This window comes from Cryptosporangium arvum DSM 44712 (assembly GCF_000585375.1).
Lineage (GTDB): Bacteria > Actinomycetota > Actinomycetes > Mycobacteriales > Cryptosporangiaceae > Cryptosporangium > Cryptosporangium arvum.
Genome location: NZ_KK073874.1, coordinates 2734688 through 2791512 on the forward strand (window position 1 = coordinate 2734688; position 56825 = coordinate 2791512).

At 72.9% G+C, this 56825-nt stretch carries 57 protein-coding genes and 1 pseudogene (2 of these 58 running past the window's edge); 30 read left to right on the top strand and 28 right to left on the bottom strand.

The window, feature by feature from the left end; genetic code table 11:
• The 9 genes from CRYAR_RS12730 to CRYAR_RS12770 form a co-directional block, all read left to right on the top strand.
• Positions 1–300, top strand: partial view of a mycofactocin-coupled SDR family oxidoreductase gene (locus tag CRYAR_RS12730; RefSeq protein WP_035850814.1) — the 3' portion only. Its footprint begins 540 nt before the window's first position; the window shows 300 of its 840 coding nt (coding positions 541–840); the start codon falls outside the window, past its left edge; it ends in the stop codon at positions 298–300.
• A gap of 54 nt (positions 301–354) precedes the next feature.
• On the top strand, positions 355–1287 hold the full coding sequence (locus tag CRYAR_RS12735; protein WP_035850815.1) for an AAA family ATPase: 933 nt from the start codon (positions 355–357) through the stop codon (positions 1285–1287).
• Between the two features lie 141 nt (positions 1288–1428).
• Complete coding sequence (locus CRYAR_RS12740) at positions 1429–2298, top strand: vWA domain-containing protein (RefSeq protein ID WP_084700409.1); 870 nt, start codon at positions 1429–1431, stop codon at positions 2296–2298.
• Position 2299: 1 nt separating this feature from the next.
• Entirely contained in the window at positions 2300–4198 is a 1899-nt protein-coding gene (locus tag CRYAR_RS12745) for a mycofactocin system FadH/OYE family oxidoreductase 2 (protein WP_035850816.1), read from the top strand.
• Positions 4195–4746, top strand: a complete 552-nt coding sequence (locus CRYAR_RS43010) for an FAD-binding protein (protein WP_051570091.1) — start codon at positions 4195–4197, stop codon at positions 4744–4746. The genes CRYAR_RS12745 and CRYAR_RS43010 overlap by 4 nt, the downstream gene beginning before the upstream one ends.
• Positions 4743–5420 (top strand): mycofactocin biosynthesis peptidyl-dipeptidase MftE, encoded by a 678-nt coding sequence (gene mftE / locus CRYAR_RS12755; RefSeq protein WP_051572027.1) that lies wholly within the window; start codon positions 4743–4745, stop codon positions 5418–5420. Before CRYAR_RS43010 ends, mftE begins: the two co-directional genes overlap by 4 nt.
• Positions 5421–5472: 52 nt before the next feature.
• Complete coding sequence (locus tag CRYAR_RS12760) at positions 5473–6000, top strand: SigE family RNA polymerase sigma factor (RefSeq protein ID WP_211247415.1); 528 nt, start codon at positions 5473–5475, stop codon at positions 5998–6000.
• Entirely contained in the window at positions 5997–6860 is an 864-nt protein-coding gene (locus CRYAR_RS12765) for a hypothetical protein (RefSeq protein ID WP_035850817.1), read from the top strand. Before CRYAR_RS12760 ends, CRYAR_RS12765 begins: the two co-directional genes overlap by 4 nt.
• An 86-nt stretch (positions 6861–6946) precedes the next feature.
• Positions 6947–7303 carry a VOC family protein gene (locus CRYAR_RS12770; protein WP_035850818.1) on the top strand — a complete coding sequence of 119 codons (357 nt, stop codon included), beginning with the start codon at positions 6947–6949 and terminating at the stop codon, positions 7301–7303.
• On the opposite strand, the gene CRYAR_RS12775 is transcribed toward CRYAR_RS12770, so the two are convergent.
• From CRYAR_RS12775 to CRYAR_RS12790, 4 genes are all read right to left on the bottom strand, one after another.
• Positions 7251–7919 carry a DedA family protein gene (locus tag CRYAR_RS12775; protein ID WP_035850819.1) on the bottom strand — a complete coding sequence of 223 codons (669 nt, stop codon included), beginning with the start codon at positions 7917–7919 and terminating at the stop codon, positions 7251–7253. The two genes, CRYAR_RS12770 and CRYAR_RS12775, sit on opposite strands and share 53 nt — an antisense overlap.
• A gap of 85 nt (positions 7920–8004) precedes the next feature.
• Positions 8005–9900: an ABC transporter transmembrane domain-containing protein gene (locus tag CRYAR_RS12780; RefSeq protein WP_035862079.1), complete on the bottom strand. Its 1896-nt coding sequence runs from the start codon at positions 9898–9900 to the stop codon at positions 8005–8007.
• A 254-nt stretch (positions 9901–10154) separates the two neighbouring features.
• Positions 10155–11891, bottom strand: coding sequence for an ABC transporter ATP-binding protein (locus tag CRYAR_RS12785; protein ID WP_035850820.1), 1737 nt, complete (start codon positions 11889–11891; stop codon positions 10155–10157).
• Positions 11885–12553 (bottom strand): TetR/AcrR family transcriptional regulator, encoded by a 669-nt coding sequence (locus tag CRYAR_RS12790; RefSeq protein ID WP_051570092.1) that lies wholly within the window; start codon positions 12551–12553, stop codon positions 11885–11887. Before CRYAR_RS12790 ends, CRYAR_RS12785 begins: the two co-directional genes overlap by 7 nt.
• Positions 12554–12702: 149 nt before the next feature.
• Between CRYAR_RS12790 and CRYAR_RS12795 the strand changes: the two genes are divergently transcribed.
• Both CRYAR_RS12795 and CRYAR_RS12800 read left to right on the top strand, forming a co-directional pair.
• A complete protein-coding gene (locus tag CRYAR_RS12795) occupies positions 12703–13197 on the top strand; it encodes an Hsp20/alpha crystallin family protein (RefSeq protein ID WP_035850822.1) in 495 nt (164 codons plus the stop codon).
• Between the two features lie 203 nt (positions 13198–13400).
• Positions 13401–14006 (top strand): TetR family transcriptional regulator C-terminal domain-containing protein, encoded by a 606-nt coding sequence (locus CRYAR_RS12800; protein ID WP_084700413.1) that lies wholly within the window; start codon positions 13401–13403, stop codon positions 14004–14006.
• Between the two features lie 7 nt (positions 14007–14013).
• Here the strand turns inward: CRYAR_RS12800 and CRYAR_RS12805 are convergent, their stop codons facing one another.
• The gene (locus CRYAR_RS12805) at positions 14014–14637 is read right to left on the bottom strand and encodes a TetR/AcrR family transcriptional regulator (RefSeq protein WP_051570093.1); all 624 of its coding nucleotides are present in this window, start codon (positions 14635–14637) and stop codon (positions 14014–14016) included.
• Between the two features lie 56 nt (positions 14638–14693).
• Between CRYAR_RS12805 and CRYAR_RS12810 the strand changes: the two genes are divergently transcribed.
• On the top strand, positions 14694–15773 hold the full coding sequence (locus CRYAR_RS12810; protein WP_084700417.1) for an MBL fold metallo-hydrolase: 1080 nt from the start codon (positions 14694–14696) through the stop codon (positions 15771–15773).
• On the opposite strand, the gene CRYAR_RS12815 is transcribed toward CRYAR_RS12810, so the two are convergent.
• The 4 genes from CRYAR_RS12815 to CRYAR_RS12830 form a co-directional block, all read right to left on the bottom strand.
• Positions 15760–16230, bottom strand: a complete 471-nt coding sequence (locus CRYAR_RS12815) for a GNAT family N-acetyltransferase (RefSeq protein ID WP_084701862.1) — start codon at positions 16228–16230, stop codon at positions 15760–15762. The two genes, CRYAR_RS12810 and CRYAR_RS12815, sit on opposite strands and share 14 nt — an antisense overlap.
• A gap of 8 nt (positions 16231–16238) precedes the next feature.
• Positions 16239–16946, bottom strand: a complete 708-nt coding sequence (locus CRYAR_RS12820) for a GntR family transcriptional regulator (RefSeq protein WP_035850828.1) — start codon at positions 16944–16946, stop codon at positions 16239–16241.
• 80 nt (positions 16947–17026) lie between these two features.
• A complete protein-coding gene (locus CRYAR_RS12825; protein WP_035850830.1) occupies positions 17027–17776 on the bottom strand; it encodes an aspartate/glutamate racemase family protein in 750 nt (249 codons plus the stop codon).
• A gap of 28 nt (positions 17777–17804) precedes the next feature.
• The gene (locus CRYAR_RS12830) at positions 17805–19322 is read right to left on the bottom strand and encodes an NCS1 family nucleobase:cation symporter-1 (protein ID WP_051570095.1); all 1518 of its coding nucleotides are present in this window, start codon (positions 19320–19322) and stop codon (positions 17805–17807) included.
• A 320-nt stretch (positions 19323–19642) separates the two neighbouring features.
• Here CRYAR_RS12830 and CRYAR_RS12835 point away from each other — a divergent pair, with 320 nt between their 5' ends.
• From CRYAR_RS12835 to CRYAR_RS12845, 3 genes are read left to right on the top strand one after another with little or no spacing between them, the layout of a single operon-like run.
• Positions 19643–20188 carry a sigma-70 family RNA polymerase sigma factor gene (locus CRYAR_RS12835; RefSeq protein ID WP_035850833.1) on the top strand — a complete coding sequence of 182 codons (546 nt, stop codon included), beginning with the start codon at positions 19643–19645 and terminating at the stop codon, positions 20186–20188.
• On the top strand, positions 20185–20895 hold the full coding sequence (locus CRYAR_RS12840; RefSeq protein ID WP_035850835.1) for an anti-sigma factor family protein: 711 nt from the start codon (positions 20185–20187) through the stop codon (positions 20893–20895). The genes CRYAR_RS12835 and CRYAR_RS12840 overlap by 4 nt, the downstream gene beginning before the upstream one ends.
• Before the next feature lie 50 nt (positions 20896–20945).
• Positions 20946–21728, top strand: coding sequence for a hypothetical protein (locus CRYAR_RS12845; RefSeq protein WP_035850837.1), 783 nt, complete (start codon positions 20946–20948; stop codon positions 21726–21728).
• Here CRYAR_RS12845 and CRYAR_RS12850 read toward each other — a convergent pair.
• The gene (locus CRYAR_RS12850; RefSeq protein ID WP_084700419.1) at positions 21697–22923 is read right to left on the bottom strand and encodes an epoxide hydrolase family protein; all 1227 of its coding nucleotides are present in this window, start codon (positions 22921–22923) and stop codon (positions 21697–21699) included. The genes CRYAR_RS12845 and CRYAR_RS12850 overlap by 32 nt on opposite strands.
• A 129-nt stretch (positions 22924–23052) precedes the next feature.
• Here CRYAR_RS12850 and ribA point away from each other — a divergent pair, with 129 nt between their 5' ends.
• The 5 genes from ribA (at position 23053) to CRYAR_RS12875 (ending at position 27443) form a co-directional block, all read left to right on the top strand.
• The gene (gene ribA, locus CRYAR_RS12855; protein WP_211247416.1) at positions 23053–23706 is read left to right on the top strand and encodes a GTP cyclohydrolase II; all 654 of its coding nucleotides are present in this window, start codon (positions 23053–23055) and stop codon (positions 23704–23706) included.
• A gap of 187 nt (positions 23707–23893) precedes the next feature.
• Entirely contained in the window at positions 23894–24784 is an 891-nt protein-coding gene (locus CRYAR_RS12860) for a DUF2889 domain-containing protein (protein WP_245620685.1), read from the top strand.
• Between the two features lie 27 nt (positions 24785–24811).
• A complete protein-coding gene (locus CRYAR_RS12865) occupies positions 24812–25951 on the top strand; it encodes a sensor histidine kinase (protein WP_035850841.1) in 1140 nt (379 codons plus the stop codon).
• Positions 25942–26580: a response regulator gene (locus tag CRYAR_RS12870; protein WP_035850843.1), complete on the top strand. Its 639-nt coding sequence runs from the start codon at positions 25942–25944 to the stop codon at positions 26578–26580. The genes CRYAR_RS12865 and CRYAR_RS12870 overlap by 10 nt, the downstream gene beginning before the upstream one ends.
• An 80-nt stretch (positions 26581–26660) precedes the next feature.
• On the top strand, positions 26661–27443 hold the full coding sequence (locus tag CRYAR_RS12875; protein ID WP_035850846.1) for an SDR family NAD(P)-dependent oxidoreductase: 783 nt from the start codon (positions 26661–26663) through the stop codon (positions 27441–27443).
• Here CRYAR_RS12875 and CRYAR_RS12880 read toward each other — a convergent pair.
• A complete protein-coding gene (locus CRYAR_RS12880) occupies positions 27419–28489 on the bottom strand; it encodes an enoyl-CoA hydratase/isomerase family protein (protein ID WP_051570096.1) in 1071 nt (356 codons plus the stop codon). The two genes, CRYAR_RS12875 and CRYAR_RS12880, sit on opposite strands and share 25 nt — an antisense overlap.
• Positions 28486–28986, bottom strand: a complete 501-nt coding sequence (locus tag CRYAR_RS12885; protein WP_157017620.1) for a MarR family winged helix-turn-helix transcriptional regulator — start codon at positions 28984–28986, stop codon at positions 28486–28488. The genes CRYAR_RS12880 and CRYAR_RS12885 overlap by 4 nt, the downstream gene beginning before the upstream one ends.
• An 80-nt stretch (positions 28987–29066) precedes the next feature.
• Between CRYAR_RS12885 and CRYAR_RS12890 the strand changes: the two genes are divergently transcribed.
• Positions 29067–29969, top strand: a complete 903-nt coding sequence (locus CRYAR_RS12890) for an NADP-dependent oxidoreductase (protein ID WP_035850848.1) — start codon at positions 29067–29069, stop codon at positions 29967–29969.
• Here CRYAR_RS12890 and CRYAR_RS12895 read toward each other — a convergent pair.
• The 3 genes from CRYAR_RS12895 to CRYAR_RS12910 form a co-directional block, all read right to left on the bottom strand.
• Entirely contained in the window at positions 29958–31322 is a 1365-nt protein-coding gene (locus CRYAR_RS12895; protein WP_035850850.1) for an amidohydrolase family protein, read from the bottom strand. The genes CRYAR_RS12890 and CRYAR_RS12895 overlap by 12 nt on opposite strands.
• Positions 31323–31434: 112 nt before the next feature.
• Positions 31435–32064: a CoA transferase gene (locus CRYAR_RS12900; protein WP_211247418.1), complete on the bottom strand. Its 630-nt coding sequence runs from the start codon at positions 32062–32064 to the stop codon at positions 31435–31437.
• Between the two features lie 1714 nt (positions 32065–33778).
• A complete protein-coding gene (locus CRYAR_RS12910) occupies positions 33779–35230 on the bottom strand; it encodes a cation:dicarboxylate symporter family transporter (RefSeq protein ID WP_084700421.1) in 1452 nt (483 codons plus the stop codon).
• A 176-nt stretch (positions 35231–35406) separates the two neighbouring features.
• Between CRYAR_RS12910 and CRYAR_RS12915 the strand changes: the two genes are divergently transcribed.
• Positions 35407–36975 (top strand): sensor histidine kinase, encoded by a 1569-nt coding sequence (locus CRYAR_RS12915; RefSeq protein WP_035850854.1) that lies wholly within the window; start codon positions 35407–35409, stop codon positions 36973–36975.
• Positions 36972–37646: a response regulator gene (locus CRYAR_RS12920; protein ID WP_035850856.1), complete on the top strand. Its 675-nt coding sequence runs from the start codon at positions 36972–36974 to the stop codon at positions 37644–37646. Before CRYAR_RS12915 ends, CRYAR_RS12920 begins: the two co-directional genes overlap by 4 nt.
• Here the strand turns inward: CRYAR_RS12920 and CRYAR_RS12925 are convergent.
• Positions 37643–38719, bottom strand: coding sequence for a CoA transferase (locus CRYAR_RS12925; protein ID WP_035862102.1), 1077 nt, complete (start codon positions 38717–38719; stop codon positions 37643–37645). The two genes, CRYAR_RS12920 and CRYAR_RS12925, sit on opposite strands and share 4 nt — an antisense overlap.
• Entirely contained in the window at positions 38716–39480 is a 765-nt protein-coding gene (locus CRYAR_RS12930) for a crotonase/enoyl-CoA hydratase family protein (protein WP_035850859.1), read from the bottom strand. The genes CRYAR_RS12925 and CRYAR_RS12930 overlap by 4 nt, the downstream gene beginning before the upstream one ends.
• 142 nt (positions 39481–39622) lie before the next feature.
• On the opposite strand from CRYAR_RS12930, the gene CRYAR_RS12935 reads away from it, so the two are divergent.
• From CRYAR_RS12935 to CRYAR_RS12955, 5 genes are read left to right on the top strand one after another with little or no spacing between them, the layout of a single operon-like run.
• Positions 39623–40441, top strand: coding sequence for an acyl-CoA thioesterase (locus tag CRYAR_RS12935; RefSeq protein ID WP_035850862.1), 819 nt, complete (start codon positions 39623–39625; stop codon positions 40439–40441).
• Positions 40442–40475: 34 nt separating this feature from the next.
• Positions 40476–41243, top strand: a complete 768-nt coding sequence (locus CRYAR_RS12940) for an SDR family NAD(P)-dependent oxidoreductase (RefSeq protein WP_035850864.1) — start codon at positions 40476–40478, stop codon at positions 41241–41243.
• A 40-nt stretch (positions 41244–41283) separates the two neighbouring features.
• On the top strand, positions 41284–42018 hold the full coding sequence (locus tag CRYAR_RS12945) for an HAD family hydrolase (protein ID WP_035850867.1): 735 nt from the start codon (positions 41284–41286) through the stop codon (positions 42016–42018).
• Positions 42015–44378 carry a glycoside hydrolase family 65 protein gene (locus CRYAR_RS12950; protein WP_035850870.1) on the top strand — a complete coding sequence of 788 codons (2364 nt, stop codon included), beginning with the start codon at positions 42015–42017 and terminating at the stop codon, positions 44376–44378. The genes CRYAR_RS12945 and CRYAR_RS12950 overlap by 4 nt, the downstream gene beginning before the upstream one ends.
• 59 nt (positions 44379–44437) lie before the next feature.
• Positions 44438–45958, top strand: coding sequence for an Hsp70 family protein (locus CRYAR_RS12955; protein WP_051570098.1), 1521 nt, complete (start codon positions 44438–44440; stop codon positions 45956–45958).
• Between the two features lie 89 nt (positions 45959–46047).
• On the opposite strand, the gene CRYAR_RS12960 is transcribed toward CRYAR_RS12955, so the two are convergent.
• From CRYAR_RS12960 to CRYAR_RS12975, 4 genes are all read right to left on the bottom strand, one after another.
• Positions 46048–46359: a DUF3349 domain-containing protein gene (locus CRYAR_RS12960; RefSeq protein ID WP_035850872.1), complete on the bottom strand. Its 312-nt coding sequence runs from the start codon at positions 46357–46359 to the stop codon at positions 46048–46050.
• Positions 46360–46361: 2 nt separating this feature from the next.
• Positions 46362–46664 (bottom strand): hypothetical protein, encoded by a 303-nt coding sequence (locus tag CRYAR_RS12965; RefSeq protein WP_035850875.1) that lies wholly within the window; start codon positions 46662–46664, stop codon positions 46362–46364.
• Positions 46665–46672: 8 nt separating this feature from the next.
• Positions 46673–47893, bottom strand: coding sequence for an inorganic phosphate transporter (locus CRYAR_RS12970; RefSeq protein WP_035850877.1), 1221 nt, complete (start codon positions 47891–47893; stop codon positions 46673–46675).
• Positions 47894–48046: 153 nt separating this feature from the next.
• Complete coding sequence (locus CRYAR_RS12975; protein ID WP_084700423.1) at positions 48047–49687, bottom strand: MDR family MFS transporter; 1641 nt, start codon at positions 49685–49687, stop codon at positions 48047–48049.
• Positions 49688–49786: 99 nt separating this feature from the next.
• Between CRYAR_RS12975 and CRYAR_RS12980 the strand changes: the two genes are divergently transcribed.
• Together CRYAR_RS12980 and CRYAR_RS12985 are read left to right on the top strand one after the other, a co-directional pair.
• The gene (locus CRYAR_RS12980) at positions 49787–50374 is read left to right on the top strand and encodes a TetR/AcrR family transcriptional regulator (RefSeq protein WP_211247421.1); all 588 of its coding nucleotides are present in this window, start codon (positions 49787–49789) and stop codon (positions 50372–50374) included.
• A 62-nt stretch (positions 50375–50436) separates the two neighbouring features.
• The gene (locus tag CRYAR_RS12985; protein ID WP_035862112.1) at positions 50437–51837 is read left to right on the top strand and encodes an MFS transporter; all 1401 of its coding nucleotides are present in this window, start codon (positions 50437–50439) and stop codon (positions 51835–51837) included.
• Here CRYAR_RS12985 and CRYAR_RS49540 read toward each other — a convergent pair whose 3' ends face one another.
• The 7 genes and pseudogenes from CRYAR_RS49540 to CRYAR_RS13015 form a co-directional block, all read right to left on the bottom strand.
• Positions 51838–52314: a hypothetical protein gene (locus CRYAR_RS49540; protein WP_245620448.1), complete on the bottom strand. Its 477-nt coding sequence runs from the start codon at positions 52312–52314 to the stop codon at positions 51838–51840.
• Positions 52315–52469: 155 nt separating this feature from the next.
• A pseudogene (locus tag CRYAR_RS50670) lies at positions 52470–52637 on the bottom strand (sigma factor); the annotation flags it as partial.
• 18 nt (positions 52638–52655) lie between these two features.
• Positions 52656–53456 (bottom strand): hypothetical protein, encoded by an 801-nt coding sequence (locus CRYAR_RS12995; RefSeq protein ID WP_035850882.1) that lies wholly within the window; start codon positions 53454–53456, stop codon positions 52656–52658.
• Positions 53453–54007 (bottom strand): RNA polymerase sigma factor, encoded by a 555-nt coding sequence (locus CRYAR_RS13000; RefSeq protein ID WP_051570100.1) that lies wholly within the window; start codon positions 54005–54007, stop codon positions 53453–53455. The genes CRYAR_RS12995 and CRYAR_RS13000 overlap by 4 nt, the downstream gene beginning before the upstream one ends.
• A 41-nt stretch (positions 54008–54048) precedes the next feature.
• The gene (locus tag CRYAR_RS13005; RefSeq protein WP_157017622.1) at positions 54049–55551 is read right to left on the bottom strand and encodes a CU044_5270 family protein; all 1503 of its coding nucleotides are present in this window, start codon (positions 55549–55551) and stop codon (positions 54049–54051) included.
• Between the two features lie 36 nt (positions 55552–55587).
• Positions 55588–56751, bottom strand: coding sequence for a sulfotransferase (locus CRYAR_RS13010; protein WP_035862117.1), 1164 nt, complete (start codon positions 56749–56751; stop codon positions 55588–55590).
• Positions 56748–56825 carry the final stretch of an SDR family oxidoreductase gene (locus tag CRYAR_RS13015; RefSeq protein ID WP_035850887.1) on the bottom strand. 705 nt of this gene lie beyond the right edge of the window, so 78 of the gene's 783 nt are visible here — the last part of the coding sequence; the start codon falls outside the window, past its right edge; its stop codon occupies positions 56748–56750. Before CRYAR_RS13015 ends, CRYAR_RS13010 begins: the two co-directional genes overlap by 4 nt.

Consider the following 56825-nt stretch of genomic DNA (forward strand, 5'->3'; position numbering starts at 1 on the left):
CTGATGAAGACGCTCGCGCTGGAGCTGGCCGAGCACAACATCCGCGTCAACAGCATCCACCCGACCGGGGTGGCGACGGACATGATCCTCAACGAGACCACGTTCAAGCTGTTCCTGCCGGACGAGGAGCACCCGACGCGCGAGCAGGCCGCGCCGGTGTTCCAGAGCACGAACGCGCTGCCGGTGCCGTGGGTCGAGCCCATCGACATCAGCAACGCGCTGCTGTTCCTCGCGTCCGACGAGGCCCGGTACGTCACCGGCCTCGAGCTGAAGGTCGACGCGGGTTACACGACGAAGTAACACCCTCGTGGCCGGCCCTGGCGAAGGGCCGGCCACCCACACCGAGGAAGCTGAATGACCACATACGCCACCCCTGACGTGGTCGCGGCCCGAGGCCGGGTCGGAGCCCGGCTGGTCGGCCGGGAACGCGAACTCGACCTCGTGCTCGCCGCCGTCGCGGCGGGCCGGGACATCGTCCTGGAGGGTCCGCCCGGCACCAGCAAGACGACGATGCTCACCGCGATCACGGCCGAGTGGGGCATCCCGCTGCTGTTCGTCGAGGGCAACGCCGACCTGACCCCGGCCAAGCTGGTCGGCCACCACAACCCGGCGCGTGTGCTCACGGAGGACTACAGCGAGGACAACTTCGTCCCCGGCCCGCTCTCCGAGGCGATGCGCCAGGGCGGCTTCCTCTACATCGAGGAGTTCAACCGCGCCCCCGACGACACGCTGAACACCCTGCTCACCGCGATGGCCGACCGGCGGCTGTCGATTCCGCGGGCGGGCACGATCGAGGCGCTGCCGACGTTCCGGATCATCGCGTCGATGAACCCGTACGACAACGTGGGCACCACGCGGCTGTCCTCGAGCGTCCACGACCGGCTCTGCCGACTGGCCGTCGACTACCAGGACGCATCGGCCGAAGAGGGGATCGTCGCGCTGCGTACCGGTCTGGCCGCCGGTGCGGACCTGGTGGGTGACGCGGTGACCGTCACCAGGGCCACCCGGGAACACCCGGACGTGCGCCAGGGCTCGAGCGTCCGCGGTGCGATCGACACCGCGCTCGTCGCGGTGCAACTGGGTGCGCTGCGCGGGCTGACGGTCACCGGTCCGGTGACGCGCGCGTCCACCGACCCGTACGCCCAGCTCTTCCTGGACGCGATGCTGGTGGCGCTGTCCGGCCGCATCCACCTCGACGAAGCCGCCGACACCACACCGGAACGGGTGCTCCGGGAGATCTGGGAGGACCGGTTCATCCTCCAGCCGTCGGCGGCCCGGCCCGGTTGAAGAGAAGTCGCGGCGGAGTCGCCGGTCACGCGGAAGCGGGACGGTGCCGGCCGGGGCAAGCCGCTCAAGCGCAAACCCAAGCAGCTCGACGAGGAGCCGACCGAGTTCCGGCCGTCACGCTCGTCGTCCGGGTCGGGACGGGTGCTGACCGGGCGCGGCAAGCGCGACCGGAAGGGGCCGCAACTGCCGGGTTCGGTGGCGCCCGGGACCACCGACGAAGGGTCGGACCTCGTCACGCTGGACCCGTCCGGCACCGGGCCGGATCCGGCGGTGCGGGCCCGGGCCCGGCAGATCGCGGCGCGGCTGTCGCTGCGGCGTCCGCGCCGGGACCCGCGGCGGCACCGGGGCGTCGGTGACCTGGCGTCGCTGCCGTACCGCGACGGCTCCGCCGACCTGGACCTGGACCGCACGCTCGACGCGCTGATCGGCGACCCCGGCGGGGCCGACGACGCGTCCGGCGTCGACCGGCGCATCATCGTGCGCGAACGGGTGCGGACCCGGCGGTCGGTCGTGCTCGTCGTCGACGTGTCGGGGTCGATGAAGGGTGAGCGCATCCGGACCGCCGCGGCCACCGTGGGCGCGGTCGCCGGTGAACTCGCCGACGACGACCTCGCGGTGATCGCGTTCTGGTCGGACGCGGCCGTGCTGCATCCGCTCGGCCGCCCGGCGCGCCCGGTCGACCTGCTCGATCTGCTGCTGTCCGTGCCGGCGAGGGGACTGACGAACGTCGGGTTCCCGCTGCAGCTGGCCGCACGCGAGCTGGCTCGGGTACCGGCCCGGGACGCCCGGGTGCTGCTGCTCTCGGACTGCGTGCACAACGCCGGGCCCGATCCCCGGCCGACGGCCGCCCGGCTGCCGCGGCTGGACGTGCTGCTCGACGTCGGCACGCCGCCGGGGGAGCACGACCTGGAGCTCGGCCGGGACCTGGCGCACGCCGGACGCGGCCGGCTCCGCCCGATCCACTCCCACCGGGACGTCGCGCCCGCGCTGACGTCGATCTTCGGGTCCTAGCGTGCCGACGCTCGCGACCGGGTTGCGGCTGGGTCGGCTGACCCTCCGCAACCGGGTCGTGTTCTCGGCGCACCTGACCAACTTCGCGGTCGACGGGGCGGTGACCGATCAGCACGTCGCCTACTACGCGGCCCGGGCGGCGGGCGGGGCCGGGCTGATCGTCACCGAGGAGCACACCGTGCACCCCTCGGACCGGCCCTACCAGAAGATGATCCGGGGCTACCGGCGCCAGCCGGGCTACCGGGCGCTGACCACCGCCGTGCATACCGCCGGTGCCGCGGTGTTCGCGCAGCTCAACCACAACGGTGGACAGTCGTCGGGGCTGTACACACGGCAGCCGGTACTCGCGCCGAGCCCCGTACCGGACGCTCTGTTCCGCGAGGTACCAGCCGCGCTGACGACCACGCAGATCGCCGAGATCGTGGCCGGCTACGCGGCGACGGCGGCACGGTGCGTCGAGGGCGGGTTCGACGGGGTCGAGCTGCAGGCGTCGCACTCGTCGCTGATCCGGCAGTTCCTGTCCGGCGCGACGAACCACCGCACCGACGTCTACCGGGAGCGGTTCCGCTTCCTGGGCGAGGTGATCGCGGCGGTGCGTGCGGCGATCGGGCCGTCGCCGGTGCTGGGTGTGCGGCTCGGCGGCGACGAGATGATCGAGGCCGGGATCACCGTGGACGAGGCGGTGGCGACGGCCCGGGCGGTCGAGGCGACCGGTCAGGTGGACTACCTGAACACCTCGATCGGGGTGGCGACCGAGACGCTCTTCCTGATCCAGGCGAGCATGCGGGTGCCGCCGCGGTACGCACTGCACATCCCGGCCGCGCTGCGGGCGGCGGTGTCGCTTCCGGTCGTCGGCGTGGGTCGGTTCAAGAGCCTGGCCCAGGCCGAGAAGGCGTTGCAGGAGGGCGCCGCGGACCTGATCGGCGCGGTGCGGGCGCAGATCGCGGACCCGGACTGGGCGCGCGGGGGAGCGCGGACCTGCCTGTCGTGCAACCAGGAGTGCGTGGGGCGGGTCGGCTTCAACCGCTGGATCGGCTGCGTCGTGAACCCCGCCGCCGGCCACGAGGCCGTGCCCGTGGCGGCGCCCCGGCGTCGGCAGCGGGTGGTGGTCGTCGGGGGTGGGCCGGCCGGGATGCGTGCGGCGGTCACCGCGGCCGAGCGTGGGCACGCGGTGACGCTGTACGAGCGGTCGGAGCAGCTCGGCGGCGTGGTGCCGCTGGCCGCGTCGGTGCCGAGCCGGGCCGAGTTCGCCGAGCTGACCCGGTCGCTGGCGGCGGCGGTCTCCCGGGCGGGGGTCGCGGTGCGTCTCGGTGTCGCGGCGACCGCGGAGACCCTGCTGACGGTGGCCCCGGACGCGGTCGTGCTCGCGACCGGCGCGCGGCCGGTGCGGCCCCCGTGGGGCGCTTCGCCCCGGGTGGTCGACGTCCGGCTGGTGCTGTCGGGGCGCGTGGCGCCGTCCGGGAACGTGCTCGTCTACGACGAACTCGGGTTCCACGAGGGCACGTCGGTGGCCGAACTGCTCGCCGACCGGGGGTGCCGGGTGGAGATCGCCACGCCCGGGATGATCGTCGGGCAGGACCTGGGCCCGACGCTGGACCTGGAGCTCTGGACGATCGCGGCGCACGCGCGCGGAGTGGTGTGCACGCCCGACGTCACGGTGTCCGCGGCCGAGGACGAGGGAGAGCGGCTGCGTGTCGTGCTCGCGCACCACCCGACCGGGACGCGGCGCACCCGGACCGTGGACTGGGTCGTGACGTCCGTGCACCCGCGCGCCGACGACACGCTCTGGCACGAACTGCGCGGCGCGCCCTTCCCGGTGCACCGGATCGGCGACTGCCTGGCCCCTCGCCGCGCCCACGCCGCCGTCCTGGAGGGCGAGCGCGTGGCGGCGGCGCTGTGAGCCTCGGCCGGGCCCGGGTGGTGGTCGGCGCCGGAGGCGGGCTGCTGGGCGGCTCACCCGGCGTGGTGCGTGCTCTGCTCGCGGACGTGGCCGGCGCGCTCGGGGGAGAGGTGGGCGCGACGCGTGCGCTCGTGGACGCGGGCTGGTTCGGGCCCGAGCGGCTCGTCGGTGTCTCCGGCGTCACGATCGGCCCGGTGCTCTACCTCGGGTTCGGGGTGGCCGGAACCGTGTTCCACGAGATCGGCCACCCGGCCCACGTGATCGGCGTGAACACCGACCCGGGTGCCCCGCTGCTGGTCCGCGCCACGCTGCCGCTGTGCACCGACGCCACCGCGCTCCTCACCGAACTGGCCCCGCGTCTGCGCGGCCGCACCTGGGCGGACATCCGCTCGCCCGACGTCGACCGGAGCCGACCGGGCGGAACCGTGCCCGAGCGGTTGCGGACGCTGACCGGGGTGCCCGCCGGGCCGGTACGGCCCGTCCCACCGCTGAGCGCGGAGCAGGCCGCCACCGCGCTCCTGGCCTACCTGGAAGAATGCTGCGGATGAGCGAACTGGCCGACCGCGTGTGGCCGGAGATCACCGGCGCGGGTGTGCTGGCGATCCCGGTGGGGTCGACGGAGCAGCACGGCCCTCATCTCCCGTTCTCCACCGACACCGACATCGCCGTCGCGCTCGCCCGGGCGCTGGCCGCGCGCCGCGCCGACGTGCTGGTCGCGCCGGCGATGCCGTACGGGTCGTCGGGGGAGCACCAGGGTTTCCCCGGCACCCTCTCGATCGGACCGTCGGCCATCGAGACCGTGCTGCTCGAACTCGGACGCTCGGCCACCGAGACGTTCGGGCGCATCCTGTTCGTCTCCGGCCACGGCGGCAACGCGATACCGGTCAACCGGGCCGTCCGGCGGCTGCGCAGCGAGGGCCGCGACGCGCTGGCCTGGGCGCCGCGCTGGCGCGGGGACGCCCACGCGGGGCGCACCGAGACGTCGGTGCAGCTCGCGCTGGACCCCTCCCGGGTGCGGCTGGACCGGGCCGCCCCGGGCAACACCGCAGCGCTGAGCGAACTGCTGCCGGTGATGCGTGAGCAGGGGCTCCGGCCGGTCACCGAGAACGGCGTGCTGGGCGATCCGTCCGGCGCCGACGCCGACGAGGGCGCGCGCTTGCTCACCGAGGCCACCGACGACCTGGCGACGACGGTGTCCCGGTGGCTGGGGGAAGACGCGTAGCAACCTTTCGGCCCACGGCGGCGTACTTGGTGGGCGACGGAAGGAGTTGCCCGTGCGCGGGAAACCGCAAGCCTTCGCCGGACTGGAAGAGTTCGTCGCCGACCGTGGTGACGCTCTGCTGGCGACGGCGATCCTCCTGGCCGGCGGCCGGGACGCCGGCCAGGACCTGCTCCAGGCCGCCATCGAGCGCGCGATGCGCCGCTGGCACACGATCGACGGCGACCCCGAGGGGTACGTGCGCCGGATCCTGTACCACCTCGCGGTCGACAGCTGGCGACGCCGGAGCCGGCGTCCCGAGGTGCTCACCGCGGTGGACACCGAGGCGGTCCCGGACGCGACCGCGACGCTCGACCTGCGTGACGCGCTGATCCGCGCGCTGGCGCAACTGCCGCCGAAGCAGCGGGCGGTGCTGGTGCTCCGGTTCTTCGAGCACCTGACCGAGGCCGAGGCCGCCGAGCGGCTGGGTTGCTCGATCGGCACGGTGAAGTCCGCGACGTCACGCGGGCTGGCCCGGTTACGAGAACTCACGAACGACTGGGCCGCCGAGCGGCCCCGCACCACGAACGGAGCACGGGCATGAGGCTGGACGAGGAGCTGTCGTTCGCGATGCGGTCCCGGGTCGCGGGCGAGCGGCTGGACGGTGCGGCGCTGGTGGCGGCGGCCGAGCGGGCCCACCGCCGGCGGCGCACCGCGCGCCGGGGCGCGGTGTTCGCGGCGGGAGGTCTCACGCTGGCCGCGGCGGTGACCGGGGTCGTCGCGCTGTCCGGAACCCCGACGGCGGTGACGCCGACCGCACCGCCGCCGGCCGAGGTGGCGGTGCGGCCGGTCAGCTACGTGGTGGCGCGGGCCAGCGACGCGATCGACCGGAACAAGTCGAAGGTCACGTACGTGCGGACGCACACCACCGCGAACGGCGAGACCCGCGACGAGGAGGAGTGGTGGGACGGCGCGACCGGCGACTGGCGCCGCCACGGCGACGGCGTCGACGCGGCGATCACGACCGACGGGACACGGGACAAGTTCCTGGTGATCGACCACACCACCCGGACCTGGTGGGCGGTCACGTACCCGGCGACCGACCAGCAGGGGAGCTGGTCGAAGCAGGACGTCCAGGCCGCGCTGCAGGAGAAGGGGAAGTTCGTCCTGGTCGGCGAGGAGTCGCTGGACGGCCGCGCGACCCTGCACCTGCGAGCCGACCCGGCCAAGCGCGACCGGACGGAGCTCGACCTCTGGGTCGACGCGTCGACCTACGACCTGGTGCGGACGGTGAGCCGGTTGAAGCCGTCGGGAACTCCGGACGTGATCGTGAGCACGTACGACTACACGTTCGTTCCGCGCTCGGCCGAGGAGCTGGAGCGGTTCCGGCTGGAGCCACCCGCCGACTACCGCCGCGACCAGTCGGACGCCCCCCAGAAGTCCGGCGTCGAACCGGCGAAGTAGCGCGGTGCTCGAGATGCGGGGTGCCCCGGGCGGTGATCTGATGTCGGAGAAGGTCAGATACGACCGTTCCGAGTGAAGGGGGAACTATGGCCACGGGTGTCGCTTCGGTATGGGTTCCGGTGGACGACATGGAGCGGGCCGTCGGGTTCTACCGCGACGTGCTCGGCCTGGAGCTGACCGACCAGCAACCGCAGTGGAGCGAGCTCGACGCGGGCGGCCTGCGGATCGGGCTCAACGCCCGAGAGGGCGTGTCCCAGCACGCCGACGGCGGCGCGGTGATCAGCTTCCGCCCGGACGACGACCTGGAGTCCGAGGTGGATCGCCTGCGCGGCGCCGGGGTGCGGTTCACCGGCGACATCAGCGACCACGAGTGGGGCCGGATCGTGCCGTTCAAGGACAGCGAAGGCAACGATCTGCAGCTGTACGCACCGCCGAAGAACTGATTACCGCCGTCCTGCCGCCGGTTCGCCGGCGGCGGGACACCGCGGCGAGAACGCCGGAGACGACCAGGCCCAGGCTGAGCCCGGCGATCATGCCCAGCCACGGGGTCTGCGCGAACGCGACACCGCCCACGTAGCCGAGCAGGGCCGTGACCGTCGCCCAGGCCGCGGTCGCCAACGCCGTCCAGGCGCTGAACCGCCGCAGCGGGTAGCGGCCCGCGCCGCACGCGAGCGTCACCGCGAGCCGTCCGCACGGGATGAAACGCCCGGTCAGGATCACCACGCCGGCGCCGCTGCCGAGGCTCCCGGCGGCCCGCTCGGCCAACGACGCGAGCCACCGGCCCAGCCGCCCGAGCCGGCGCGGCCGCCCGCCGCCGGCCGCGGTGGTTCCGCGCCCCAGGAGCAGCCGCCCGATCCCGTACGCGATGTGGTCGCCGACGAACGCCCCGACCGCGGCCACGAGCACGACGACCAGGAGCACCGGCCGCCCCGAGACCGCGAACGACGAGGCGGCGATCACGGCCGACTCCGACGGCACGACGGGCGCGAACCCGTCCAGCAGCGTCAGCACGAACACCAGCGGGTAGACGACGGGCGAGGTCAGGAGCTCCAGGTGCATGACCCAAGCGTGCCGACCGGCGGGCCGCCGGTCGTCACGCTGTGCGGTCGTGCCGACCTAGCCCCGGGGAGCTAGGGGCGAACCCTCAGACGTCCGCGACCGGCTGCGCGAACTGCGCCGAGTACAGCCGCGCGTACGCGCCGTCGGCCGCGAGCAGGTCGGTGTGGGTGCCCTGCTCGACGATGCTGCCGTTCTCCATCACCAGGATCAGGTCGGCGTCGCGGATCGTGGAGAGCCGGTGCGCGATGACGAAGCTGGTGCGCCCCTGCCGCAGCGAGCTCATGGCCTGCTGGATGAGCAGCTCGGTGCGGGTGTCGACCGAGCTGGTGGCCTCGTCGAGGATGAGGATCGCCGGTTCGGCCAGGAACGCGCGGGCGATCGTGATCAGCTGCCGCTCACCGGCCGAGACGCCCGACCCCTCCTCGTCCAGGACCGTGTCGTAGCCGTCGGGCAGCGTCCGGACGAAGTGGTCGACGTGGGTGGCCACGGCGGCTTCCTCGATCTCGGCCTGGGTGACGTCACGCCGCGACCCGTAGGCGATGTTGTCGGCGATCGTCCCGCCGAACAGCCAGGCGTCCTGCAGCACCATGCCGGTCGCCGCCCGCAGGTCGGCCCGCGACATCGACGCGATGTCGACGCCGTCGAGCGTGATCCGGCCGCCGGTGACCTCGTAGAACCGCATCAGCAGGTTGACCAGCGTGGTCTTGCCGGCGCCGGTGGGGCCGACGATCGCGACCGTCTGCCCGGGGTCGACGCTCAGCGACAGGTCGTCGATGAGCGGCTTGTCGGGTACGTAGCGGAAGCTCACGTGCTCGAACTCGACGCGCCCGCGGACGCGTTCCGGCGTCGACGGGGTCTCCGGGTCGGGGTCCTGCTCGTGCGCGTCGAGCAGCGCGAACACCCGCTCCGCCGACGCCACGCCCGACTGGAGCAGGTTGGCCATGCTCGCCACCTGGGTGAGCGGCTGGCTGAACTGCCGGGAGTACTGGATGAACGCCTGGACCTCGCCGAGCGTCAGCGCGCCCGACGCGACACGCAGCGCACCGACGACCGCCACCAGCACGTAGTTGACGTTGCCGATGAACATCATCGCGGGCTGGATGAGGCCGGAGATGAACTGGGCCCGGTAACTGGACTGGTAGAGCGCCTCGTTCTGGGCCTGGAAGACCTGGCGGGTCTCGTCCTGGCGGCCGAACGCCTTCACCAGCGCGTGGCCGGTGAACGCCTCTTCGACGTGGCCGTTGAGCTTGCCGGTGGTGGACCACTGGCCGATGAACTGCGGCCGGGCGCGCTTGCCGATCACCCCGGCGACCCAGGTCGACAGCGGGATCGTGACCAGGGCGATCAGGGCGAGCAGCGGGGAGATCCAGAACATCAGGCTGAGCACGCCGACGATCGTGAACAGCGAGATGATCACCTGGCTCAGCGTCTGCTGGAGGGTCTGGGCCAGGTTGTCGATGTCGTTGGTGACGCGGGACAGGATCTCGCCGCGGGGCTGGCGGTCGAAGTAGTTGAGCGGGAGCCGCGCGAGTTTGGACTGGGTGTCCTCGCGGAGGCGGTAGACCACGCGCTGGACGATCGTCGTCGTCACGCGGCCCTGCAGGAGCGCGAAGAGCGACGCGACCAGGTAGATGCCGAGCACGAACAGCAGGACCCGCCCGACCGCGTCGAAGTCGATGCCCTGGCCGGGGACGACGTCGATGTGGCTGATCAGGTCGGCCATGGTGTTCTCGCCGCGGTCGCGGAGGGCCTCGACGGCCTGGTCCTTGGTGACACCGGAGGGCAGGGAGCGGCCGATGACGCCGGCGAAGATCAGGTCGGTGGCGTGGCCGAGGATCTTCGGGCCGGTCACCGAGAGCGCGACGCTGGCGGCGGCCAGCGCGAGGCCGAGGCCCATCAGCGGGCGCTCGGGGCGGAGGGTGGCGAGCAGGCGCCGGCTGGAGCTCTTGAAGTCCAGCGCCTTCTCGCCGGGGCCGGACATGAACCGGGCCGGCCCAGGGCCGGGCGCCCCACCGGGCCCCCGGGCGGCGCTCGGGCGCTCCCCGACCGCGGTGGCGACCCCGCTGTCCGCGCCGGTCGGGCCGCCGGGCGCGGCCAGGCCGTCCGGCGTGCCTACCCCGGCGCCGCCCGGCGCCTCCGCGCCGGCCATCGCACCGGGGACCGCGGCACCGCCGCCGCCGTCGGGGCTCGTTCCGTTGGGGCCGGAGCCGTTGGGCCTGGAACCGTTGGGGCCGGTCATGCTGCCGCCTCCTGGGCGGTGAGCTGGGACAGGACGATTTCGCGGTAGGTGTCGTTGGACTCGAGCAACTCGGCGTGGGTGCCCGAGCCGACGACCCGGCCCTGGTCGAGCACGACGATGCGGTCGGCGGTGCGGATCGTGCTGACCCGCTGGGCGACGATCACGACCGTCGCCTCGGTGGTCTCGCGGGCCAGCGCGGCGCGCAGCGCGGCGTCGGTGGCGTAGTCGAGCGCCGAGAACGAGTCGTCGAACAGGTAGATCTCCGGTTCGTGCACGAGCGCCCGCGCGATCGCCAGGCGCTGCCGCTGCCCACCGGACACATTCGAACCACCCTGCGCGATCGGCGCGTCCAACCCTTCGGGCAGACCGCGCACGAACGCCGCCGCCTGCGCGATCTCCAGCGCGTGCCAGAGCTGTTCGTCGGTGGCGTCGGGGTTGCCGTAGCGCAGGTTCGACGCGATCGTGCCGGTGAACAGGTAGGGCCGCTGGGGTACCACCCCGATGACCCGGGACAGGTCGGCCGGGTCGAGCTCGCGCACGTCGACCCCGTCGACGAACACGGCTCCCGCGGTGACGTCCGCCAACCGGGGGATCAGGTTCAGCAGCGTGGTCTTGCCGGCGCCGGTGCTGCCGATGATCGCGGTGACCTCACCGGGGCCTGCGACCAGATCGACGTCGCACAGGATCGGGTGCTCGGCGCCCGGGAACTGGAACGACGCACCGCGCAGCTCGAGCCGGCCGCGCGCCTCGGGCAGCGGGGTGGCCGTGGACGGCGGAACCACCGTGGTGTCGGTGTCGAGCACCTCGCTGAGCCGCTCCGCACCCACCTGCGCCCGGGGCGCCATCATGAACATGAACGTGGCCATCATGACCGACATCAGCGTCTGCATCAGGTAGCTCAGGAACGCGGTGAGCGCGCCGATCTGCATCTCCCCGGCGTCGATGCGGTGCCCGCCGAACCACAGCACGGCCACACTCGACACGTTCACGACCACCATCACCGACGGGAACATCACCGACAGCAGCCGGCCGACGCGCAGCGACACGTCGTAGAGCTCGTCGTTGGCCTCGGCGAACCGCTTGCGCTCGTACGGCTCCCGGACGAACGCGCGGATCACCCGGATACCGCTGATCTGCTCGCGCAGCACCCGGTTGATGTCGTCGAGCTTGACCTGCATGATCCGGAACTGCGGCCCCAGCCGGGCGATGACGAACCCGATCACCGCGACCAGCACCGGCAGCGCGACCAGCAGGATCGACCCCAGCGGCACGTCCTGGCGCAGCGCGAGGAGGATGCTGCCGACGCACATCACCGGGGCCGCGATCACCATCGTGAGCGTCATCACGACGAGCATCTGCACCTGTTGGACGTCGTTGGTGATGCGGGTGATCAGCGACGGGGTGCCGAACGTGCCGACCTCCCGGGCGGAGAACGCCTGCACCCGGTCGAACACCGCGCCGCGGACGTCACGCCCGAGGGCCATCGCGACCTTCGCGCCGACGTAGACCGCGCCCACCGCACAGACGATCTGCCCGACGCTGATCGCCAGCATGATGCCGCCGAGGCGCATGATGTAGCCGGTGTCGCCCTTCACCACGCCGTAGTCGATGATGTCGGCGTTGAGCGTCGGCAGGTAGAGCATCGCCAGCGTCTGCAGGAATTGCAGCACGACGACCACGGTCAGTGACCGCCGATAGGGACGCAGGTGCGTCCGCAACAGCCTGATCAGCACGAGTCAGCCTCTCGGTGCGGGTGGGACGCGCGCACGCTCGCCTCCAGGCCCCGGGCCGCGGGAGCGACCCGGTCGAGCGCGGTACGCAGGAAGTCAGTGAACGGCAGATCGCTGTCGTCGCGAAGCCAATATTCGCTCGCGGCGCGGATGGCGAGGGCGTAGGCCCCGCCGACGACCCGCGCCGAGAGCTGGTCACAGCCGGTACGCGTGGCGACGATCTCGGCCAGCGCGAACTCGGTCATGACCGAGTGCCGCAGGTACTCGCCCTGCATGGCCGGCGTGGCCGCGACCAGGCGGATCGTCGCCTTGTCGGGCTCGCGGCGGCCGCGCACCTCGAGCAGGGCGCCGGCGATCGTGTCGTGGAGCGGAGCGTCGCCGGGGCGGGAGTGGACGACGGTGAGGAACTCCTCCGCCCAGCGGATCCGCTGCGCGAAGATCGCCTCCTCGCGGCTGGAGTAGTAGTTGTTGAACGTGCGGGCCGAGACGCCCGCCGCCGCCGCGATGTCGTCGACCCGGACGTTCTCCGGGCCGACCTCGCAGGCGAGTTTCCAGGCCGCGTCGGCGAGCGCCTCGCGGGTGGCCTGCTTCTTGCGCTCCCGCCAGGTGACCAGGCCGGTCGGGTGCTGCTCGATGGTGACGTACGGGGTCTCGCCCTCGGACATGCCGTCAAGATAGTCCCGTTATTGCGGGCCGCGCAAATTTTCGGAGCGCGCAATGTGATCCGCAGCACCGAGGGAATTGAGTCGACCCGGCTCAAGTTTCATGACACGTGAGCCGGTTTTCGCCGGTCGGAGATAGTCAGGAGAACGCCATGAGCATCACTCTCTGGACCCGCCGTGACCCGTTCGCCGAGTTCGACGCGCTGGTCCGCCGCTCGTTCGGCCCGGTCGCGACGCGCCCGGCCGAGACGCGCCGCAACTTCACCCCCGCCGCCGAGGTCACCCGCGACGGTGACGACGCCGTCGTCCGCCTCGAGGTCCCCGGCGTCGACGTGGAGAACGACGTCACGGTCGAGGTCGACGCCGGACAGCTCGTCGTCCGGGGCGAGCGCCGGGGCGAGCACGACGGCCGCTCGTTCAGCGAGGTCCGCTACGGCTCCTTCCGGCGGACGTTCCGCCTCCCCGAGCACGTGGGCGCCGACGCCGTCACCGCGTCGTACGACCAGGGCGTGCTGAGCGTCCGGGTGGCCGGTGCGCACACCGCTCCGGCGCAGCCGGAGACCCGCCGGATCGCGATCACGACCGCCCCCGCGGCCGAGTCGCCGACGGAGTCGCCGGCAGCGTCCACCGTGGACCACACCGCCTGATCCGGTGCGTCATTAGTACAGGCCGGGCCCCCTGGGTCCGGCCTCGCCCATATGTAATAGACCGAACGAACTAAGTCGCCATCCTGCGTTCGGGAGATGCGCCGTTCCGCTTCGCTGTGTGACCCCACGACCGCTCTCCGGTGCGATATCACTGTTTGGGGAAGCGTTCAGCGTCCTCAGGCGACGAAACGGGTCACATAGCAATGACGACGAAGCGACGGGGCAAAAGCCGCGAGATCGCCCGCTCGGCAATTTCCGTGTTGAGCGAGCACGGAGTTCGCAACGCTCGGCTGGCGGACATCGGAGCGGGGTTGGGCATGACCGGCGCCCATCTCCTCTACTACTTCGAGAGCAAGACCGACCTGTTCATGGCTTCGTTGCGGATCGTCGAGTCCGACCTCCGCGAACGGGCCGAGTCCGCGTTCGCCGAGCTGGCCACCGCGCAGGAGCGCTGGCGGTGGCTCGTCGACGCCGCCGCACCGAGCGGCCTGCGCGACAGCAACCTGATGATGTGGCTGGAGGCCTGGTCGGAGGCGGTGCACGACCCGGCGGTGCACCAGCTGATCACCGAGCTCGAGACCGGCTGGCAGGGGCTGGTGCGCGAGGTGCTGGAGTACGGGGTCGAGACCGGCGAACTCGATGCCGATCTGGACGTCGAGACGTTCGTCGAGGGCTTCTCCGCGCTCCTGGACGGGCTGACGATCCGGGCGGTCGTCGGTTACCGCCCGGTCGACAAGGCGCGCATCGTCGAGATCTGCGACCGGTTCGCCGAGGCCCACCTGCGCTGGAACACCCCGGCTCCGGTCTAGGGCCTGTTCACGCGCCCGGGCTGACCTCGGGTTCCCGGTAGTACGCGCCGCGTAGGGTCATGTCGACGACGTCGGTCACGTACGACTGGGCCTGCTCGATCATCCGGGGGCGCAGCTCCATCGGGGTGACGAGCACGTGCAGCAGCACGGCGCCGAACACGCTGTCGATGATCGCGGTGGGGGAGGCGTCGGCCGGGAGCCGGCCGGCCGCGATCGCGTCCCGTACGAGCTGACGCGCGGCCAGCACGGCCGGGGTGATGACCTCGCGGTGGAACAGGTCGAGCAGCTCCGGATCCTGCGGCGCTTCGACGTAGAGCCGGATCAGCGCGTGCCCGCCCGGCGCGAGGTACCGCTCGAGGCTGCTCAGCGCGGCCCGGAGCAGCGCGTCACGCAGCGACAGACCTTCCAGCGGGGCCGGTGCCGGCGGAACCCGGCCGATCGCGTCGACGAGCAGCCCGCGCCGGTCGTTCCAGCGGCGGTAGAGCGAGTCCCGGCTGACGTCGGCGGCGCGGGCGACCGACTCGAAGTTGAAGCCGGCCCAGCCGTGATCGCCGTAGATCGTCAGCGCGGCCGCGGCGATGCGCTGCTCCACCGCGGGGTTCCGCGGACGCCCTCGCGTGGTGCGCGTCACTGCTCTCCGCCTCCCCGACATATTGCCGACGACCGTCGTCGGATAATAATGGATGCGTGGCAGCAACTGAAACGCACGGGTTCGTCGTGCTGGGTACCGAGCAGCAGGCGGCCTGGGGGCGGCGGGAGCTACCGCCGGTCGAGAAACTCGCCGGCGGGGTCTGGTCGGTGCCGGTGCCGATCCCCGACAACCCGCTGCGGTACACGCTGAGCTACCTGCTCCCCGGCGACAGCGGGGTGGTGATCGTCGACCCGGGCTGGAACGACGAGGACACCTGGGCGGCGCTGACGACCGGGCTCGCCACCGCGGGCTACCGGCTGGGGGACGTGCTCGGGGTGGTCGCCACCCACGTGCACCCCGATCACCACGGGTTGTCGCTGCGGCTACGCGAGGAGACCGGCGCCTGGGTGGCGATGCACCCGGCCGAGGCCGCGAGCATGCCCCAGCGGATGGGCGCGACCACGTCGGAGATCCGGCGCACGGGCATGACGCGGATCCTGCGGATGTCCGGCACCTCGGAGGAGGAGATCAGCGGCCTGCTGGGCAGCTTCAACCCCCGGTTCGAGCCCGACCTGGTGATGGCCGAGCCCGACGTGCTGCTCGAGGACGGCGCCCTGGTGCCGCTGGCGGGCCGGCGGATCCGGACGGTGTGGACACCGGGGCACACCCCCGGCCACATCTGCCTGGCCGACGAGGAGACCAGGACACTGCTCACCGGCGACCACGTGCTGCCGCGGATCAGCCCCAACATCGGCCTGGGACCGTCGTCGGACGCGAAGCCGCTGGCCGACTTCCTGACGTCGCTGGAGAAGGTCGGGGCCTACGACGACCACGACGCGCTGCCCGCGCACGAGTACCGGTTCCGTGGCCTGGCCGCGCGGACGGCGGAGCTGATCGCGCACCACGAGGAGCGCTGCCGGGAACTGATCGCGGTGGTCCAGGCACTGGGCGAGCCGACGCTGTGGAGCATCGCGCAGGGGCTGACCTGGTCGCGCCCGTGGGAGGAGATCGGCCGGATGCGGTTCGCCGCGCTCGGTGAGACGGCCGCCCACGTGCAGCACCTGGTCGACCGCGGTGACTTGAGGTGGGTGGCGCCGGACGCCGAGGGCGGCGCGCCGCGGGTCACCCGACCGTAGGGCTGCGTCGCTCGATCAGGACGGTGTCGCGCCAGACGCCGTCGAGCCGGCCGATGCGCTCGCGGGTGCCGATCACCCGGAATCCCCGGCGCGTGTGCAGCGCGAGGCTCGCGTGGTTCTCCGGGAACACCGCGGACTGAATCGTCCAGATGCCGTCGTTCTCGGTGGACGTGATGAGCGCGTCGAGCAGCCGGCCGCCGATGCCCCGGCCGCTCGCGTCCGGGCGCACGTAGACCGAGTGCTCGACGACGCCCGCGTAGGCCGGCCGCCGGGAAACGGCCGAGCAGGCGACCCACCCCACCACGTCGGTCCCGTCCAGCTCCACGAACCGGTGCCCGGGCAGGCGAGCCGCGTCGAACTCCGCCCATGGCGGCACGACCGTCTCGAACGTGGCCTGCCGCGTCGCGATCCCGGCCCGGTAGATCTCCAGCACCTGTGCGGCGTGCCGCTCGGCCATCGCGTCGATCATGGGGTCGCGAACAAGCCGGTCTCGGGCGGGAGGTCGGCGATCGAGTTCTCCAGCCGGTGGTGATGGGTGGCGGAGATGTCGAGCAGCAGCTTCGCGTCGCGGGCGGTGAAGGCGTCGAGCATGGCGTGGTGGTCGGCGTGCAGGGCGGTGCGTTCCTCGACGCCGATGTAGGCCATCGGCCGGCACGGCTCGGTGACGTTCCAGGCCGATTCGAGCACGTAGCGCAGCCGCTGCATGCCGGCCGGAGCGAGCAGCGCCATGTGGAACCGGCGGCTCTCGCGGTGGTAGCCGGCCGAGTCGTCGTCGGTCACCGCGCGTTCCAGCGCCGCGAGCGCCTCGGCCGCGCGCACGTCGTCGGCGTGATCGGCGGCCACCACGGCGGCGGCGAGCGCGGCCGCCTCCAGCACGCGGCGCACGACGTAGACCTCGCGCAGTTCGGCCAGCGTGAGCTGGGCGACGGTGTAGCCGGAGCGGGGACGGTGGTCGACCAGGCCTTCGCCGATCAGCGTCATCAGCGACTCGCGCACCGGGATCGGGCTGATGCCGAAGCGTTCCGCGACGTCGCCGACCGGGATCTGGACACCCGGCGGTACCTCGCCGGCGAGGATCACCCGGCGCAGTTCGTTGAGCACCTCGGCCTGGGAGGCGCCCGGTATCGCCGTGACTTTGCCCGCGAAATACGAGTGCCGTCTCTTGGGTGCCATGTGCGCCTCCCCCCGCCGTTTTCCCTGAAGCAGTGGGGACACGGTAGGCCCGATCGGTTTCGCTCGTATGTCGGTCGGGGTCAGATTGTTGCTCCTGTTTCGAGTGAGAACGAGCTGAGCAGCCCGGTGTAGGGCTTGGTCGGCGGCCGCGCGAACTCCAGCCGCGTGCTGGTCGTGAGCCCGAGCGCGACCAGGCTCTCCACCATCTTGGTGGCCGCGGCGACCCCGTCGACGACCGGCACGCCGACCGCCGCGCTGATCCGGGCGCACAGGTCGGCCATGCCCGCGCAGCCGAGCACGACGACGTCGGCGTCGTCCTCGGCGACCGCGCGGCGGCACTCCTCGGTGATGCGGTGTTCGGCGTTCGAGCCGGGCCGTTCCAAGTCGAGCACGGGGATCTCGCAGGCCCGCACCTGGCGGCACTGGGCCGCCAGACCGAACCGGGCGGCCAGTTCCCAGGCGCGCCCGGCCGTGCGGCTCAGCGTGGTCACGACGCTGAACGTCCGGCCGAGCAGCACCGCCGTGCGCATCGCGGCCTCGGCGATGCCGATCACCGGACCCCGGGCCAGCTCGCGGGCGGCGTCGACGCCGGGGTCGCCGAAGCAGCCGACCACGTAGCCGTCGACGCCGTCGCGTTCGCCCGCCGCCACGACCCGCAGCAGGCCGGGGACGGCGAGCGCCTCGTCGTAGTGGCTCTCGATCGAGGCCGGCCCCATCGGGGACGTGACGGCCTCGACCGTGGTGCCGACCGCGGCCACCGCTCGCGCGCACGCGCCCATCGTCGCGGTCATCGTCTCGGTGGTGTTGGGGTTCACGACCTGGATCCGCACTGATCCTCCCTGGAGGTTCCGACCGGAATCAGCTCTCCGGCGAAGCCGCCGGAACCGTCGCCGGCGCGTGCACCGGGATCTGCGACTTCAGCCCGAGGTAGAGCGCGAACGCGATGCCGGCGCCGATGAACCAGCTGAACGCGGCCACGTCGGCCGAGGCGAGGAACACCACGAGCACGCCGATCACCGCCGCCACCGCCGTGGCCACGATCGCGACCGGGTTGTAGCCCTTCACGTAGTGGTAGGTCCCGTCGCGGCGCATCGTGTACAGGTCGTCGACCACGACCGTCTGCCGCTTGACCAGGTAGTAGTCCGCGATCAGCACCCCGTAGAGCGGGCCGATGAACGCACCCAGCACGTCCAGGGTGTAGTGGATCGTGTCCGGCGAGTTGTACAGGTTCCAGGGCGTGATCAGCACCGAGCCGATCGCCGCGATCATGCCGCCGGCCCGCCAGCTGATCTTCTGCGGCGCGACGTTCGAGAAGTCGAACGCGGGCGAGACGAAGTTCGCGACGATGTTGATGCCGATCGTGGCGATCATGAACGTCAGCGCGCCGAGCACGATCGCGAACGTGTTGTCGAGGCGGGCCACGGTCTCGACCGGGTCGGTGAGGATCTCCCCGAACACCGGCCGGGTCGCCGCCGCGGTCACCACGACGAGGATCGCGAACACCAGGAAGTTCACCGGCAGCCCGAGGAAGTTGCCCTTCTTCACGGCCCCGAACGTCGTGCCGTACCGGGCGAAGTCGCCGTAGTTGAGCATCGGGCCGGAGAAGTACGAGACGACGAGCGCGATCGCGATGATCGTCTCCTGCCAGGCCGGCCAGCCGGTGAGCGTCTTGCCGCCCTCGGCCAGGTTGAAGTCCAGGTTGGACCAGCCGGCCTTCCAGACCAGGTAGGCCGCGAGCAGGAACATCACCAGGTAGACGGCGGGGCCGCAGAAGTCGATGAACTTCTTGATCGCCTCCATGCCGCGCCAGAACACGACCGCCTGCAGCACCCACATCACGCCGAACCCGAGCCAGCCCAGCGCCGACAGCCCCAGGAAGCCGTGTTGGTCCACGTCGGCCCAGGGCGCGAGGCCGGGGTCGAGCCGCAGCGCGACCACGATGAGCGCGGCCGACGCCAGGTAGGTCTGGATGCCGTACCAGGCGACCGCGATCAGGCCCCGGATGATCGCCGGGATGTTGGCGCCGAGCACGCCGAACGGGATCCGCGAGGCCACCGGGTAGGGCGTGCCGGTGCGCTGGCTGGGCCGGGCGACCAGGTTGCAGAGGAAGTACACGATCGTGATGCCGATCAGCAGCGCGATCAGCACCTGCCAGGCCACCAGCCCCAGCGCGAACAGGCTGCCGGCCGTGAGGTAACCACCGACGCTGTGGACGTCGGACATCCAGAACGCGAAGAAGTTGTACGACGTCCAGTTCTGGTTCTTCAGCGGAGCGAGGTCCTCGTTGGCCAGCCGGGGGTCGTAGCCGGGCTTGATGATCCCGTCGCCGGCGGCGTGGCTGTGCGTGGTCTCCGCGGGTAAGGTCGTTTCGCTCATGAGCACCCTCCGTCGTCGAGGGCTCACGCTAGGCCCGGCAAATTGCGCCTCTATTGCCTTGCGGATATATCTGCCGCCGGGGGCCCGTGAACCTTCCTCGATGCGGGCGCGTGTAGCCGGTGCAGTCCAGCCGGCTTGAGGGGCCCACCGTGACCGTCCTGAGCGTTTCACCCAGCGCGTTCGGCGTCGACCGCGCCGTTCGACCCGTCCCCGACGTCTCGCCCCGCCGCCACAGTGGAAACGCCGCCCGGCGGCCGGAGGGGCCGGTGGCCTACAGTCAGGGGCTAACTCGGGAGACGGCGCAGCGAGGGGAGCGGCGGATGGTCCGAAGCGCTGGTCAGCGACAAGGCCCGGCCGGGAACGAGGCGCTGATTCGGTCGCTGTTCGCCGAACACGGTCGGGCGTTGCTGGCCTACGTCACACGCTTGACCGAGGACCGCTCGCTCGCGGAGGACATCGTCCAGGAGACGATCCTGCGCGCCTGGCGCAATCCGGACGTCATGGTGAACGGCAAGGGCTCGGTCCGTGGCTGGTTGCTCACGGTGGCGCGCAACATCGTCATCGACCAGAGCCGCGCCCGGGCGGCCCGGCCGACCGAGGTGCCGGAAGTGCCCTACAAGCCGCCGGTGGCGCGCGACCACGCCGACAACGTCGTCAACCAGATGGTCGTCATGGAGGCGTTGGAGCAGCTGCCCCCGGAGCACCGGGACGTGCTCGTCCAGATCTACCTCAAGGGCCGGACGATCAAGGAGGCCGCCGAGGCGCTCGGCGTGCCGGTCGGAACCGTGAAGAGCAGAACGTTCTACGCGCTGAGAACCTTGCGTGACGGCTTCGGTGGCCGCGACCTCGGGATGGTGACCCGATGACCGCGCCGCACGGACACGTCGACATCGCCGGTTACCTGTTCGGCCTGCTCGACCCGGTCGAGTTCCGGCGGGTCGAGGAACACCTCGCCACCTGCGCCGCGTGCCGCCACGAGGTGACGGTGCTGCGTGAGATCGAGGACGCGCTCGACGAGGTGCCGCCGGAGCTGTTCCTGGACGGCCCCGACCCGCAGGCCGACCTGCTGCTGCAGCGGACGCTGCGGGCCGCACGCGCGGAGAGCGCCGGTCCGCGCCGATCGCGGGGGCGCTCCCTGGTGGCCGGTGCGGCGGCGGTGGTCGCGCTCGCGGCCGCGGTCGGCGGCGGGGTGGTGCTGGGCCGGGGCGGTGGATCGGAGACCCCGTCGGTCGCCCTCCCCTCGGAATCGGCGTCGGTGCAGGGAACCCGCAGCGGCTCGAACACCGATCCCGCGACCGGGGCCCGGATGACCGCGTCGGTCGTGCCCTCGACCGGCTGGGTACGGGTGAACGTCAAGCTCACCGGCATCAAGGTCGGTGAGGAGTGCGAGATGGTCGTGCACAGCACCCACAGCGACCCGGTGCTCGCCGGCAGCTGGGTGATCTCGGAGAAGGCGGCGTCGATGCCGGGCGGGTGGCCCGTCACCGGCAACGCCGCGGTCGCGCCGGAGGACGTCGACGCGATCGAGATCCGGACGACGGCCGGCCGCCATCTCGTCACCGTGGACTTCTGACGGCGCCTACCTCCCCGGACGCCGAGCCGGGGATCGGTAGGGTCGTTCAGGTGTCCGATACCGTGTCGCACCACCCCGCCGCCGAGGCCCCGGCCGTCGACGAGGACGCGGGCGGGCTCGCGTTCGTCGGGGAGTCGATGGGCGAGGAGCCGCCACCTCGTCGCCGGCGGCGCTGGTTGGTGTTGCTGCTGGTCGCCGCGCTCGCGGTGCCGGGCGTGGTCTGTGTCGGTTTCGCGGCGTCGTTCAGCAGCGTCGTGCACCGCGACCCACCACCGGACCTGGAGTCACCCGCGGTCATCGGCGCGCACGAGGACACCGTCCGCCTGGTCACGGCCGCGCTCACCACCGCGACCCCGGCGGGCACGACACCGGTCACGACCGCGCGGTACGACGCGTGCGTCCGGGGCTCACGTCAGCTGAAGGCGTGGGACGACTTCGACTGGGTGTGCGCGACCCGCGGCGCCGCCGTGCTGAGCCTCCCGGCAGCCGACCTGCGCGCCACGCTGTCGGCCGAGCGCTCCCGGCTGGCCGCGGCCGGCTGGACCGTCGTCGCCGACCGTCTCGACGCGCGTTTCGCCTCCGCCGAGGAGCGCGCGTGGAACGTCGTCGAGCTGGACCGGGACGGCGTCCGCCTCGCGCTCTCCTACGGCCCGGCCGACCGCGCGTTCGCCGGGGACTGCGTGCTGCTGCAGAAGGTGGACGTGAGCGCGTGGGCCACCCCGAACTGGGAGGTCGGCTCGCCGGCGCTCGACGGTGCCGCCCTCGACGCCGCCCTCCGCCCCGGGGTCGCGCTCGTGCTGGTCACGGCCCAGCGGGTGTGGTTCGCGAACTGACGTTCGTCCTCGGGGCCGGCCCGAGCCCAGGCTCGTTCTCCGTGCCCACGGTCGCCGGGCCGCTCGACGTGCCCTGACCCCGCACCAGGTCGAAGAACGTCACCAGCTCGGCGGTGAAGAGCTCCGGCTGCTCGAACGCCGCGAAGTGGCCACCGCGATCGAGCTCGTTCCAGTGCCGGATGTCGGCGAACCGCCGCTCCGCCCACCGCCGTGAGGCCCGGGGGTTCTCCTTCGGGAAGATCGAGCACCCGGTCGGGACCCGGACCACGTCGGGCGTCGCGCTGGTGAACCACTGCTGCACGGTCGCGAAGCTCTCCCAGTACAGCCGCGCGGACGACGCCCCGGTGCCGGGCAGCCAGTAGAGCATCAGGTTGTCGAGCAGGTCGTCGCGGCTCAGCGCGTCGCCGTCGCTCCACGCGTGGAACTTCTCGACGATCCACGCGCACAGCGCGACCGGCGAGTCGACCAGCCCGTAGCCGACGGTCTGGGGCCGGGTCGAGTGTTCGAGCGAGTAGCCGTCCTCGGTCTTCCGCGCCCGTTCCAGGTCGGCCAGCGCGGCCCGCTCGGCCGGTGTGAGGTCGTCGAACGTGGCCGGGTCCGGCGCGGCCAGCGGCGGCACCAGGTGGATCCCGGCCAGGTGCGCCGGGTCGCGGTGGGCCAGCACCGTGCTGACGCTCGTGCCCCAGTCGCTCCCGGCGGCGCCGTACCGCTGGTAGCCCAGGCGGGCCATCAGCTGCGCCCAGGCGTCGGCGATGCGGTCGATGCCCCAGCCCGGGCCGACCGGCTTGCCGCTGAAGCCGTACCCGGGCAGCGACGGCACGACGACGTGGAAGCCGGCGTCGGTGAGCGGGCCGACGACTTTCAGGTACTCGACGACCGAGCCGGGCCAGCCGTGCGTGAGCACCAGCGGCAGGGCGTCGGGACGCGGCGAGCGGGCGTGCAGGAAATGGATGCTCAGACCGTCGATCTCGGTGCGGAACTGCGGGACGGCGTTGAGCCGGGCCTCGGTGGCGCGCCAGTCGTAGTCCTCTGCCCAATAGCGACAAAGCTCGCGAAGATGTTCGAGTGGGACGCCCTGCGACCAGTCGCCGACGGTCTCCGGTTCGGGCCAGCGCGTCCGGCGGAGGCGGTCGCGGAGGTCGTCCAGGTCGGCGTCGGGTACGGCTATAACGAGCGGATGGATGGCAGCGGGCATAAGGTTCAGTGTTGCCGGAGTTGGACTCCGGGAACGCTGTGAACCAGAACTCGTCGCCCGACGTGTTCACCTGGTGAAATTCTGCTCCTCGCATTTCGTCCCGGCCCCGATAGTGGAAGGTGGTGACCGGTGACCGCGACCGCACCAGCGACCGTGCGTGTTCTCGCCCGGGCCAAGCTCCCGACCCGGCACGGCGTTTTCGACGCCGTCTGTTTCTCCGGTGCTGACGACGTCGAACACCTGGCTCTCTCGATGCGGACGCCACCCGCCGCGCCTCCGGACCCCGAACCGCCACTGATCCGGGTGCACTCGGAGTGCCTGACCGGCGAGGCGCTCGGGTCCCAGCGGTGCGACTGCGGCCCCCAGCTGGACACCGCGCTCGCGCTGATCGCCGAGGAGGGCCGCGGAATGGTCCTCTACCTGCGCGGACACGAGGGCCGGGGGATCGGCCTGGCGCAGAAGATCCGGGCCTACGCGCTGCAGGAGGCCGGGCTCGACACGGTCGAGGCCAACCTGGAGCTCGGTGAGCCGGTCGACCGCCGCAGCTACGGCCCGGCGGCGGCGTACCTGCGCCAGATCGGCGTCGAGCAGGTCCGGCTGCTGACCAACAACCCCGACAAGGTGGCCGCGTTACGCGCGGCCGGCATCGGGATCGCCGAGGTGCACGCGATGCCGGCGGCGCCGCTCCCGGCCAACGAGGCCTACCTCGCGACCAAAACGCAGAAGATGGGCCACCGGGGTCTGCGCCCTGGCGAGGAACCGCTCTCGTACTCCGCGGACTGACGAACGACGCGACGGGCGGGTCACGGGCTTCCGTGGCCCGCCCGAGTCGTGTGACCTCACTCTCTTACGCACCCGGGGGAGGAGCGCGTAAGAAGGAGGGATGCACCCGCGTCACGGGATCCACCGGCCGACGTCCGGGAGCCCGGGCCGGCGCCCCGGTTCGGTGCGGCGGACGAGCACCGTGGACATGCTGCGACCCGACGGGCTGCCCGGTGCGGTCGTCGTCGACGCGCGGGCCCGGGACCTGCGGACCGACCCGGACGGGAACCCGGTCGCGGCCGAGACCCACCTGTCGGCCGAGATCGACTACCACGGCGGCTGGCGGCTGACGGCCCTCTGCGCCGACCCGCCCGACGGCCGGCTCACGGAGCTGCTCGGGGCGTCGGTGGCCGCGGGGTTCCGCCGCCGGGTGCAGGAGGTGCTGCCCGAGCAGTACGCCGACGCCAGCCGGCTGCACCTGCTGCTCGACGACTTCCCGGTGGCGACGCTGGTGAGCGGCGTCGCGTTCGGCGCGGTTCCGGTCGGCGGAGACGGTCCGGTGCACCTGCCCCAGACCGACCTCTGCTCCGGCTGGCGCAGCGACGGCACGATCATGCTGGAGATCACCCGCGACCGGATCGTCCCCGCGGTGACCGGCCCGGAGGCCCCCGACCTGGCGTCCGCGGACGACCTGGCCTGGCACGAGCGGCCGCCATTGACGCCGCTCGCCCTGCGCCGGGCGCGCCGGCTGGACGTCTGGGACGAGGACGGGGTACTGCGGCTGGACAGCCTGTACCGGGATTCGCACGTCGACGCGGACGGGCACGAGACGGTCGTCCACGAGTACACGCTGAGTGGTCGCGTCGACCCGGACGACTTCCGGATCGTGGACGTCGTCGCGACCCCGCGGGTGCTGCCGTGGATCGAGTGCCCGTCCGCGGCCGCGAGCGCCCAGCGCCTGGCCGGGCGGCCGGTGCGTGAGCTGCGGCCGGCCGTGCGTCGCGAATTCACCGGTGTGTCGACGTGCACGCACCTCAACGACCAGATGCGACAGCTGGCGGACGTCCCGGCGCTGGTGTGGTTTTCCGCAGTGCGCTGACGCCGGGCCGAGCCGTACGGTCGAGGGATGCGGAGCGTGGCGGCGCGGGTGGCCCGGACGTCGGTGGGTGTGGGCCTCGGCGGTTTCACCGGTCTGCTCGCGCTCGGGTTCCTGGTCGTGGCGGGCATCGTCCTGGCGGTCACGGCGGGGCGGGGACGGCCCCGGATCGAACGCGCCGCCATCCGGCTGACCGCGCTCGATCGGCGGCGGGTGCACCGGTTCCTCGGGCCCGGCGTCGCCGGGGAGGTCTGCGGTGCGCGCGCGGTGGCCTACCAGGGTGCACGGGCCGCGATCGGTTCGTTCGGCGGCCTGCTCTGGGGCCTGCTGCTCTGGGGCGCGGCCACGGTGGTGGCGCTGATCGTCGGCTGGGTGGTGGGGTGGCCGGTCGACGACATCGAGGCCACCCCGTTCACCGTCGTCTACCTCGCCGGGCTGGCCGCGGTGCTGGCGTTCCTGAACGTCGAGGGCATCCTCGCGGTGGGCCGGATCGACCGGTGGACGGCTGACCGGTTGCTCGGCCCCGGCCCCGGTGCCGCCTACGAGCGGCGGATCGCGGAACTGTCCACCGCGCGCTCGGAGGTGGTCGCCGCGGTCGACGCGGAACGTCGCCGGATCGAACGGGACCTGCACGACGGCGTCCAGCAGCGGCTGGTGGCGGTGGGCATGCTGCTCGGCCGCGCCCGGCGCCTGCCCTCCGCCGACGCCAAGCTCGCGGCCCTGCTGCGTCAGGCCCACGACGAGGCGGCGGACGCGCTCGTGGAGCTGCGTGAGGTGTCCTGGCGGGTCTTCCCGGCCGCGCTGGACGCCGGTGGCCTGCCGGCCGCGCTGGAGACCGTGGCCGACCGGTCGCCGGTGCCGGTCGTGCTGGACGTCGAGCTCGACGACCGGCCGGCGCCCCCGGTGGAGACCGTCGCGTACTTCGTGGTCAGCGAGGCGGTGACGAACGCGGTGAAACACGCGTCGGCGTCCCGCGTGGAGGTGCGGGTGCGCGGCAGCGCCGACGAGCTGGCGGTGACGATCCGCGACGACGGGCTCGGCGGAGCGGCCCCGGGCGGTGCGGGCCTCACCGGGCTCGACCGGCGGGTGACCGCGCTCGACGGGCGGTTCCGCGTGGACAGCCCGGCCGGCGGCCCGACGACGATCGAGGCGGTCCTGCCGTGCGGTTGATGCTGGCCGAGGACTCCGCGCTGCTCCGGGTCGGGCTCGAACGGCTGGTCACCGACGAGGGGCACGAGGTCGTGGCGTCGGTGGGCACCGCGGACGAACTGCTGGTGGCGGTGGCTCGCGACCGGCCCGACGTGGTCGTCGTCGACGTGCGGATGCCCCCCACCCACACCGACGAGGGGCTGCGTGCGGCGCTGCGGATCCGCGCGGAGTGGCCGGACGTGGGCGTGCTGGTGCTGTCGCAGTACGTCGAGAAGCGGTATGCGACCGAGTTGCTGGGCCGCACCGCCTCGGGCATCGGCTACCTGCTGAAGGACCGGGTCGTGCGGGTGGAGGAGTTCCTCGACGCGCTGGCCCGGGTCGGGGAGGGGCGCGCGGCGTTCGACCCCGAGGTCGTGCGTCAGCTGCTCGCCCGCCCCGCCTACCCGGTGTCCGCGCTCACCGTCCGGGAGCGCGAGGTGCTCGCGCGGATGGCGCAGGGACAGACGAACGGCCGGATCGGCACCGAGCTCTCGATCTCGCAGAGCGCGGTGGAGAAGCACGTCAACGCGATCTTCGAGAAGCTGGGCCTGTCGGCCGAGGGCGGCTACAGCCGCCGCGTGCTCGCGGTGCTGCGTCACCTGGGGGCCTGAACGTCCCGGCCCGCTGCCGGTGCCGACTCCGGGTGGACCGCGGCCGCGTGCGGGCGGCGGAGGCGGGGAATGGTCTCCGCATGAACATCGACCTCTCGGGCCGGCGCGCGCTGGTCACCGGATCCACCCAGGGCATCGGCCACGCGATCGCCGCCGGATTGGCGGCGGCCGGGGCCGAGGTGCTCGTCAACGGCCGCTCGGCCGACCGGGTCGAGGCGGCGGTCGCCTCGATCGGGGGCGCGAACGTGCGTGGCGTGGTGGCCGACGTGGCGTCGGCCGAGGGCTGCGACGCCGTGTCGGAGGCCGCGCCCGACCTCGACATCCTGGTCAACAACCTCGGCATCTTCGGCGCCAAGCCGGTGCTCGAGGTCTCCGACGACGAGTGGCGCCGGTACTTCGAGGTGAACGTGCTGTCGGGCGTGCGCCTCACCCGCACCTACCTGCCCGGGATGATGGACCGCGGGTGGGGCCGGGTGATGTACATCAGCAGCGACTCGTCGGTGGTCACGCCGGTCGAGATGGTGCACTACGGGGTTACGAAGACGGCGCTGCTCGGGGTGTCGCGCGGCTTCGCGAAGGCCGCCGCCGGCACCGGCGTGACCGTGAACTCCGTGCTCGCGGGGCCGACGCACACCGGCGGCGTGGAGGAGTTCGTGTCCGAACTGGTCGGCGACGACCTGCCGTGGGACGAGGCGCAGCGGCAGTTCATGCGCGAGCACCGTCCGCAGTCGTTGCTGCAGCGGCTGATCGAACCGCCGGAGATCGCGAACCTCGTCGCGTACCTGGCGTCCGATCTGGCCTCCGCGACGACCGGCGGCGCGGTCCGGGTCGACGGCGGTTACGTGGACGCGATCGTGCCCTGAACCTCGTCGACCAGGCCCCAGCGCAGGGCTCCGGTGGCGTCCAGGCGGCGGCCGGAGAGACCGAGCCAGGCCGTGCGCTGGCGGCCGATCCGGCGCGGCAGGCTCACCGTGCCCCCGGCCCCCGGCACCAGGCCCAGCGACACTTCCGGCAGCCCGATTGACGTGTCGGGCCCGGCCACCACCCGGCCGGCGAAGGCGGGTAGCTCGATGCCGGCGCCGAGGCAGGCGCCGTGCAGGTGAGCGGTCGCGCGTCGGGCCACGCCGTGCAGCAGCCGGGCGGGGCTGCGCGTGAGCCGGGTGAGGTGGCCGACGGCCGGGTCGGGGCGGGTGCCGAACTCGTCCAGATCGCCACCGGCGCAGAAGTCCGGGCCGTCGCCGCGCAGCTCCAGCGTCACCGCCGGGTCGGCGGCGGCCAGCGCGAACGCCTCGGTGAGGGCGTCGCGCATCGCCGCGTCGAGCGCGTTGCGTCGCGCGGCCCTGGTCATCGTGACCCGGAGGACGTCCCCCGCCCGCTCGACCAGGACCCGGTCGCCGTCGGAACCGGCCGGCCTCGGCGGCCGGCCCGCGCGCCAGCGCGCGAACTCCGCGCCGGCCTGGAGCGTCGAGTACGTCGCCGACTCGGACACCAGCCCGGCCGGGACGTCGAGCCCTTCGGCCGAGCGGAGCAGCAGGGCCAGGGCGGCCGCCGCGAGCGGGTTCGCGGCCGCGGTGGTGCGTAGCGCGGCGAGGCCACCGGCGCTCCCGTCGGCCGGCGTGACGTACGGGCGCGGCGCGTCCGGATCGTCGGTGAGCAGGACGTCGCCGAGGATCAGCGGCACGTGCCCGGCCCCGGCGAACACCGCCGGGTCCGGCACGACGAGCACGGTCACGCACGGCAGGGCACGCAGGTCGGTGACCGACCGGCTCGGGTCGACGATCATCGCCAGCCCGGCCGCCGACGCCGCGTCCGGCACGTCGATCGCGAGCACCGGTTCGCCGAGCGCCGCCGAGAACGTCTCCGGCGCTCCCGGGTCGCCGAGCGCGTCGAGCAGGTCGCGGACGTTCACTTCTTCCGGCTCCTCGGGGTGGCCGAGCGCGGCGGATCGGCGCGCATGTGGTCGCGGACGCGCGTGAGCAGGCCGCTGAGCGCGCTCAGGTCCTCGCGCGGGAGCGGGTCGAGCAGCAACCTCCGGACGACCTCCACGTGTCCGGGCAGGACGGTGAAGATCCGGTCCCGGCCGGCCGCGGTGAGGCTGACCGTCGTGCTGCGCTCGTCGTCGGGGGAGGGTGCCCGCGCGATCAGCCCGGCCCTCTCCAGCAGCCCGGCCTGATAGGTGAGCCCGCTCCGGCTCACGACCAGGCCGTCGGCCAGGTCGGTCATCCGCAACTGCCCGCCGGGGGCGTCGAACAACTGCATCAAGACCTTGAATTGGACGCTGGTCAAGCCCTCGCCGCGCAGGTGCTGCTCGATCGCGTGGGCGAGCAGGCTGCTGACCTCCTCGAGCGCGAAGTAGGCGCCGAGTTCGGCCGGGTCCAGCCCTGCTCCGTCCGTCACGCCGTCCATTCTACTTGCTTCGAATTCAAAGCATGCTACGGTCGGTCATGTGCTTCGAGTTCGAAGCATAGCGACGAGAGGAGTGGGCCGTGAAGGCAGTGCGTTACGCGAAGTACGGGGCGCCGTCGGTGCTGGAGGTCATGGACGTCGAGCCGCCGGAGCCGGCGGCGGGGCAGGCGTTGGTGCGTGTCGCCGCCACCACGTTCAACCCGGTCGACGCCGTGATCCGCTCCGGGGCCATGCGCCGGGCGTTCCCACTGACGCTTCCCTGCACGCCGGGGATGGAGGTGGCGGGAACCGTCGTGTCGGGCGGCCGGTTCGCGCCCGGCGACGCGGTGATCGGGCTGTTATCCATGATGGAGGACGGGGCGTCGGCGGAGTACGCGGTCGTCGACGAGGCGGTGCTGGCCGCAGCCCCGAGCGGCGTGCCGCTGGCCGACGCGGCCGGGTTCCCGGTCGGCGCCCTCACCGCCTGGCAGGGCCTGTTCGAGCACGCCGGGGTGCGCGCGGGGCAGGGGGTGCTGGTCAACGGCGCCGGTGGAACGGTCGGCGGGTACGCGGTGCAGCTGGCCGCGCGCGCCGGGGCGCACGTGATCGCGTCCGCGAGCCCGCGCAGCGCTCCCCGCGCGCACCGCTACGGCGCGGCGCAGGTCGTCGACCACACCGCGGGGCCGGTCGCCGACGCGCTCACCGAACCGGTCGACGTGGTGTTCGACGTCGTGCCGCGGTCGGACGCCGCGCTGGTGGCGGCGGTCGCGCCGGGCGGGGTGTACGTGACCGCGTCGACCGAGCCACCGCCGGACGCGCCCGTGCGTGCGACGCGGATGTTCGTGCGTGCGGACGCCGAGCGGCTGGCCGCGCTCGTCGCCCTGCTCGACGCCGGGGAGCTCGAGCTCGACGTCGCCGAGCGGTTGCCGCTGAGCGACCTGGCGTCGGTGCACGAGCGCGCGGAGGCCGGAAGGCTCGCGGGCAAGGTCGTGCTAGTCCCGTAGCACCGCGCGGACCTGCTCCGCGGACGGCTCGGCCAGCGCCACGGCCAGCGGGGTGTGCAGGAGGCACAGGTCACCCGGTTGCCCCACCGCCACCCGCCGCCGGTGCCCGCCGTGGTCGGGGTCGGTGAGGAAGAGGGCCAGCGCGGTCGCGGGCGACACGCGTTCGTCCGGGCCGAGCACTACGCCGGAGCCCGTGCGGCGGGTGGTCGCGGCGGCGACGGCCACCCAGGGATCGGCGGGGCCGAACGGGACGTCGGTGGCGGCGGCCACCGTGACGCCCGCGTCGAGCAGGGACCGCACCGGGTAGAGCCAGTCCCGCTCGGGTGCCGGGACGTCCCGCAGATAGGCGTCACCGCGGTCGGCCAGGAACCCCGGGTTGGTCACCACCGCGACGCGCAGCGCGGCGAGCCGGGCGGCGTGGCCCGGCGGGACGATCCCGGCGTGTTCGACCCGGTCGCCGCGGACCGGGCCGGCCTCCTCGAGCGCGGCGACGAACGTCACCAGCTGCTCGGCCGTGACGCAGTGCACCGCCACCGGGCTGCCGGCCGCGTGGCTCTCCCCGATGATCGCGGCCAGCTCGCCGGGGGAGGGCAGCGTGCGGTCGTCGAGCACGATCTTGTGCGGCCCGCGCCGCAGCCCCGGGACGTCGGTCCGCGTGCCGGGCGGTGACATCACCACGAGCTCCGGGTAACGCGCGGACCACCCGGCGGCGAGGGCGTCGGTCTCGGCGTCCGAACGGCCGGGGGTCGCGTCGGTCCAGCGGGTGACGCCGAACCGGGTGGCTTCGGCGGCCAGCGCGGCCAGCGTCGCCGGGAACGGGTCGCGGGCCGGCGCGGTGCGCTCACGGAGCCAGTCGTCGGCGCGCCAGAGCCGGCCGGTGGGTTCGCCGGCCGGATCGCGCTCGATCCCGTCGACCGTGCTGCCCGCCGCGCCGGTCCGGGCCAGGGCCGCGCTGTTGAGCACCCAGAGCGCGCCGGTGCGGTGCTGGATCCGGGTCGGACGGTCACCGGTCAGCGCGTCGAGGCGGTGCCGGTCGAGGTCACCCGCGGTGCTCTCGTGCCAGCCGACGCCACGCACCCAGCCGTCGGCGCGGGCCGCCGCGTCCCGGACCTGGCGGTCGAACTCGGCCGGGGTACGGACGTCGGCCAGCCGCACCGACGACCGGGCCGCGGCCCAGGCACGCAGATGGACGTGGTGATCGTGCAGGCCGGGGAGCAACGCCCCGCCCCGGGCGTTCACGGTCGGCTCCCCGTTCCGCCGCGCGAGCCCGGCCCCGACCTCGACGACGCGGCCCCCACCGATCCGCACATCGATCCCGTCGATCCCGTCGACCTCCGCGCGACGGATCAACACGGCGCTGTCTCCGTGCCTCGGGTCGCGCGCGGGGCTGTCTCCGTGCCTCGGATCGTCCGCGGGGCTGTCTCCGTGCCTCGGATCGTCCGCGGGGCTGCCTCCGTGCCTCGGGTCATCGTGGGCGGCCGTGGTGGAGGGTGCCGTCGGGGGAGCGGTGGTGGGAGTGGCGCGGGGTGTTTCCCGCGCGGTTCATGTCGGCGGCGACCCCGGCCATCGCGACGTCGAGCAGGTGGCCTCCCCCGGCGCGGACCGACGCCAACGCGGCCGCCGCGGCGAACAGCCCGGTGAGGGGGTCGGCGATCGCGTCGCCGCAGAACACCGGGGAGCCGTCGGGAGCCTCCGCGAGCAGCCCACCGGCGACGGCGGCGTCGTCCCCGAACGCCACCCGCTGCTCAGCGTCGTCGCGGCCGTAGCCGGTGATCGAGATCCAGGTGCGGCCGGGTCGGGCGGCGAGCCAGTCCTCGGCGACGAGCCCGAGCCGGCGCAGGGCCCGGGGACGGCTGCTCTCCACGACGACGTCGGCCTCGGCGGCCAGCCCGGTCAGCGCGGCCCGCCCGGCGGGGGTCGCGAAGTCGAGGACGACGCTCGCGTGGCCCGTGTGCAGCCCGTCGTAGAACTCCGGCGGCCCGAACCGGGCCCCGTCCGGCCGCCCGACGTCCTCGACCTTCACGACCTGCGCCCCGGCCCGCCCGAGGAGGTGCGCGCAGAGCGGCCCGGCCCACATCGCCGACAGATCCAACACCACCGCTCCACTGAGCCCGGGCGTCTCGTTGGATCCGGGTGTCTGACGGGGTTCAGGTGTCTGGTGGGGTTCAGGTGTCTGGTGGGGTTCAGGTGTCTGGTGGGGTTCGGATGCCTGGTGGGGTTCGGGCACCTGGTGGGGTTCGGGCACCTCGTGGGTTCTGAGCGTCTGGTGGGGTTCAGGTGCCTGGTGAGGTTTGGGTATCTCGCGGGGTTCGAGATCCTTATGGGGTTCGGGGGTTTCACGGGGCTCGAGTACCTCATTGAGTCCGAGCGCCTCACCGGTCACGCGGGTCCCACTGGGCCTGAGCACCTCACCGGTTCCGTGCACGCCGCCGGTTCCGTGCACGCCGCCGGGTCCGTGAGCCCCATCAGCTCCTTGCGTGCCGCCAGTCCCATCCGTCCCGCTAGTTCCGTGCGCCCCATCGTTACCCAGCGCCTCGCCGGTTTCCGGCGTCCCATCGGTTTCGTGTGTTCCGCGGGGTCTGTGAGCCCCATCAGCTCCTTGCGTGCCGCCAGTCCCATCCGTCCCGCTAGTTCCGTGCGCCCCATCGTTACCCAGCGCCTCGCCGGTTTCCGGCGTCCCATCGGTTTCGTGCGTTCCGCCGGATCCGTGAGCCCCACCAACTCTTTGCGTGCCGCCAGTCCCACGCGTTCCACCAGTCCTATGCGTTCCACCAGTTGCGTGCGTTGCGTCGGGTCCTAGCGCTCCGCTGGGCCGGTCGAGCGTTGGGTCGAGTCGATCGGGCTCCCTGTCGCGCTGGCCGAGCGGCTCGCCCGGGCGGGTGACGCGGAGGGGTGCCAGGTGGGCGGCGCTGCCGGGAACGGCGGCGGGGATGCCCAGGAGCTGGGCGCGGGCCGCCAGCTCGGCGGCCGGCCGGGTCGCGGCGGCGGATTCGAGGGTGGACCAGTGGTCGGCGCCCGGCCCGGTTTCCGGCTCGGCTTCCAGCAGTGCGGGGAGCAGCTCCAGGTCGGTGGGGCGGGACAGGTTCACCGCCAGCCAGCCGTCGGGTGTGCGGAGAAGGCGGCAACTTCCGTTCACCGAGACCTGTCCGGCTCGGCTCCACCCGTGCAGCGCCGCGCGGCCGGTGAGCACGTGACCGACGTCTACCGGGAGCCCGGAGAGCGCGGAGACGACGGCCCGCACCCGGGCCGCGACCGGTGCCGTCGGAGCGGTGGGCGGACCGTCCGGTGCGCCGGTCAGTTCCCCCAGCCCCCACGAGAACCAGGTCTCCACCGCGCACTCCCCGGTCGCACCGGCCGGAACGTCGGCCGCGAACAGGGCCGGACCGCCAGGGAGCCGAGCCGGATCGCCAGGAAGCGGGGACGCGTCGCCGGAGAGCGGGGCCGCACCAGCCTGGACGTCGGCCGGGAGCAGGGAGGCTGAGACGCCGGCCGGGAACGGAGCGCCCGGAAACCCGGCATCCGAAAACCTCGCGGCCGGGAGCAAAGTCGCGAGGTGGCGCTCCTCGTCGTGGGGCGGCGGCGCGCAGCGGGCCGGGAACGGGCTCACCGGAAAAACATACGTGGCACCCGGACCAGAGAGGCCGGGCCCGGGTGCCACGCGGTGCTGCGAACGGCCCGTGGTTCCCCGGCAGCTGACCGGGGCGGTACCGGCGAACCGGCCGTCCGCGCGGGTGGGGGCGCGAAGGCGCACTCCACCCGAGTGGAGAGGCCCGCCGCCGCCGGGTGCCCTCGGCGACGGCGGACGGCTGCTACCCCTTGGCCCCGGCCAGCGCCGGCTCCGGCTCGGACGCCTGGCCACCGCCGTGGTGGTCGTCGTCGACCATCGTCGCCTCGTCGAACGGAGCGTCACCGGCCAGTACCCGCGCGGCCTGGTCGCGGTCGAACGCGCCGGTCCAGTTGCCGATCAGCACGGTCGCGACCGCGTTGCCGGCGAAGTTCGTGAGCGCGCGCGCCTCGGACATGAAGCGGTCGATGCCGACGATCAGGCCGACGCCGTCGAGCAGCGCGGGCTTGTGCGAGGCCAGACCACCGGCGAGCGTGGCGAGACCGGCGCCGGTGACGCCCGCCGCTCCCTTGGACGCGATGATCATGAACAGCAGCAGGCCGATCTGCTCGCTGATCGACATCGGCTGGCCCAGGGCGTCGGCGATGAACAGCGACGCCATCGTCAGGTAGATCGCGGTGCCGTCCAGGTTGAACGAGTAACCGGTGGGCACCGTGATGCCGACGACCGGCCGGGAGACGCCGAAGTGCTCCATCTTCGCGATGAGCCGCGGCAGCGCCGACTCCGACGAGGACGTCGACAGGATCAGCAGGAACTCGCGGGCCAGGTACTTCAGCAGCGAGAAGATGTTGATCCGCGCGCCGAACCAGAGGATCGTGCCGAGGATGCCGAACACGAAGATCGCGCAGGTGATGTAGAAGCCGAGCATGACCTGGAGCAGCGCGGTGAGCGCGTCCCAGCCGGTCTCGCCGACCACCGCGGCGATCGCGCCGAACGCGCCGATCGGGGCGACCCACATGATCATCGCCAGCACTCGGAACACGAGTTTCTGGAAGTAGCCGATGCCGCGCAGGATCGGTTCCCCGGTGCGGCCCATCGCCTGGATCGCGAAGCCGACGAGCAGCGCCACGAACAGCGCCTGGAGCACGACGCCCGAGGTCAGCGACGAGACCATCGTCTCGGGGATGATGCCGAGCAGGAACTCGGTGGTCGTGCCCTCGGCGTCGGCGGCCAGGTCCTTGCCGGCGTCGGCGTTGCCGGAGAGGTCCAGGCCGGAACCCGGCTGGATGATGTTGCCGACGACCAGGCCGATGGCCAGCGCGAACGTCGACATCGTCAGGAAGTAGCCGAGCGCGAGGCCACCGACCTTGCCGACGGCGGCGGCGCTGCGGATCGACCCGATGCCCAGGACGATCGTGCAGAAGATGACCGGGCCGATCATCATCTTGATCAGGTTGACGAAGCCGGTGCCGAGCGGCTTGAGCTCCTTGCCAAGGTCGGGCCAGATGAGCCCGACGGTGGCGCCGAGCACGACGGCGACGATGACCGCAATGTAGAGGAAGTGGGTCCGGTCCCGCTTGCGGGGTGCGGGCGGCTGCGGCGGGTTCTCGTCGCGCGGCGGGGGTGTGCTGCCGGGCGGGGGCGTGTCACCAGGAGGGGGCGTGTCGCCGGGCGGGGCGTCAGCGGTGGTGGACATGTGGGGGCCTTCTTTCTGCGCGGTGTCGACGACGGCACTGCGGCTGAATGCTTTTCGACCGACCCCTACGGGCCGTGTTCAGCCATCCGGGTGACGTGAGATGGAAAAGCGTTCAGTAGTTGGAGCCCAGAATCGCGGTCGGAGTGACACCCGTCACTGTTCTGTACATTGCGATCATGGCCTTACGACCGCAGGAATGGAGCCTCGCGCGGCAGTTGTTCGCGCTCCAGATCGCGGTGGTGACCGTGGTGGTGGCGGCCGGGCTGGGAGCCGCGGTCGTGCAGGCCGAGCACTCGACCGAGGAGAACGCCGCCACCCGGGCCCTCGCGATCGCCCGCGGGGTGGCCGCGACCCCCGACGTGCGTGCCGCGCTGAGCCTGCCGGACCCGACCTCGGTGCTCCAAGCGGACGCCGAGGCCGTGCGCCGGGCGACCGGCACGGACTTCGTCGTCGTGATGAACACCGACGGCATCCGCTACAGCCACCCCGACACCACGCAGATCGGCGGCAAGTTCCTCGGACACATCGACGCGGGGCTGCGCGGCGAGGACCTCACCGAGACCTACACCGGCACGCTCGGGCCGTCCGTGCGCGCGGTGGTGCCCATCCGGGCCGACGGCCGGGTGCTGGGGCTGGTCTCGGTCGGCATCAAGCGCAGCGCGATCGACCGGAGCCTGCAGGGGCAGCTGCCGCTGCTCGCGCTGGCCGGCGGGCTGGCGCTGCTGGTCGCCGCGGGCGGCACCGGGCTGGTCACCCGGCGGCTGCGCCGCCAGACCCACGACCTGGGCCCGCGTGAGCTCAGCCGGATGTACGCCTACTACGACGCCGTGCTGCACGCCGTTCACGAGGGGTTGCTGCTGCTCGACGACAAGGGACGGGTCCAGCTCGTCAACGACGAGGCGCGGCGGCTGCTGGGCCTGCCCGCCGACGTGGTGGGCCTCCCGGTCGCCGACCTGCCGCTGGGCGCGTCGCTGAGCAAGGGGGAGGACCAGACCGACGAGCTGCACCTCACCGGGGACCGGGTCCTGGTCGTCAACCAGCGCAGGGCGGCCGGCGGCAGCGTCGTCACCCTGCGCGACCACACCGACCTGCAGGCGCTCACCGGCGAGCTGGACTCGGTCCGCGGGTTCGCCGAGTCGCTGCGCTCGGCCGCGCACGAGGCCGCGAACCGGCTGCACACGGTCGTCTCGCTGATCGGCCTGGGCCGGGTCACCGACGCGCTGGAGTTCGCGACCGGCGAGCTCGCGCTGAGCCAGCAGCTGGCCGACCGGGTGGTCGAGGCGGTGGAGGAGCCGGTGCTCGTCGCGCTGCTGCTCGGTAAGGTGGCGCAGGCCTCGGAGCGGGGCGTCGAGCTGGTGCTCGACCCGGAGGCAGCGGTGCCGCCCGGCGTCGCCGACCCGAGGGACCTGGTGACGATCGTCGGCAACCTGATCGACAACGCGGTGGACGCGGCGGTGGCCGCGCCGCCACCGCGCCGGGTCGAAGTGGCGGCCTGGGTGGTCGGGGAGGAGCTCGTGCTCGAGGTGGCCGATTCCGGTACCGGGCTGGACGCCGAGCAGGTCGAGCAGGCGTTCGCGCGGGGCTGGTCGACGAAGACCGACGAGCGGCTGATCGGCCGCGGGCTGGGGCTCGCGCTGGTCGGGCAGGCCGTGCACCGGCACGGCGGGACGATCGACGTCACCGGGGACGCCGGCGCGGTGTTCACGGTCCGGCTGCCGACGCGGGCCCGGGTCACCACGTCGTGATCAGGGTGCTCGTCGTCGAGGACGATCCGATCGCCGCCGACGCGCACGCGGCGTACGTGGAGCGGGTAGCGGGGTTCACGGTGGCCGGGAAGGCCCTCACGGCCGCCGACGCGCTGCGTGAGATGGGGCGTGCGCCGATCGACCTGGTGCTGCTCGACATGCACCTGCCGGACATGCACGGCCTGGACATCTGCCGCCGGATGCGCGCCCGCGGGCACCGCGCCGACGTCGTGGCCGTCACGTCCGCCCGGGACCTGAACACCGTGCGGGCGGCGGTCTCGCTCGGCATCGTCCAGTACCTGATCAAGCCGTTCGTGTTCGCCACGTTCGCGGAGAAGCTCGAGCAGTACGCCGCGTACCGGTCGAAGCTCGCCGGGGGTGGCGTGCTGAGCGGTCAGCACGAGGTGGACCGGGCGCTCGCGCTGCTGCACGGCCGCGGGCAGACCGGCCTGCCCAAGGGGATGAGCCCGGAGTCGCTGGACGCGGTGACGGCCGCGCTCCGGGCGGCCGACGTGCCGGTCTCGGCCAGCGAGATCGCCGAGGACCTGGGGATGTCACGGATCACCGCGCGCCGGTACCTGGAGCACCTCACCGACGCCGGGCTGGCGACCCGCGCGGCCCGCTACGGCCGCGCCGGTCGCCCCGAGCTCGAGTACACCTGGAACGCCTAGCCGAGCCAGTCCCGGAGGACGTCGGCGTTGTCCCGGCCGGGGCCGGGGGGAGCGGTGGGCGCGCCGGGTGACGTCCGGGAGAAGCGCGGTGCCGGGGCGGCCTGGGGTACGCCGTTCGGTTCGACGACCGTGCCGCGCGCGGCCACGTGCGGATGCGCGGGCGCCTCCGCGAACGTCAGCACCGGGGTGACGCACGCGTCGGTGCCGTCGAAGATCGCCGCCCACTCGTCCCGCGTCCGGGTGGCGAACGCCTCGGTGAAGCGCTTGCGCAGCTCCGGCCAGTTCGCGGGGTCGTCGCGGTCGGGCACGTCGATCGCCAGACCGGTCAGCAGCGCCGCGTAGAACTGTGGCTCGAGCGCGCCGACGGCCACGTACCGTCCGTCGCCGCACTCGTACGTGTCGTACCAGGGTGCGCCGCCGTCGAGCAGGTTGACGCCCCGCTCGTCGCTCCACACGCCCACGGCCCGGAACGACCAGAACATCTGGGAGAGCAGGGTCGCGCCGTCGACCATCGCGGCGTCGACGGTCTGGCCCCGGCCCGACTGCTGACGTTCGAACAACGCCGAGAGGATGCCGACGAGCAGCAGCATCGAGCCGCCGCCGAAGTCACCGACGTAGTTCAGCGGTGGCACCGGCCGCTCGCCGGGGCGGCCGATCGCGTGCAGCGCACCGGTCACCGAGATGTAGTTGATGTCGTGGCCGGCGGTGTGCGCCCACGGCCCGTCCTGGCCCCAGCCGGTCATCCGGGCGTAGACCAGCCGGGGGTTGACCGCGGCGCAGTCGTCCGGGCCGATGCCCAGGCGTTCGGTGACGCCCGGCCGGTAGCCCTCGAGCAGCACGTCGGCCTGCTCGATCAGGCGCAACAGCGTCGCTTTGTCCTCGGCGTCCTTCAGGTTCAGCGCGACCGAGCGGCGGTTGCGCAGCGTCTGGTCGGAGGCCTCGCCGCCCGACGCCGGTGGCCGGTCGACGCGGACGACGTCGGCGCCCAGGTCGGCGAGCACCATCGCGGCGTGCGGGCCCGGTCCGATGCCCGCCAGCTCGATGACCTTGAGACCGGTCAGCGGACCCATCAGCGGCCCTTCCAGACCGGAGCGCGCTTCTCGGCGAACGCGATCGAGCCCTCGCGGGCGTCCTCGGACGCCATCACCGGCCCGACGATCGCGCCCTGCTTCTGCCACAGCTCGGCGTCGGTCCAGTCCTGCGACTGGACGATCAGCTGCTTCGACGCGGCGACCGCGAGCGGGCCGTTGGCGGCGATCCGGGCCGCGAGCGCCTTGGCCCCTTCGAGCGCGCCTCCGGACGGCGTCAGCGAGTTGACCAGGCCGTACTTGTGCGCGTCGGCGGCGCTCAGCGGGTCACCGGTCAGCGCCAGCTCCATCGCGACGGCCGGCGGGATCCGGCGGGGGAGGCGCACCAGCCCGCCCGCGGCCGCGACCAGCCCGCGCTTCACCTCGGGGATGCCGAACTTCGCGTCCTCGGCGGCGACGATCAGGTCGCAGGCCAGCGCGACCTCGCAGCCGCCGGCCAGCGCCCAGCCTTCGACCGCGGCGATGACCGGCTTGCGGGGCGGCAGCGCCGTGATGCCCCCGAAGCCGCGCTTCTCGTCGCTCGGGTTCTCGCCGGCGACGAACGCCTTGAGGTCCATCCCGGCGCAGAACGAGCCGCCGGCACCGGTGATGATGCCCAGCGTCAGGTCGTCCCGTTCGTCCAGCTCGTCGAGCGCGGCCGAGATCCCGGCCGACACCGCGCCGTTTATCGCGTTCCGGGCCTTCGGACGGTTGATCGTGATGATCGATACGCCGTCGGCGTGTTCGACCTGCACCTCGTCGCTCACGTGAACAGCCTTCCGCCGTTGGATGCTTTCAGGCAACGTATCGGGAGTCGGCAGGCGCCGCCCGGGGATCCGGTCAGCTCTGACCGGAAACTCGTGAGAGAGCGGTCACAGCGCCCATTTACCGGGCAAACGGCGGGCTAGCGTGCGGGTCGTGACGCAGACGACCACGGGTGCGCCGACGATCCTCGACCTGTTCGCGCTGGACGAGCTCGAGCCCGGTCTCTACCGCGCCGGCACCGTCTTCGACGAGGACTTCCCGCTCTACGGCGGCCAGGTCGCGGCGCAGGCGCTGCGTGCCGCCGGGCTCACCGTCCCGGACGGCCGGTCGCCGCACTCGCTGCACGGCTACTTCCTGCGCGGCGGTGACGCCGGCCGCCCGACGGACTTCCGGGTCGAGCAGGACCGGGACGGGCGGTCGTACTCGGCCCGCCGGGTCGTCGCGGCGCAGGACGGCGAGGTCATCTTCACGATGTCGTGCTCGTTCCACGTGGTCGAGGACGGGGCCGACCGGGACGTGGTGCCCGCGCCCGACGTCCCGCACCCGTCGACGCTGCGAACCGGCCCGATGCCGCGGATGTTCTCGATGCTGGGCGCGTTGCCGCCCGCGCCCCACCCGGGCAGCGAGTGGCCGACGCGGTGGTGGGCCCGGTGCGTGGCCGACCTGCCCTCCGACGCGCTGACCCACGCCTGCGTGCTGACCTACCTGTCGGACATCTCGACCGGGTTGGCGCCGTACCACGACGAGAGCTCCTCGTCCGGGTCGAGCCTGGACCACGCGCTCTGGTTCCACCGCCCGATCCCGCTGGACGAGTGGGTGCTGATGGACCTGCAGGGGCACTCGACCGCGCACGGCCGCGGCTTCTACACCGGCACGATCCGATCGGCCGACGGTGTGCTGGGGGCGACGATCGCGCAGGAGGCCCTGTTCCGTTCCCGCGAACGCAGCATCTTCACCCGGTAGGGAACTTTATGCCCGAATAGTCCATTATTGGGGTGTGGAGACTTCTGGCTCACCTTCGCCCCTGGCCGGGCGGCGCGCGCTCATCACCGGTGGGAGCCGCGGGATCGGCCGGACGATCGCGCTCGCACTGGCCGACGCCGGCGCGGACGTCGCGATCACGTTCAACCGCGACACCGCCGCCGCCGCGACCACCGTCGACGAGATCACCGCGCGCGGCCGCGTCGGCCGGTCCTACCAGGGCTCGGTCGTGATCCCGGCCGACGTCGCCTGGCAGATGGAAGCGGCCGCCCGCGACCTGGGCGGACTCGACCTCGTGGTGAGCAACGCGGGCACCGCGGGCACCGGCGACCCGGTCGTCGAGACCGACCCGGCCGAGCTCGAGCGGATGCTGCGCGTGCACGCGTTCGGGCCGCACCACGTCGCCCACGCGGCCCTCCCGCACCTGCGCCGGAACAAACGCTCGGACCTGGTGTTCATCTCGAGCGTCGCGACCGACACCCACCCGGCCAACCGCGCCCCGCACTCGATGGGCAAGGCGGCGACCGAGGCGCTGGCCCACACCGTCGCGAAGGAGGAACGCAGCCGCGGTGTGCACGTGAACGTCGTCGCGCCCGGGCTGGTCGCGACCGACATGGGGCTGAACTTCGCCCGGCTCTCGGACATGGACCTGCGCGAACGCGAGGAGCGCTCGCCGTTCCGGCACATGTGCCAGCCCGAGGAGGTCGCCGAGGCCGTGCTGTTCCTGGTCACCGCGTCGTACGTGAACGACGTCCGCCTGGTGGTCGACGGCGGGACGTTCTGAGTTCGAGGGGCGGTAGTCCCGTCTGCCTAGGCTGGGGCGCATGACGCTGGGATTACCGCCCACGATCCGGGCTTGCCTGTTCGACCTGGACGGCGTGGTCACGCGCACCGCCGCGCAGCACGCCACGGCGTGGAAGACGATGTTCGACCGGTTCCTGGCCGACTACGCGCCCGATCAGCGGCCGTTCGGCATCGAGGACGACTACGTGCGTTACGTCGACGGCCGCAAGCGGCTGGACGGCACGCGCGCGTTCCTGGTGTCACGGGGGATCGACCTGCCGGAGGGGACGCCGGACGACACGCTCGCCGACCACACCGTGCTCGGGCTCTCGAACGCGAAGAACACGCTCGTGCTGCGGCTGATCGAGGACGAGGGCGTCGAGGTGTTCGACGACGCGGTGGCGTACGTCACCGCGCTGCGGGCGGCCGGCCTGCCCCGGGCGGTGGTCACGTCCAGCGCGAACGCCCAGCAGGTGCTCGAGGTGACCGGGCTGGCGCCGCTCTTCGACACGCGTGTCGACGCCGTGGTCGCGGCCGAGCGGGGCCTGGCCGGCAAGCCCTCCCCGGACACGTTCCTGGCCGGAGCCGACCTGCTCGGCGTCGCCCCGGGCGAGGCCGCGGTGTTCGAGGACGCGCTGTCCGGGGTCGAGGCGGGCCGCGCAGGCGGGTTCGGATTCGTCGTCGGCGTGGACCGGGTGGGCCAGGCCGCCGCGCTCACGGAGCACGGGGCCGACGTCGTCGTCACCGCGCTCACCGACCTGCAGGACCTCTCGTGATCGGGGACTCGCCGTTCGCGGTCGAGCCGTGGGCGGTGCGTGAGCCCTCGGTCGACCTCGACCGGCTCGGCGTCTCCGAATCGGTGTTCACGCTGTCCAACGGTCACATCGGCCTGCGCGGCAACCTCGACGAGGGCGAGCCGCACGGGCTGCCGGGCACGTACCTCAACTCGTTCTGCGAGCTGCGGCCGTTACCGTACGCCGAGGGCGGCTACGGCTACCCGGAGTCGGGGCAGGCCATCGTCAACGTCACTAACGGCAAGCTGATCCGGCTCCTGGTCGACGACGAGCCGCTCGACGTCCGCTACGGGCAGGTCGTCGAGCACGAGCGGGTCCTCGACTTCCGCACCGGCCTGCTCACCCGCGACCTGCACTGGGTCTCCCCGGCGGGCAAGGCGGTGCGGCTGCGCTCCGAGCGGCTGGTCTCGCTGGTGCAGCGCTCGATCGCGGCGATCAGCTACACGGTCACCGCGGGTGACGAGCCGGTCCAGCTCGTCCTGCAGTCCGAGCTGTTCGCGAACGAGGACCTGCCGGCGGCCGAGGACGACCCACGCATCGAGGCGGCGCTGGCCCGGCCGCTGGTGCCCGAGGTGCACACCGACAACACCACCGGTGCGACGCTGCTGCACAGCCTGCGCGGCACCGGCCTGCGGATGGCTGCGGCGACGGACCACGACGTCCACGGCCCGGCCGGCACCGAGACGCACTCGAGCTCGAGCGAGAACATCGGCCGCACCACGGTGATCTGCCGGCTGGCCCCCGGCCGCTCGCTGCGGATCGTCAAGTACCTGGCCTACGGCTGGTCGTCCCGGCGCTCGATGCCGGCGCTCAACGACCAGGTGCGCGCCGCGCTCACCGCGGCCCGCTACACCGGGTGGGACGGCCTGCTCGACGAGCAGCGCGCGTACCTCGACGAGTTCTGGGCCGGCGCGGACGTCGAGGTGGAAGGCGATCCGCAGCTGCAGCAGGCGGTGCGGTTCGGCCTGTTCCACGTGCTGCAGGCCGGGGCCCGCGCCGAGGGGCGCGCGATCCCGGCGAAGGGTCTCACCGGCCCGGGCTACGACGGCCACACGTTCTGGGACACCGAGACGTTCGTGCTGCCGATGCTCAGCCACACCGTGCCCGACGCCGCCGCGCACGCGCTGAGGTGGCGCCGCGAGACGCTGCCGCTGGCGCTCGAGCGGGCCCAGCAGCTCGGTTTCGAGGGCGCGGCGTTCCCGTGGCGCACGATCCGCGGCCAGGAGTGTTCCGGCTACTGGCCGGCCGGCACCGCCGCGCTGCACGTCAACGCCGACATCGCCGACGCCGTCCTGCGTCATGTCGGAGCGACCGGCGACGACGAGTTCGAGCGGACGGTCGGGCTCGAGCTGCTGACCGCGACCGCACGGCTCTGGCGCTCGGTCGGGCACCACGACGGCGACGGCGGGTTCCGCATCGACGGCGTCACCGGCCCCGACGAGTACAGCGCGATCGCCGACAACAACCTGTTCACCAACCTCATGGCGCAACGCAACCTCCGCGGCGCCGCCGACGTCTGCCGCCGCCATCCCGACGAGGCCGCGGAACTCGGCGTCGGCCACGAGGAGATCGCCTCCTGGCAGGACGCGGCCGACGCGATGGTGCTGCCGTTCGACGCCAAGCGCGGGGTGCACGCGCAGTCGGAGAACTTCACCGAGCACGCGCTCTGGGACTTCGGCGGGACGCCACCGGAGAAGTACCCGCTGCTGCTGCACTTCCCCTACCTCGACCTGTACCGCAAGCAGGTCGTGAAGCAGGCCGACCTGGTGCTCGCGATGCAGCTCTGCCCGGAGGCGTTCTCGCCCGAGCAGAAGCAGCGCAACTTCGCCTACTACGAGCAGATCACCGTGCGTGACTCGTCGCTCTCGGCCGCGACCCAAGGCGTGCTGGCCGCCGAGACCGGCCACCTCGGGCTGGCCTACGAGTACCTCTGCGAGACCGGCATGCTCGACCTGCACGACCTGGCCGGCAACACCGAGCACGGGCTGCACCTCGCGGCGCTGTCCGGGGTGTGGTCCGGTGTCGTCGCCGGGTTCGGCGGCCTGCGTCACCTCGCGGCGGGCCTGTCGTTCGCGCCCCGGCTCCCGGAGGAGCTCAGCCGGATCGCGTTCATGATCCGGTGGCGCGGGCGTCGGCTCCGGGTGGAGGTGCACCCGGGGGAGGCCCGCTACCGCTTGATCGACGGGGCCGATCTGGAGCTGTTGCACCACGGCGAGCGGCTGACCGTGGGTAAGGCCGAGGTCACGGCCGGAATCCCGGCGTTCGGCCCGGTCGAACCGGTGCGGCAGCCGGTCGGCCGGGAGCCGCTGGTCCGGCGTCTGCGTGCCGGCGGTTCGTCCTAAAAGGCGCGAGACCGCGTGCCGCGCGCGATAACTGATCCGCGAGCGGGATACTGTGCCGTGTGTCTGGCTCTCGTGAGGATTCGGCGTTACGCCCGGCTGGGTCCGGGCCGCTGCTCGGCGTCGACCTGGGGCTGACGAACACCGTCGCGCTGCTCCGGCGTCCCGACGGCCGGAGCAGCCCGCTGCTCTTCGACGGTGAGCCGGTGCTGCCCTCGGGCGTGTTGCTCGACGCCGACGGGACGGTCCGGGTGGGCCGGGACGCCGAGCGCGCCGCCGCCTCCGATCCCGACCACTTCGAGCCCGCGCCGCGGCGACACATCACCGAGCAGAAGTTCCGCCTCGGTGAGCGCGACACCACGCCGACCGATCTGCTGGCCGGGGTCCTGACCGCGGTGGCGAAGTCGGCCGAGGCCACGCTCGGCACGGTGCCGCCCGCCGCGCTGACCTATCCGGTCCGGTGGGCGGCGGCCGAACAGCAGACGCTGCGCGAGGCCGCCGGGCACGCCGGGTTCGCCGACGTCACGCTGATCCCCGAGCCGGTCGCCGCGGTGGCCGCGGTCGGCGCGTCGATGGCGGTCGAACGCCGCCTCGTGGTCGTCGACGTCGGAGCGCGCGGCTTCGACGTCTCGGTGCTGGCCCCGTCGTCGGGGCGGCTCGCGGTCGTGGCCGTCGGCGGTGACCCCACGGTCGGCGGACGCCGGATCGACGCGGCGATCGCGGCCCACCTCGCAGCGGCCGCCGGTCGCCAGCGGCGCGAGATCTGGCGGGCGATCGACCGCCCCCGCACCCTCGACCAGCGCCGCGCGCAGCGGGAGTTCTGGGCCGACGTCCGCGCGGCCAAGGAAGCGCTCGACGAGGCCGAGTTCGTGCCGGTCTCGGTGCCGGGCACCGCCGACATCGTGCCGCTGACCCGGGCCGACCTGGAGCGCTTCGCCCGGCCGGTGGCCGACCGGGTGGCCCGGGTGACCGCGCGGGTGCTGCGCGAGGCGCAGGTGACGCCGGAGGAACTCGACGCGATCGTCCTGGTGGGTGGCTCGGCGCCGTTGCCCACGCTGTGGGTGACGCTGCGCGACACGCTGGGCATCGAGCCGGTCCAGCCCGACCCGCCCGCGTTCGCGATGGCCGGTGGGGCGCTCGGCCGGCTCGCCGCGGACCTCGCGCTGCCGGTCGGTACCCGGCCGGCCGCCGGTGGAGCGGCGATGGGCGTTCCGCGGCCACCCCGGGTGGTGGCGCCGCCTCGACTGCCGGTGGCCGGGGGTGCGTTCACCCGGGTCGCCCGGGCCGCCGCCCGCCTGGTGCGGCGCCCGGTCGCCGAGATCAGCGCGCCACCGCGCCGGGCCGCGTTACCCGCCCCGCGCCAGCCCGAGGACGGTCTGCCCGGCCTGGCCGCGCTCCCGGCCCTGCGCCCGATCCCGGAGGTACCGGACCAACGCCGCGCCCCGCTGCACTCGGCCGCGCACCGCGATCCGTCCCAGCCCTACGAGCGCGCGGCGCTGGCCTGGACCCGCTTCGGCTGGTTCCTGGTCCTGCTGGCGATCGTCGCCGTACTGGCCGTCGCCGGGTTCGTCCTTGTTCTTTAGCCGCGCCGGCGGCGTCGTAGTGACCTGGAGCCCGCTGAGAGCGGCGCGGCAGTCCAGCGCGCCGACGCCGCTCTCAGCGGGCCGCCCACCTAGGCCGGGGCGTCGGCCAGGGGCCAGCCGCCGGCCGCCAGGTGGGCGGAGACGCGGGCCACGTCCTCTTCGGACGCCTGGTCGAGCGTCGCCTCGTTGATCAGCTTCTCCACGTCGGCCGTGGTGATCTCCTCGCCCTGCAGGGCGAGGAGCGCGAGGTCGTCGGCGATCGAGCGGACCTCGTGCTCGGTCAGCTTGCGCCGGAGCAGACCCAGCAGCGCCACGTAGTCCTGGCGCGGGACACCGGACGGGTAGCCGGCGCGGAGCCACTCCACGGCGCGGGCGACGAAGTTGGAGCGCGGTTCGCTCATCGTCAGTCCTTGTTCTGGATGGTGGGGTAGACGTGCTCGAAGCTCAGTTCCTTGCCGAACCCGTACGCGACGATGTACGTGATCCCCAGAACCACGGCGAGTAGTACGAGCGCGAAGCAGAGGATCCCGACGACCCGGCCGGCGGGGTGCGGCGCGGACGCGGTGTCCACCTCGGCCGAGCCGCCCTGGCCCCAGGCCATCGTCCGGATGCCGAACGCGAACAGCGTCGGTAGGCCGGCGCCGAGCACGAGGCCGATGAGCAGGACTTTCCAGGCCGCCTCGAAGGCGAGCGTCACGTTGTTCACGATGTCCCTCAGACCGTCTCGGTGGCGCGATCGGCGGGCCGGTCCGCGCCGTCCCACTCGTCGTTGACGTTGCCCGCGTGCACCGGCTTCTGCCGCGACCGGTGGTACATGTATCCGGCCGCCGCGACGAGCAGCGCGAAGACGACGATCGCGCCGAACAGACCGCCGCCGAGGACGTCACCGATGTACCAGAGCAGCGCGCCGACGATCGCCGCGCTCGGCAGCGTGATGACCCAGGCCGTCACCATGCGGCCGGCGACCTTCCAGCGGACCTCCGCGCCCCGCTTCCCGATGCCGGTTCCGAGGATGGAGCCGGTCGCCACGTGCGTGGTCGACAGTGCGAAACCGAGGTGGCTCGAGGTCAGGATGACCGCGGCCGACGCGCTCTCGGCCGCCATGCCCTGCGGGGGAGCGATCTCGACCAGGCCCTTGCCGAGCGTCCGGATGATCCGCCAGCCACCGAGGTAGGTGCCGAGGGCGATCGCGAGCGCACAGCAGGCCTTCACCCAGAACGGGATGTTCTCGGTGTCGGTCCAGTGGCCGCTGGCGATGAGCGCGAGCGTGATGACGCCCATCGTCTTCTGGGCGTCGTTGGTGCCGTGCGCGAGCGAGACGAGCGACGCGGAACCGATCTGGCCCCAGCGGAACCCGGTGTTCGTGTAGCGCTCGGCGACGCCCCGGACGACCGCGTAGATCAGCCACGTCCCGGCCGCGGCGATCAGACACGCGATCACCGGCGACAACAACGCGGGCAGGATCACTTTCCCGACGACGCCGTCGAGCTTGCTGCCGTCGCCGTTCCAGTTGACGCCGCTGAAGCCCAGACCGGCGATCGTGGCCCCGACCAGGCCGCCGAACAATGCGTGCGACGAGCTGGACGGCAGGCCGAGCAGCCAGGTCAGCAGGTTCCAGATGATGCCGCCGGCCAGACCGGCCAGCACGATGAACAGGAGCGCCTGGCCGCCGTCGGCGACGAGCGCGTCCTTGGGTGTTCCGTCCTTGTTCTGGATCTTCACCACGGCGTTGGTGACCGTGAGGGCGACCTCCACGGACAGGAACGCGCCGATGAGGTTGAGGATCCCGGATAAGGCGACTGCGGTCTTGGGCTGCAGCGCCTTGGTGGCGATGGACGTGGCCATCGCGTTCGCGGTGTCGTGGAACCCGTTGGTGAAGTCGAAGGCCAACGCCGTGACCACGACTAGCACGAGAATGACGGTTGCGGCTGTCACGCTTTCAGGGTGCGCGTGCCAACCATGCCCGAAAAGCATCGGGAGCGAAGTTCGCCGGAAATTCACCTTCGGTCGGGAACCCCGCGAGGGACGGTCACGGGCTCCGCGCCTCCCGCGCGGAGCCCGTGACCGCGTCTCAGCGGGGGCTGCCTCTCAGCGGTGGCGGACGCCCTCGGTGCGGTTCCCGTCCTCCACCCCGACGCCCCCGGCGACCTCGGTGAGCGGGGTGACCTCGTCGGGGTCGCGGTCGGCCCGGGCCAGGTCGACGGTGGTTCGCAGCTCGACCTTCGGCAGCGCGACCGCGGCCAGCACCCCCACCACCGCGATCCCGGCGGCGATCAGGAAGATGTGGCCGGTGGCGTCGCCGTAGGCCGCGCGCACGATCTCCTGGAAAGCCGGCGGCAGGGACTTGAGGTCCAGCGTGCTGGTGTCGCCACCGGCGCTCGCCGGCACGCCGGCCGCACGCAGGTGGGCGGTGATGTCGGTGGTGACCTTGTTCGCGAGCACCGCGCCGAGCACCGAGACGCCGATCGTGCCGCCGAGCGAGCGGAAGAACGTGATCGCGCCGCTGGCCGCGCCGAGGTCGGAGAGCGCCACGGTGTTCTGGACCACCAGCACCAGGTTCTGCATCGACATGCCGACGCCGGTACCGACCAGGAACATGCCGACGCCGACCAGCCACAGACTGGTGAGGTGGTCGATCGTCCCGAGCACGCCGAATCCGGCGACCAGCACGATCGTGCCGCCGACGATGTACGGCTTGATCGTGCCGGTCGCCGTGATCAGCCGCCCGGAGATCGTCGAGGAGAGCAGGACGCCGGCCATCATCGGGATCGTCAGCAGCCCGGCCTCGGTCGGGCTGTAGCCGCGGCCGATCTGGAAGTACTGACCGAGGAAGACCGCGCCGCCGAACATCGCCATGCCGACCGAGAGGCTGGCGACGATCGCGAGCGCCGGGGTGCGCTGGGCGATGACGCGCAGCGGCACCACGGGTTCCTTCACCCGGCTCTCCACCCAGGTGGCGAACGCCAGCACGAGCACGCCGCCGCCGACCATCGCCGCGGTCGGCCAGGACACCCAGGCGAACGTGTCGCCGACGAACGTCACCCAGATCAGCAGGATGCTCACGCCACCGGCGATCAGGATCGCGCCCGGGTAGTCGATCGAGACACCCGCACGCTTCACGACCGCCAGGTACAGCGTCCGCTGCAGGACGACGAGCGCGACGATCGCGATCGGCACCCCGATGAAGAAGCACCAGCGCCAGCCGAGCCACGAGGTGTCGACGATCAGGCCGCCCAGCAGCGGGCCGCCGACCGTGGCCAGCGCCATCACGCCGCCGAGGTAGCCGTTGTACCGGCCGCGCTCGCGGGGCGGGATCATCGCGGCCATCACGACCTGCACCAGCGCCTGCAGACCACCCATGCCGAGGCCCTGGAAGGCGCGCGCGGCGATCAGTTCGCCGGCGTTCTGCGCGAAACCGCAGATGACCGAGCCGACCAGGAAGATCCCGATCGCGATCTGGACCAGCAGCTTCTTGCTGAACAGGTCGGCGAGCTTGCCCCAGATCGGCGTCGTCGCGGTGGCCGCGAGCAGGCTGGCGGTCACCACCCAGGTGTACTGCGACTGGCTGCCGTCGAGCGCGCCGATGATCGTCGGCAGCGCGGTGGAGACCACGGTGGCGCTGGTCATCGCGACGAAGAGGACCAGCAGGAGGCCGGAGAGCGCCTCCAGCGTCTGGCGGTGCGTCATGGCCTCGCCGGAGGCCGATCGTGGTGCGGTCTGCGCGGTCATCGGCGCGCGCCCTCCGAACTGATTGCTTGACTGATGCAACCGGAGAATACTGCCCAGTGTGCAACTTTGCACATCGGGAAAAACGCTAGGCTGACCGGCGTGGACGGACTGCGTGAGCGGAAGAAGACGGCGGCGCGCCAGGCGTTGCACGAGGCCGCGGTCCGGCTCGCGCTCGAGCAGGGTCTGGACCGGGTCACGACCGAGGCCATCGCGGACGCCGCCGAACTCTCGCGCCGCACGTTCTCGAACTACTTCCCGAGCAAGGAGGACGCGATCCTGCACGGCGACGTCGAGCGGCTCCGGGAGTGGCTCGACGCGCTCCGGGAGCGACCGCGCGCCGAGCCGCCGTGGTGCGCGCTGCGGGAGAGCCTGCGCGCGCTGTACGGGCAGTGGGCCGACCCGAACCTGGCCCGCGCGACCGCGATGCGCGCGCTGCGTCAGCACCCGTCGCTCGTCGCCCGCCAGTCGGTCATCTACGGGGCGTTCGAGCGTGACGTCGCCCGGGTGCTCCAGGAGCGGTCCGGAACCGACACCCCGGACGCGCGCCGGGCCACCCGCGTGCTGGCCGCCGCGTTCCTCGCCGGGCTGCGCGTCGCCACCGCGCTCTGGATCGAGGAACCCGAGGTCCGCGCGCTGATCCCGACGATCGACGAGGTACTAGACCAGGTGGGCGCCTCGTTCCGGTAAATTACCGTGTTGTTGCTTTCAACAACCAAAGCTTTCGGGGGGCGCGCACCGTGGTGGACGAGATGCTGCGAGCGCCCGCGGACGCGCCGGCGACACCCCGCTTCATCGTCCCCGTGCTCGCCAGCGGCGGCCTGGTCGCCGCGATCATGCAGACGATCGTCGTCCCGCTGATCCCGAGCCTGCCGACCCTGCTCGACGCCGCGCCCGACGACGCGTCCTGGGTACTCACCGCCACGCTGCTCGCCGGGGCCGTGGCGACGCCGGTCGCCGGCCGGATGGGCGACATGTTCGGCAAGCGCCGGATGATGATCGTCTCGCTCGGGCTGCTCGTCGTCGGCGCGGTGTGCTCGGCGCTCAGCGGTTCGCTCGCGCTGATGGTCGTCGGCCGGGTGCTGCAGGGCGCCGGAGCGGGCGCGATCCCGCTCGGCATCAGCCTGATGAAAGACATCCTCCCGGCCGACCGGCAAGGCTCGGCGATCGCGTTCATGAGTTCGACGATGGGCACCGGCGCGGCGATCGGCCTGCCGGCGTCCGCGCTCGTCGCCGAGAACGCCGACTGGCACCTGCTGTTCTGGGGCGCGGGAGCGGTCGGCGCGCTGGCGCTGGTCGCGGTCGTCGCCGTCGTCCCGGAGTCGGGCCTGCGGGCCGGCGGCCGGTTCGACGTGGTCGGCGCCGCCGGGCTCGCGGTGTGGCTGACCGGCCTGCTGCTCGTCATCTCCAAGGGCAACACCTGGGGCTGGACCAGCCCGGCCGTGGTGGGCCCCGCCGCCGTCGCCGCGGTGGTGGCGCCGCTGTGGGCAATGTTCGAGCTGCGCCGGAAGGCTCCGCTCGTCGATCTGCGGACGACCGTGCGCCGGCCGGTGCTGGTGACCAACTGCGCGTCGGTGCTGATCGGCTTCGCGATGTACGGCAGCGTGATGATCCTGCCGCAACTGCTGCAGGCACCGCGCGGCACCGGCTTCGGGCTCGGTCAGTCGATGCTCGCCGCCGGGCTCTGCATGGCGCCCAGCGGTCTGGTGATGCTGTTCGCGTCGCCGCTCTCGGCCCGGCTGACCGCGGCCCGCGGCGCGCGGACGACGCTGCTGGTCGGGGCCACCGTGCTCGGGTCCGCGTTCGCGGCCGCGTCGTTCCTCATGCACGCGGTCTGGCAGATCGTGCTCATCGCGATCGTCACCGGCCTCGGCATCGCGCTCGCCTACGCCGCCATGCCGACGCTGATCATGCAGAACGTCCCGGTGGGGGAGACCGCGGCGGCGAACGGGCTCAACACGCTGATGCGATCGCTGGGAACGTCGATGTCCAGCGCGATCATGGCGGTGCTGCTCGCCGACGCGTTCGTCACCACCGGCGGCGGCGCGCTGCCGACCGGTCTGGGCGCGTTCCGCCTCGCCTACACGGTCGCGGCGGCCGCGGCGCTCACCGGTGCCCTGCTCTGCCTGCTCCTGCCCCGCGAGCGCCGCTAGTCACCACCTGCGCGTGAAGCCCTGGTCGGTGCCGTCGACGACCGATCGGGTGAAGCGCTGGACCTCCCGGCCGGTCGGCGTCGTGATCGAGACGACGTCCCGATCGGTCGTGACCTCGGGTGGCCCGGCGGGGTCGAGGGAGAGCAGCACCAGGAACGCGGGGCCGGGGAAGTCGGGGCCCGGCCGGCCGGTGAACCCGAGCACCACGTAGGCGACTCCCTCGGCGTCCCGGAGCTCGACCACGACGATCGCGGCCTCCGGCACCGGCCCGTCGGCCGCCCCGACCTGCTTCGGCGTCGGCTGCAGGTAGCGGACGGGGAAGCGGTGCGTGTCGATCGACAGGCGGTTCGCTCCGGCGACGGCCGTTCCCTCGGCGAAGTGCGCGACCAGCTGCTCGGCCACCAGCGGCGTGACCGAGAAGGACCCGTCCTCGCCCACCCGCAGCGGCACCCGCCAGTCGCCGTTCCGGAAATCCACGTCCCGGACCGTCGCGGGCACCACCGCCGGCGCAAGGTCTCGAGCGCGGCCCGCACCGCCCGCCACCGCTCCCGCTCGGCGAGCTCGTCGACGAAGTCCGGTTCGGGAAGCGGATTCGGCAGCCGGGCCAGCGCCGCGGCGTGCCGACGCCGGGACCGGGCGGTGTTGCGCACGACGTTCGTCGCGATCCCGAGCAACCAGGGCAGCAGCGTGCCGCCGGCCGCGTCGATCCGCTCGCGGCAGCGCCAGGCCTCGGGGAGCGTCAGCGAGACCGTGTCCTCGGCCGCGGACCAGTCACCGTCACGCCCCTGTTCTGTCCACAGCGGAAGCGGAGTTCCCGCCTATTTCGTCGGGCGAACGCCGGCCCAGCGGACGAGCGTGCCGGACAACACGGGTGGCCCCGGTGGACCGGACGACGCCTCGGCGAGCAGCGACCCGTCGTCGGGATCGAACAGGATCACCTGACGGCCCAGCGTCAACGCCCAGCCGGAGCGCCCGGCGGTGTCGGCGACGCCGGTCCGCACGGTCACGCCCGGCACGGACGCCGCGGCCCGGTACAGCCACGTCCGGGTCCGCTCCGGCACCAGGCCGCCGACCCGCAGCAGCGCGCGGACCGCCGCGAACGCGTCGCCCGGGGTGCGGTGGCGAACCAGCTCCGCGGGCGCCGTCCGGACCGGACCGTCCTGCAGCGCGAGGAGACCGGTGAGGGACGGGTGGGCGATCACGCGCTCGACGGTCGCCGGTTTCCGGGCGTCCGGGGCCGGCACCAGCGGCTCGGTGGTGCGCAGCCCGTCCGCGTCGAGGACCGCACCGCGCTGGGTGCCGCCCTCCGAGAGCCAGGTCTCCGCCGACGGCGTCCGGACGTACACGAACTGGTCGGGGGAGTACGAGCGGGCGGTCGGCGGCACGGTCGCGTCGAGGTGGTCGAGCCGGGCCCGGAGCTCCGCCACGGTGGTGGCCGGCGACGGCGGTTCCCGCACGATCGTTCCGGCCAGCGCCGCGCCCAGCACGGTCACCGCCAGCGCGCCGGCGGCGAAGGCCGGCGCCAGGAGCCGCGGGCGGGCCACCGGCTCGCGCCGGAACTCCCGCAGGAGCGCCGCCCGCCGCCCGTCGGCGTCCGGTAGGTCGAGATCGGTGGTCACCGGGTCACCCGCTCGGCCGGAACCGTGACGTCACGCAAGCGGGCGCGCGCCCGGGAGAGCCGGGACCGCACGGTGCCCACCGGGATCCCGAGCGCCTCGGCCGCCGCCGCGTAGTCCAGCGAGGCGTACACGCACAGCGCGAACACCTCCCGTTCCGGCCGACGCAACCGCGCCAGCGCCTCCTGGGCGGAGCGCGCGGAGGCCAGGACGTCGACCCGGTCGGCGACGTCGTCGGCGAAGTCGGGTTCGTCGTGCGGCATCGGTAACCGGCCCAGCGCGGCCGCGTGCCGGCGCCGGGCCCGCGCGGTGTTGCGGGCGACGTTCGTCGCGATGCCCAGCAGCCACGGCACCAGCGAATCCCCGTCGGGCCGCACCCGCGAGCGGCACCGCCACGCCTCGAGGAACGTCAGCGAGACCGCGTCCTCGGCCGCGGACCAGTCGCCGAGCAGCCGGTACGCGTGGTTGTAGACGCGGCGGGCGGCCGTGTCGAACAGTTCGCCGAACGCGGCGGGGTCACCGGCGCGAACGCGGCTCCGCAGTGAAGTGGTCACACCGGTGTCCTGTCCACAGCGGTCACCCAGGTTCCCCGGGCTCACGGCTTCGGCTCGAAGCCGACGCCGTTGCGGACCGACCGGCGGACCGGAGCTCCCGGCCGCTCGGCGACCGACAGCGTGTCCCCGGACGCGCTGACGACCGGGCCGGGCCCACCGGTCACGATCAGCACGATCGACTGCGGCCCCGGGAACAGCGGCCCGGGTTGTCCGCTGAACGCGATGATCGCGTACTGGGTCGGCGCGCCCGCGCGGGTCATCCGCAGGACGACGACCGCGGTCTCGGCCGCGTCACCGCCGGTGGCGTCCGGCCCCACCTGGGCGGCGGTGGGCCGCACGTAGACGATCGCCGGGTCCAGCGTCAGCCGCAGCGGGTTCTTCCCGCCCGGCGGCACCAGCGCGACGCCGTCCCGGAACTTCCCGACCGGCCCGCCCGACCCCGAGTCGACACCCGCGATGACCTTCTCCGGGTCGTCGACGTTCAGCGGCAGCTCGTACTCGAGGTTGGCGAAGTCGAGGTCACGCACCGAGGCGGCCGGATCCCAGCTCTCCTTCGGCAGCGAGACGTCCGGCACGCTGCGCCGGGGCTCCGGACGGTAGACGACGAGCGGACCGCCCACCTCGTGCGTGAGCCCCGAGCGCAGGATCGCCGGCGCCGCTTCGTCGTCGGACCCGGCCTGGGAGAGCAGCGCGCCGGTGGTCGGGTCGAGCACGATCCGCTGCCGCTTCCCGTCGGCGGTCAGCGTGAGCGCGACGCCTCTGCGCCCGGCGACGTCGGCCTCGTCGCGGTCGTAGCGCACGCCGGGAACCAGCGCGGCGGCGTGGTAGAGCCAGGTCCGCACCTGGCCGTCCATGTGCCCGCCCACCCGCAGCATCCGGCGCAGCCGCGCGAACACCGCGGCGTCCGAGTCGTCGCCCTGCTTCGCGGTGGCTTTCCGGATCTCGGCGATCAGCGCCAGCGGCCCGTTCTCGGCGATGCCGACGCCGCCACCCAGCCGGTAGTACGTGGGGTCGGCCGCGATCACGGGCAGCGTGAAGACCGGGCCCGACGGTTTCCTCGCGCCGCTGGGCGACTCGGTCGTCGTCCCGCCGCGCGTGGTGACCACCGGGCCGTCGCCGTCGACCGGGAACCATTCCTCCTGGGTCACGAGCGCACCGCTCGGAGTCCGGACCCGGGACTGCGTGTAGATGTAGTCCGCAGGCCCGAACCCCGGGTTGCGGTACCGCCGGCCGACCTCGTCGGCGCGCGCCAGCACCGCGTCGAGATCGGGGTCCCGCAGCACCGGGGCGGCCGGGCGCACCGCCGGTGACCCGGTGGTCGGCGCCGTGTCGTTCCGGTCGACGACCTGGGTGACGACGCCGGTGAGCGCCACTGTGGCGGCCAGCGCTCCGGCCGCCAACGCCGGCACGAGCACCCGACGGCGGCGGCCCGCTGTTCGACCGGGCGCCCGGTCGAACTCGCGGAGCAGCGCACCGCGCCGCGCGTCGGCCGCGGGTAGCAGAGCCTCGGGAAGGGGTGACGGATCCTGCGGGGAAGTGCTCACGTCCTGTCCTGTCCGCGGCGCCCGGACAGGTTCCCGCTAGCTGCTCCGGTGGGAGGAAAGGTAGTCGGTGAAGCGCTCGTCGACCTGCCCGGGGGTCAGGCCGAAGTCGTCGAGCGTGTAGCGGTGCGCGGGTTTCCGGTCCCCGGTGCGGCTCTCCTCGTGCAGCGCGGCCATCGCGGCGCGGGCGGCGTCGGTGAGGTCGAGACCGAAGTGGCCGTAGACGCGCTCCGCGGTGCCGACCGGGTCGGCGACGAACTCCGAGTACTCGACGTCGCAGAATTGCGCCGGGTCGTACTTCGCCCGGTCGGCGCGGAACCGGTCGAGGCCGCGGGACCACAGGTCGAGCTGGTCGCGCCCGACCACGTCGCCGGTGAAGCGCGTCGACCACCCGGCGGTGGCCGCCTGCGCGAGGCTGCACACCGACGCCATCGCGGTGCGCGGTGCGCGGTGGGTCTGGATCACCAGCGCGTCGGGGTACGCGGCGAACAGCGCGTCGAGCGCGAAGAGGTGGCTGGGGTTCTTGAGCACCCAGCGTTTCCCGGCGTCCGGCAGGCCGATCAGCTGCAGGTTGTGCCGGTGCCGGGCGTACGCCGACACCCAGTCGCGCTCGGCCAGCCAGGCCGAGTACCGGGGCAGGTGCGCGAGGCACTCGAACGACACCGACTCCATCGACTGGCGGAGCAGCTGCCAGCACTCCTCGACCTGGTCGGCCGACATGTAGTGCAACCCCATGAACTCGGGGTGCTCGACGTGGTGCTGCGCGAACGCGCCCTGGATGCGCTGGTAGAGCGGGTCGGCGTCCCAGGCCTCGCGCGGGGGCCGGGGCTGCGGGGCCTCGGTGAGCCACATCTCGAGGCCCTGGTGGGCCGGGTCGGCGGTGAGGAGCCGGTGGAGCGCGGTGGTACCGGTCCGGGGCAGCCCGGTGACGAAGATCGGACGCTCGACCGGCACCCGGGCGTACTCCGGGTGCTGCTTCCACGCGAACTCCGACAGCAGCCGGGCCACCAGCGCGCCCCGCAGGAACGCCCGTTTCACCGCGTTACCGAGCGGCGTGAGGGCGGCGTCCGCGGCGTAGGACTCCAGCAGGACGGCGAGGCCCTCGCGGTAGTCGTCGTCGCCGAAGTCGTCGAGCCCGGTGATCTTGGTGGCCGAGGCGTGCAGATCCTCGACCGTGCCGACTTTGTCCCGTCCGGCCATCAGTGGTGCCACTCCCCGCAGTTGACGTCCAGGCACTGACCGGTGATGCCGCTGGCCATCGAGGAGGCCAGGAACAC

Excerpts from the sequence above, each read along its gene's own strand:
- CRYAR_RS12945 (WP_035850867.1), top strand. The coding sequence starts at position 41,284 with ATGACGCTGGGATTACCGCCCACGATCCGGGCTTGCCTGTTCGACCTG.
- CRYAR_RS12960 (WP_035850872.1), bottom strand. The coding sequence starts at position 46,359 with ATGAGCGAACCGCGCTCCAACTTCGTCGCCCGCGCCGTGGAGTGGCTC.
- CRYAR_RS12815 (WP_084701862.1), bottom strand. The coding sequence starts at position 16,230 with ATGGCCGAGCGGCACGCCGCACAGGTGCTGGAGATCTACCGGGCCGGG.
- mftE (WP_051572027.1), top strand. The coding sequence starts at position 4,743 with ATGAGCGAACTGGCCGACCGCGTGTGGCCGGAGATCACCGGCGCGGGT.
- CRYAR_RS12860 (WP_245620685.1), top strand. The coding sequence starts at position 23,894 with ATGCTGCGACCCGACGGGCTGCCCGGTGCGGTCGTCGTCGACGCGCGG.
- CRYAR_RS12915 (WP_035850854.1), top strand. The coding sequence starts at position 35,407 with ATGGCCTTACGACCGCAGGAATGGAGCCTCGCGCGGCAGTTGTTCGCG.
- CRYAR_RS12735 (WP_035850815.1), top strand. The coding sequence starts at position 355 with ATGACCACATACGCCACCCCTGACGTGGTCGCGGCCCGAGGCCGGGTC.
- CRYAR_RS12800 (WP_084700413.1), top strand. The coding sequence starts at position 13,401 with ATGACGACGAAGCGACGGGGCAAAAGCCGCGAGATCGCCCGCTCGGCA.
- CRYAR_RS12835 (WP_035850833.1), top strand. The coding sequence starts at position 19,643 with ATGGTCCGAAGCGCTGGTCAGCGACAAGGCCCGGCCGGGAACGAGGCG.
- CRYAR_RS12875 (WP_035850846.1), top strand. The coding sequence starts at position 26,661 with ATGAACATCGACCTCTCGGGCCGGCGCGCGCTGGTCACCGGATCCACC.
- CRYAR_RS12910 (WP_084700421.1), bottom strand. The coding sequence starts at position 35,230 with ATGTCCACCACCGCTGACGCCCCGCCCGGCGACACGCCCCCTCCTGGT.
- CRYAR_RS12985 (WP_035862112.1), top strand. The coding sequence starts at position 50,437 with ATGCTGCGAGCGCCCGCGGACGCGCCGGCGACACCCCGCTTCATCGTC.
- CRYAR_RS12790 (WP_051570092.1), bottom strand. The coding sequence starts at position 12,553 with ATGTCCGAGGGCGAGACCCCGTACGTCACCATCGAGCAGCACCCGACC.
- CRYAR_RS12775 (WP_035850819.1), bottom strand. The coding sequence starts at position 7,919 with ATGCACCTGGAGCTCCTGACCTCGCCCGTCGTCTACCCGCTGGTGTTC.
- CRYAR_RS12975 (WP_084700423.1), bottom strand. The coding sequence starts at position 49,687 with ATGACCGCGCAGACCGCACCACGATCGGCCTCCGGCGAGGCCATGACG.
- CRYAR_RS12840 (WP_035850835.1), top strand. The coding sequence starts at position 20,185 with ATGACCGCGCCGCACGGACACGTCGACATCGCCGGTTACCTGTTCGGC.
- CRYAR_RS12780 (WP_035862079.1), bottom strand. The coding sequence starts at position 9,900 with ATGTCCGGCCCCGGCGAGAAGGCGCTGGACTTCAAGAGCTCCAGCCGG.
- CRYAR_RS12820 (WP_035850828.1), bottom strand. The coding sequence starts at position 16,946 with ATGGCACCCAAGAGACGGCACTCGTATTTCGCGGGCAAAGTCACGGCG.
- CRYAR_RS12850 (WP_084700419.1), bottom strand. The coding sequence starts at position 22,923 with ATGCCCGCTGCCATCCATCCGCTCGTTATAGCCGTACCCGACGCCGAC.
- CRYAR_RS12770 (WP_035850818.1), top strand. The coding sequence starts at position 6,947 with ATGGCCACGGGTGTCGCTTCGGTATGGGTTCCGGTGGACGACATGGAG.
- CRYAR_RS12865 (WP_035850841.1), top strand. The coding sequence starts at position 24,812 with ATGCGGAGCGTGGCGGCGCGGGTGGCCCGGACGTCGGTGGGTGTGGGC.
- CRYAR_RS12795 (WP_035850822.1), top strand. The coding sequence starts at position 12,703 with ATGAGCATCACTCTCTGGACCCGCCGTGACCCGTTCGCCGAGTTCGAC.
- CRYAR_RS12885 (WP_157017620.1), bottom strand. The coding sequence starts at position 28,986 with ATGGACGGCGTGACGGACGGAGCAGGGCTGGACCCGGCCGAACTCGGC.
- CRYAR_RS12765 (WP_035850817.1), top strand. The coding sequence starts at position 5,997 with ATGAGGCTGGACGAGGAGCTGTCGTTCGCGATGCGGTCCCGGGTCGCG.
- CRYAR_RS12830 (WP_051570095.1), bottom strand. The coding sequence starts at position 19,322 with ATGAGCGAAACGACCTTACCCGCGGAGACCACGCACAGCCACGCCGCC.